A 57,671-nucleotide genomic window follows, 5' to 3' on the forward strand; every position below is an offset into this window, starting at 1 on the left:
ACTGATTTCATTGATACTGATGATAGCCCTCAGAAATTTCAAATTAGGCCTATTAAGTATAATTCCGAATGTAGCTCCTGTAATCGTTGGTTTCGGGCTTTGGTGGTTGTACAAAGGAACTATCAATTCGGGTATGGTTTTCGTTTTCGGTATGACCTTAGGAATTATAGTAGATGATACCGTACACTTTATGAGCAAGTTCTTAAGAGCCAAACGTGAACTGGGATACAACGCAAAAGAAGCTGTGATTTACGCTTTTCAAACCGTTGGAAGAGCATTGGTGACCACCACAATAGTGTTGGTGGCTGGTTTTGGAATTCTTTCTACTTCACCCTTTGCGCTAAACAGCTATATGGCACGTATCACACTCATTATTATCATCGCTGCACTTGTCATAGATTTTATCCTATTGCCCTCATTGCTGATACTAGTGAGCAAGAAAGAAGATACCGTTCAGATTAAAGCAAAAAATTAATACATCTAATAAAAAATTATATACAGAATGAAAAAATCGATTATAACAACAATTGCATTGGTAGCTTTTTCAATGGGGTTTGCTCAAACCGCCGAAGAAAGAGGTTTACAAATTGCAAAAGCTGCTGAAGAAGCCGACTTAGGTTTTGGAAGTAGTACCGTAGAATTGCAAATGACCTTAAAAAACAAAAATGGTCAGACCAGTGAACGATTTCTAGAAAACAAAACCTTGGAGCTTACTGAAGATGGAGACAAATCCCTTATCGTTTTCAATAGTCCAAAAGATGTCAAAGGTACTGCAACCTTAACTTTTACACATAAGGTAGGCAGTGATGACCAGTGGCTTTATTTGCCATCTATTGCCAGAGTAAAACGGATTTCATCAAATAACAAATCCGGACCATTTGTAGGTAGTGAATTTGCCTATGAAGACCTTTCTTCCCAAGAAGTAGAAAAGTACAGCTATAAATTTTTGAAAGAAGAAGGAAGCAACCTTATCGTAGAACAAGACCCAGTAGACCCAATATCGGGTTACACAAGAAGGGTGGTTACTTACAACAAGGACAAAGGCTATCGCATTGAGAAAATAGAATTTTACGACCGTAAAAATTCGCTTTTAAAGACCTTGACCTATAGCGATTACAAATTGTACAAAGATAAATTCTGGAGAGCCGGAACTTTCAATATGGTCAATCACCAGAGCAATAAAGAGACCATTTTAAAATTCAGCAATTACAATTTTGATGCTGGATTAACAGATGATGATTTTACGCAAGTAGCGCTTAAAAGAGCTGGAAATTAGTTTTTTGATTGATGGTTGGTGTTTAAGGCTGGCGTTTACTGTTGAATAATGAAGATGATAACGTCAGCTTTAAATATCAAAAACAGTAGTTCTTATGCAAAAGAAATTTTGTTTCCCCCTACTAGAACTGCACTTTAAGTCCAAAGACAACGCGCTACAATGCAATATGGTTTTGTAGCGTGTGGCTTTGGCACAATTTCGTATGAAGAGAATAATATTATTCATAATAATAAGTTTTGGTTACGCTTTCGCAAAAGCGCAATCAGAAACACCCAAAAAAGTAACCCACGACTTTGAATTGGAGTTAGAAGGTGAATACCGATATTTTTATGAAGATGCTCAATTTTCAGGACAGGAAAATCACTATCCGTCTTTAGCTATTAGACCTGAATACTCAGCTGAATGGAACAAAGGCTATGAGAGCATCAATTTTAAAGGATTCCTAAGAATAGATAGAGATAATGTGCGAACTCATTGGGATATTAGGGAACTCTATTATCAAAAAGCAAAGAAGAATTGGGAGTTGAGTATTGGGCTTAAAAAGGTGTATTGGGGTGTTGCAGAAAGCAACCATTTGGTAGATATTATCAATCAGACAGATGCTGTGGAAAGCTTTGATGGAGAAGATAAATTGGGGCAACCAATGGCGCAGTTCAGTTGGGTGACCAATGACTTTGGAACGTTTAATTTTTTCTATCTCCCCTATCACAGAAAACGCACGTTTGCCGGAGAAGAAGGACGACTACGTTTTGGGGTAGTCATAGATAAAGATGATTTGGGCTATGAAAGTGGCGCGGAAGAATGGCGACAAGACTTTGCCTTTAGATGGAAGTATTTTGTGGGAGCATTCGATATTGGGCTATCCCACTTTTATGGAAATGGCCGAGAGCCACTTTTTGTATTTACACCTACAGGCGATATTAATGCCTTTTATCCCGTTATCAATCAAACCGGACTTGATGTTCAAATAACACACAACGCTTTCCTTTGGAAATTTGAATCCATCTACCGTCACGCCGATGCTCAGGATTTTCTTGCTTTGGTTGCAGGTTTGGAATATACGTTCAGTAATATTGATGGTAATGGTTTGGACATAGGACTGTTAGGAGAGTATCTCTATGATGAGCGCGATGAACTAGCATTGACAACACTTCAAAATGACATGTTTTTCGGAAGTAGAATTGCTTTTAACGATGTTCAGGACACCTCCATTCTTTTAGGAGGAATAAAAGACCTAGAACAGTCAAGCACCATTTTTAGTATTGAGGCATCGAGACGTTTTGGGAGCAGCTGGACTGCAGAAATTGAAGCCCGAATATTTAACGATATAGATACATCTGAATTGATTCTATCCAACTTTCAGGATGATAGTTTTTTACGATTGAGCATATCCCGATTTTTCTGAACCAATGCCTACGACCATTCACATAAACAGTACTATCGAAAGACCAAAAGGGGTTGTGAAAGAGGCATTATTGGAAGGTCTTACTGTTTTTAGTGGTATGGGCAACATTTCGGAGGTTAAATTTTCTACCACTGATAATATATATCACGCAAAACTGAACGATAAGCTCTTATGTAAGGGACTAAAAAATGTCCATTTTACCATATCACTTCACCGTGATAAGAGTACGGAAGAACGTACTCATTTCAATTCCGAAATTAGATACAGGTATCTTGCTAAATATTCGCTCACCAGAATAATACATAAAGTGATATTGCAACGGTACCTTACATTTCAGGCCAAGAGTAGATTTCATCAATTTAAATACAGAATCGAAAAATGGCTTTAGTAAAATCACTTTTGTTTATACCCGATATTTCAGGCTTCACACACTTTGTACAGACCACAGAGGTACAACACTGTGAACACGTTATTGCCGAATTATTGGAAGTTCTCATTTCCTCCAATACACAAAACTTAAAATTGGCCGAAGTGGAAGGTGATGCTTTATTCTTTTATAAAGAAAATCATATTCCGTCCCAAGAGAAGTTGCTAGCCCAAGTCGAAACAATGTACACTGCGTTTTACAGTCATCTTAAAATGATGGAAACCAATCGAATTTGTCCGTGTCGTGCTTGTGCCAGTGCTCCAGATTTGGAACTCAAAATTGTACTGCATTGCGGAGAGCTTCAGTTTATGACTGTACAGGGCAATCGCAAGCCGTTTGGTGAATCGGTCATTCAAGCGCATAGACTCCTCAAAAATTCTATTGAGAGTGATAATTATGTTTTGGTAAGTAAGGAGCTGGCTGGCGAAATAGGATTGCAATCAAGTTATCAAAGTATGCTATTCCAATTTCGCGAAAGCGAGAATAGTTACGACGGTAAACCCATCTCCTATCTTTTTGCAGAAATAGAGGTAGAAAAATTAAAGTTATTAGGTTTTGAACCACCTGAAATTGTAATTACTGATAGGCCACCTGATTTTGTGTTGGAACGTGAATTAAACATTGACCCCTACGAACTATTTGAATTGCTCACTAATTATAGACATCGCCATTTGTGGATAGATGGTGTTGAAGAATTTAAGTTTAATGAATACGAGGTAACCCGTGCAGGCACTGAACACGTATGCGTTATCAATGGTAAGCACTTCAACTTCACCACTGTCATCAAGGATGTACCCATTGACCAATTGATATATGGAGAGTTAACCACCGACCCATCACCAGTAGATAAATTATACCTGTTTTACATTTTAGAACCTAAAGGGGAAGATAAAACACTACTCAAAGTAGAACAATACTGGACGACTCGTACTTTATTACAAAAACTCTTAATGGCTACAATCGCTAAAAATCAAATCTCAAAAGGGTTAATCGCAGCTATCGATAAGCTTGAAAGACTGGTTAATCAAAATAAGACTAACAGCAAATCCCTTCTAAACTATTAAGTTCATATCCCTTCAAAGGTCTCTCTTTACAGCTCACCACGCTATTACTTCTTTCTGGTCTTTTTATCCAATGGATTGACCTATTATTCTAACTCCTTTCAAGCCTCCTATAAAATTGAAAGATGCTCCATAGACGAAGTATGGAATGCTCTTGCCTTAGACTACGGTGGTATTGGTAAATAGACATCTGGCGTCAATCATGTGGTCGAATTCAGCGACGAGGGAGCTGATTCCAAACGATTGGATAAGGCAAAAAAACTATTAAGGAATTCCCAAGCATCTATTTCAGAAATCGCATATGACTGTGGATTCAATGACCCAGGTATTTTTCATAAACTGTTCAAAAAAGCTACGAAGTACCACCTAGCCTATATAGAACTGATTAGCTGATAAGGTAAAAATTATAAATATTTTTCCTCAATCACCTCAAAATGGTGTTGCTGATGCCCAGAGATGCACAATACCAGTGTCCTTGGGGATGCTGGAAACGATTCATGTATGCCCATTATCTTGAGTTCTTCCTCTGAAAAATTGGCAAAGGTCTTAATCGTTTGTTTTCTTACATTTTTGAATCGTTCTAGTAGTTCGGTTTTGGTAATATCTTTTTCTACTCTAGCAGTGGTTATTTGATTGTAATATCCTATTGGGTCTTCCACCTTCTTACCAGCAATTTTTAACCCACTCTCTGTCATTATACGTTCATAGGAAATGATATGCTGCAATACTTGGGCAACAGTCCACTTTCCGAATCCATATTTGTAGGAAATCTTTTCTTCTGGAATAGCTTCTATAAAATCAATCATAACCTCTTCAGAATTCTGGAGTATCTCAGAGACAGTCACGCCATCTACGCTCTGTTCTAGATAGAACATCATCTGTGGGTCTCTTTCTTGTTGAGTCAACTGTTTAATTAGTGAGTTAGGCATTCGTTCTATTGTTTTTATTTGTCCATTTTCTTTTTTGTTCTGGCACGAAGCAATTCCGGTTACACATAGCAGTATCGTGTATATTAAGTATTTTATTTTCATAACGATTTGTGTCATTTTAGAAGCTTATTCAACATCTGTTCCATCTGTCCATTCCAGTTATTAAAATCATGAGCACCTTCCGTTTCTAGATTTTCAACTGTATATCCTTTTGATTTATACAATTGTGTAAGTGGCCCAACATAATTTTCGGCATCGTTCTTACCTGTGGAAATGAATATGTTTAAATTTTCATTTTCAGAGAATGCTATTGATGACAGCGCTTCTTTACAGGGATAGGTAATTGGGGATAATAATGCATAGTTCTGAAACAATTCGGTTTTACCAGAAAAATAAACCGCATTGAGACCTCCAAAGGAAATACCAATCAAACTGCGTTCTTTGGGTTTTAGCTTTCGCGAAAGCTGGCTTTCAATAGTTGGTGCCAACTCCTTTTCAAAAAACTGCATATATTTTTCGTTACAGAAAAAATAAGTATTGCGTTTATCCTGGCTTGTCTTGGCATCAATTGTACTTACAAACACATAATTCGCTTTAGGTATTTGACCTTTAATGGTAAGTTCTTTTATGATATCCAATGTGCCATTTTCAATCATTTTTTGACCATCTGTAATGTAAACAAACGGTTTAATTTCAATTTCAGGGGCGCTATCATATGTCGTTATGGAAATATTTTCTGCAAGGATTTTGCTAGCAATGATTACTTTTTTTTCATTATCTGGAACTTGAGCTGCGCATAGATTGCACATTATTAATGAAAAGAAGGACAGGGTAATGATGTGAAAATTAGTTTTCAATGAATAGGCTTTTACTATTAGATGCATAAAACTGTGCGGTGTGACAATCTCAAATAAAAAGCCATCAATTCAACCGCATCGCCCTGTTAATCTTCTTATCGCTTAAAATATCTTCTATAAAGGTCTTCTTGTCAAAATTCTGTTTAAAGGGCATTTTGCGATACAATTCATCAAATTTGTGTTCTACGGTTTCCAACATAAAATCGGCATCCGGTTTTATAACTTCTTTAAAACTGGCATGTTCCTTGCGGTTAAACAATAAATTCTTTGCATCTATAAACTTATTATCTAATGCAAACTGAACTTTTTTATGGCATCGACAAGGATTACTTTTATCTACCAGGCCACATTTATTATTCATATAGTTAAACATATCTTTACGTGCCCGAGAAAGACGTTTTCTATAATTATCCTTAGAAATATTTAAAATTTCGGAACCTATATTTTGGTCTGCATCAAACATTTCTCCTATGATGTACACCAAGCGTTGGTCTCTATTTAAACACAACAGCATTCCACTCATGCAAGAATAATTCATCTCTTTTATAAGTGCTTCATTAGCCTTCTTTTCGGCTTCAGTCATATCTGTATCTGGCGTATTTTCTAAGCCTATAGCGTGCGCTTCAAAACTGGTAAACACCTCTTCGTTAGGTTTGCGTTTTGACATTAAAAAATGGTTGACCACAATACGATAGCACCAGGTCGAAAACTTACTTTTCCCTTTGAACATAGACAGATTGGTGACAATCTTAATAAGTGCTTCTTGGGTCAAGTCTTTTGCGTCTGCAGGATGGCGCACCATTTTCCAAGCCACATTGTAAATAAAAGGCTGATGTTTTAGAAGTAGTTCTTCCAAGGCTTTTTTATCACCATTCTTAGCCCCTGTAACCAACTCCATATCGGTCTTGTCCCCAGTATATTCTTTTAAAAAAGGATTGTCCATAATAGTTTTATTTATCAATTAGATGCAAAAATGAACTAGGTGTGACCACTTCATTTGAAGATTTAAATTAATTACATAATAATATAACATTTTAAAATTCTGCTTTTGCCAAAGCAATACAATGAAAACAAAGGTTGTCACACAATTACTTTTTCTGAATCAAAGGGGGTATAACTTTTAAAATATAGTAAAAATGAAAAAATTGAAATCGTTATCCTTAATAGCCTTGTTTATACTTGGTATAGGAAACACAGAAGTAACCGCTCAAAATGCCAATGCAAAGTTGGTACACACTCAAATTGTTGAGAAAAGTGCAGACGATGTTTGGAAAATCGTAAGGAATCTTGATTTTGCAAAATACACAAAGGCAGTAAGCAATGTGAAAGTGACAGGTAAATATGGTGCAGGTGCAACACGAGTGTGTACTGCCCCAGATGGAAAAAGTCAGTTTAAAGAAAGTATCCTTGCCTATGATGATACTAACAGAACATACACTTACGCGGTTGTAGAAGGTGTTCCTGTTAAAGGTCTTGTAAACAACTTTAAAGTGATAGATCTGGGATACAATAAGTCAATGATTGTATGGTGGTCCAATTATGAGTCATTTATACAAAATCCACAGATGAACGAGGAGCAGTTTACGGCTTTTATGAAATCTTCATTAACAGAGATTGTAACAAATATGGCTAATGATGCCTAATTAATATATTTCCCCTAAAATTAAAATGCTCGCTATAAAGGTGGGCATTTTTTATAGTTTCTTTTAAGACTTGTCACACTGTAGTGTTTTCAGCATCAAAGCAGTAACGAACAAATAAATCTGCTTTCTCAAAAGCATAATATACAAACGTAAAATGAAAATTAACAAAACACTTAAAGTGAACGCCACTGCCAGCAAAGTTTGGGAAGTGCTATACACAAATTATGGAGATGCTTGCGATTGGGCAAGTACGGTAAACGAATCCAAAATAAGAAACGTCGATAATTCCCCATACGAAGGAAGAACCTGCTCGACTTCGTTTGGCGATGTAAGCGAGATTATAGACCACGTGGACGAAGAAAAGATGGAACTCCAATACCATCTAGATGACACTCCATTTATTATGAAAGCTGCAACCGCAAAATGGAGAGTAAAATCTACTAGTGTCAATACCTCAGAGGTCACGATGAATCTAGATGCTACTCTTGCAACGATTCCCGGAATCTTAATGGGATGGATGATAAAACCAAAAATGCGAAAAGACATTCATCAGACCATAGATGACTTAAAATATTACATAGAGACTGGCAAACAATCCGAAGCAAAGATTAAGTCGGACACTAAATACATCAAAAAGAAGGGCAACAAAGCCGCATAACCATTTAAAATCAGAAAAAAATGAAATTTAAAAACAAAACAATAGTAGCTATGGCCATTGCAATTTTGGCCTCCACATTTTCTTTCGCGCAGTCGATGAAAAAGAATTTTAAAACAGTTCACGTAGAACTTAAAATCAATGCACCAGCAGAACGAGTTTGGGAAGCAATGGTTCTGGACTATGGGGAGATATCAAATTTCTCACCTTACATCTATACATCTGAATACACCAATGGGTCCTTGAAGGGAGAACTTGGTGCTGAACGTAAGTGTAATTTCAATGAGAAAGAAACACAATGGTCTCACGAGCGTATTGTCGAGATAGATAATGAAAATATGATAATGCGTAATGTGGTTTTTGATGGTAAAAAATTACCCTTAAACTTTGACAATTCACAAGCTTTTTATAGAGTAAAAGATAACGGAGATGGCACATCGACGGCATCTTATGAATTTCAGTTTCGTACCAAACCTGCTTTTATGGGTTTTATCGCAAAAGGCTCTTTCAAAAAGCAACTTAAGGGAACATTAGTAGGTCTCAAACACTATGTTGAAACCGGAGAACGAGTTACTGGTGGAACTGGAAAATACAAAGAAATAAAAGACAACTATCCAGAGCCAACATTGATAAAAACAGAATAGAAAAACAAAAATAGTTATGACAAATCAAGAAGTAGCAAACAAATTAGTAAGCCTTTTAAGAGAAGGAAAATTCAATGAGGTTTATGACGAATTATTCCATCCCGATGCGCATCACATCGAACCACAATCTGAGTATTTTGCAGATTTAAAGGGTGTTGAAGCAATTAAGGCTAAAGATGCTGCGATGAGCGAGCATTTAGAAGGAGTAGAATCTATGGAAGTGGGTGATGCCATTATAGCCAGTAAACACATTGCCATTCCCTACAAGCTCACGGCAAAACTAAAAGATGGAAACCAAATGTCACTTGATGAACTTATTGTTTATGAATTGAGCGATGGTAAAATTCTAAGCGAACAGTTTTTTTACTAAAGAGGAATCTCCCTCATAATATCAAGGCCACCAGCATTTTGCAGGTGGCTTTTTAGTTTCTAAAATTGCCTTGGTGTATTTAAAGAAAGTTAGTAGGCTCTCTCAATCTTACTTTAAATTTTTCTGTAAGCTTTTTATCTTGTAATTCTATCCAAAAGGTATCCAAGTCTTCAACCTCGACCTGAATCATTAAATTATTAGCCAATTCCTTGTTTTCATAATCTTGAAGAATGAATCGAATTGAGTCTCGACAAAATCCAATGTAACCATCGGTTTCCCACTCTATATAAAGCCCAAGATCTATAAATAGTTTCTTTGATTCTTTAAAATCTTTCCCTGATGGTATAAAGGGCTTTATATTATTTAATTTCGTTTTTATGATTTTATAGGAAAAAAATAATCTATTATTTAATAATTAGTTATTCAATATTTTTCTAAAAATAAGAATTCGTATCATTTCACATTAAACAACAGCAGATTATATCCCTATTACTAAAAAATCAAAATGTTGTACCTATGTTGTACCCAAACAAAAAAACCTCCCATTTCTGAGAGGTTTTATGACTGTAAATTTACAGTTGAAAAAGTGCGGGCGGGGAGACTCGAACTCCCACACCTCGCGGCACCAGATCCTAAGTCTGGTATATATTGCACCAATAAAGCATAAATTATCTCATTTTCAATGATTTATGTTATCAGTCATTTTATTTAAAGTCAATTAATATCAGTTGATATCAACATTTGTTGTACCTATGTTGTACCCAAAAGTTCTAATAAAGACGTATCTTTAAGGTGAATTTTTGACAAAATGTTGTACCTGATTTGACTTTCGTACTCAAAACAGGTTCATAATGTCAACAAGTGCAAAAATAATTCTTCGTAAAAAGCCCAACTCAAAAGGTCTATATCCTCTTGCTATTAGGATAACTAAAGACCGTCGTTCAACGTATAAACACATAGGTCACTATATCGAACTAGAAGATTGGGACACAAAAAATCTTAAGGTAAAGAAATCACATCCAAATGCAGAAAGTCTGAACAATCTATTAACCTCAAAGCTTTCAGAAGCCAGAAAAGGTTTAATTATTTTACAGACCAATAACAAGGATGCAACGGCACATCAAATTAAAAAGGAAATTTACAAGCCAACTTCCAAGCTGACTTTTTTTGATTTTGCAGATGAACATCTTGAAGCTCTGGAAGCAGAAAATAAAATTAATCGCCATTCTACGGATTCAGCTTGGCTCAGTTATATTGAGAAATATTGCAAAGCCCGACACCTTACTTTTCAAGAAATTGATGAGCGTTTTCTCAAAAAGTTCAAAATCTATCTAAAAGGGACTTGCTCGCTTACCGAAACTACTGCTATGAATGTTATGGTTTTAATTCGATTACTTTTTAATCGGGCAATCAAGGATAAGGTAGTAAGTAAAGAACTATATCCGTTTGGGACAGGTAAATTTAAAATCAAGTTTCCTGAAACTACCAAAACGGGACTTACAGGAAAAGAAATACAAGCCCTTGAAAATGTTTCCGAGCTTTCGGGTATGGAAAAACATTCCTTAAATGTTTGGCTGTTTAGCTTCTATTTTGCCGGAATGCGTGTTTCGGATGTTCTATTTACAAGGTGGTCCCAGATTTATGATGGCAGACTACATTACAGAATGGGTAAGAATTCAAAATTGTTATCCTTAAAAATACCCAGTAAGGTTGAAAAAATTTTATTGCAGTATATAACGGACAGAATGAATGATGATGATTTTGTGTTTCCAGAAATGAAAAAAGCAGATTTAACCGATGCGAAAGATATTTATAGAAAGAAGAAAGTCGCAAATAAAAAGTTCAACGACCATCTAAAGAAAATTGCGAAAAGAGCAGGTATTCAAAAAAAGGTAACAATGCATATTGCACGTCATTCTTTTGGCAATATTGCCGCAGATAATATCCACCCTTTAATGCTTCAAAAGTTATATCGTCATACAGATTTAAAAACCACCATTAATTACCAAGCCAACTTCATCCATAAAGATGCAGATGATGCCTTGGATAGTGTAGTCAACTTTTAAGCGACATAATTATTCGTAATTTTAATCTTCACATCAGTTTTAACTGAAAGCATTCGTCACATTTCAAATTTTTAAAAAATCGTCAAAAAAATTAAAATATATTTAATTATTTGCTTAGATAATTATATAATTTTATTTTTACATCAAATGTTGAATTATGAAACTTGAAATAACCTGTACAAGAGCTGAAGCCGACCATAAGCAGATATCACGTTGTCGAGAGTCTTTGGATAAAACTTCAAAAACAATTAGTGAAATGGGTAAGATTTTTTCCCTCGCAGGTAATGAAACAAGGCTAAAAATTCTTTTTCTTCTCAACCAAGAAAAAGAACTATGTCCCTGTGATTTCTCAGATATTTTAAAAATGAGTGTTCCTGCAATTTCTCAACATATTCGTAAAATGAAAGATGTCGACCTAATTACTTCTAGACGTGAAGGGCAGACACTCTTTTATTCTATTAATGCACAAAGAAGTAGTATGCTGATGAATATTTTAAATAATATTCAATCTGATAAGATAGCTGTATAATAAAAAAACTGTGCTTACTATTGATTTTTAAGTTGCAGATTCAAAAAATCACATTGCCAGTACAGGTGATGATACTATTTTAAATAATCGGTATACCCTATTAAACCAAATTAGAACCTAATAAATTATGATACATATTATAACAACGGGTGGAACCATAGAGGGGCTAGATTATAATAAAAAAGAAAATGCTCCTAATGAAGTAGGTATATCGATTAAGACTTTTCTTAATTCGGCCAATGTAAAATTCGATTATACTATTGAAGAAGCATTCAATAAAGATAGTCGCTTTATTACAGATGATGACCGTCGGCTTTTGGTTGATAAAATTAAAGCTACGAGAACAGAAAAAATAATATTAACCCACGGTACTTTCACTATGGAAGATACCGCAAAATATATCGGAAAACTTAACCTAAAGAAAACGATAGTCTTGGTTGGCTCATTTGTTTTAGGCACATCCAATAATACAGATGCTCCATTTAATTTAGGTTACGCAATATGCTCAGTTCAATTTCTAAAACCAGATGTATATGTAGCAATGAACGGCACCATATTTCATTGGGAAAACGTAACAAAAAATTTAGAAACCAACAAATTTGAGCAGCAATGAAAAAGATAAATGTTTGGAACATCAATACATTGGACTACTTTTTTCTATCTTTTATTGGATACGGTCATTGTATTGTTCACGCTCTACTATTCTACCCGAAAAGACTCAAGTGGCTATAAACGATTTTTATCGTTGGGTATTTTATTCATTACTTATAATCTATCAGGTGGATTCTTGCCTGTAAAGGATTTTCCTGGCCCTCTTATTCTTCAATACATCATAACCTATGGCGTTGCCATAGCTTTATGTGTTTATATAGTTTACTACCTCTATAAAGAATATGATATCATAGTATTAAAGTACAATTCTTCCATTAGGAACTTGGCTATATTAACTTCTGGTAGTTTTATTATTCTCTTCTTAATTCCCTATTTCTTTACTTGTTCATTAGATTCTTCAAGGTTACTTTTTACAATACCTATTTCGGTTCTTGCCTTTGTTTTTTTGGGGATGTTTTATGAAAGAATTTCACATCCAAATAATCCAAATGAATACATATTACGTCGTAATAGGTTATCGATGATTAGCGTTACAAGTATTGCATTGTTACCTATATTGACCTTAATCGGGGATTTTCAATGGTTGACTTTTACCGTTATGAATGCGGCTTTTTATGCCATAACCATTGTTGAAATTGACAGACACCTATACTTCTTGGAAAATAAGACCAAGATGTACGAAGTATTTGCTATGAGTAAAGAACAGGCAATTCACTCAGCAGACACAAAAATAATTTATGAAAACTTGACAAGAAGGGAAATAGAAATTACCTTGTCCATTCTAAGCAATCTCAGTTATAAGCAAATAGCCAAGGATTTATTCATTGCTGAAAGCACCGTCTCCAAACACGCTTCAAATATCTACAAAAAAACAGGTGTAAAAAATAGAAGACAATTTATTAATCGATATCGAAAAAAGTCGAAGTAGCGTTGTTCCTAATACCAGAGCGATTACCGTAGGAAAATACGGTTCATTCCGTAGATATCTACGGAATAAAATATCCTTCATTCAAAATTATGTTATTATATTTCAGTAGCTCTTTAGATGTCCCTTGTCGTAAAAAGTTCTCCTAACAAAGTACCTGTCCTGCGCATTCGCTAACTAAAGAGCTCTAACAACAACTAATCCACCCAAACTAAGACTGCGCCCAATATTGTTGGGCTTAACTGTATTTATGGCTGCAAATGGATTTAGAAATGTTAGGCAAAAATCTTCTCGTGACATTAGACGAGATAAGTCTCGAAAATCTACCGATTTTGGAACAATCCTATCGTTCTATTCAGTTAAGTAGAAACTTGCTTACTGTTTTTAAAAGAAACATTCTGACCAATGATTTTGAAAGTGTTGAGAATGAAATAATCTTCTTCAAAAAAATAAAACAAGTGCCATTGGTTAAACTTATATATTTCTCAGAAATTCATTCTTTTGAAATTCAATTTCCCAAAGCAGACAGAGCTGCACAATTAAAATTTGTAAAAAAGAAGATTAGTAAATTAAATCGCTTTTTTCTTTATAACCTTGATTTCGGCCAATACGTTAAATCTGGTGCAACCCACTTTGACAAAGCTTATTACACCAGAAAGCATCTTGATATTTATCATATTACTACTTCCAAATTCTATTTTCAAGACCCTGATTTTTGTACACCGAGAGATATGCTTTTAGGAAAGTTCAAGGCTTATATATCTCTTATCAACTATATGGACCAAAAGAAACATTCTATTAAAAGTAGAGTGAACGGAAATAGTGTGACTATAAAACCTACAGAAAAAATTCCTTGGCCGTTCACAAATACAGACTGGGTTGAACTTCTATATTCACTAAGTGCTGCTGGAATGACGAAACAAAAGGGTCTAAGTATTATTAAATTATCTAAAATTTTGCAAGAAGTATTCGACTTTACTCCAAAGGAAATCTACAAAACATTTCAGGACATCAAAAATCGTAAAAATAGCCGAACATTATTCCTCGACCAATTGACGGCTTCCCTTCTTTCGGAAATGGACAAAAGCGAGGAATAGTCGCTAGTTGTTATCATTCGTTCCTTCTTTTATATGTTAAAAAAAGACCGTACTAAGGTTGACCTACGGTAATTGTATTCCGCAGTTGTCTTTCATAAATTTTGATACAATTTCAAGGTCTGTTAGTTACGAAAGCACGCTTAAACACTACTAAAACAATTGAAATTTCAAAATGTTAAATTTTAACCGTAGTACGGTTGTACTGGGGAATAAAATCCATTAAAGCTATTCAAATTTGTAGAACGAAAGTCAAATCAGGTCAGGGGCTATCAAATTAGTTGAAAGTGATTAGGTAGTCCCTTGCCATAAAACCGTTCTATTATGCCAGCAAGTATTATTACAACAGACGACCTTCGAGACTTCAAATTAGAATTGCTCGATGACATTAAAAAAATATTATCTAAACAAGATAATGGGAAACTCAAAAAATACCTCAAATCTTCTGAGGTTATGGATTTACTTCAGGTAAGCCCAGGTACCTTACAAAACCTTCGCATCAATGGCACTCTACCCTATACTAAAGTTGGTGGTATTATCTACTACGATGCCGAGGAAATACAAAACATAATGACTTCCAACCGTGTTCAGCACGGTTCAAATTCCTAAATAATGAATTATATAAAGCTACTCAACGCGGCTTTTGAAAAGTTCTATTTTGATGACCGCCTAAATCCCACCCATATTAGTCTTTATATGGCGCTGTTTCAAGAATGGAACAGTAGTCGTTTTGCAGACGAGTTTTACGTGAATCGTAGAGATTTAATGCGCTGTGCTAAAATAGGTTCAAAATCCACATACCATCGCTGTGTTACGGATTTGGACTCGTGGCTTTACCTATGCTATTTTCCATCTAACAATCCATACAAAGGAAGTAAAATCAAGATGTCCATTATTGGGACAGGTAGTGAACCAAATTTGGGACGGTACAATCCCACATTAGAACAGCTTGCGGAACAGTACCATCCCATACGTGAACCTGTTGTGGGACAGCACCATCCCATAAATAGACAAGTATTAGTATCTAATACAAACAATACCAAACAAGAAAACTATATAAAACAGCCAAAAGGCAGGCAGGCGGTTATTGATTTTTTTGAAGAAAATGGTTTTGATGTAGATGAGGGAAAAAAGTTCTTTGAGCACTATGAAACTCGGAACTGGCAAACAAGTGATGGTCAAGCAATTCGTGATTGGCGAGCTCTAGCCACAAATTGGATGGACAGAACAGAATTGTTCGATGATAAAATTGATTCAAACAAAAAACAAGCGTCCCAAATCAAGGACAACTTGCGAACCACTAAAAACAAAGATTATGGACAACCCCTCTAAAATTACCGAAGGTGGTGTGGAATATTCGCTCGGAAAATTTGATGGTAAAAGTGTGCTCTACGATTTTCCAAAAATCTTAATTTACCTGAACGCTAAAGGTAAACTGCTTTTTGGCAAAAAGTTCAGAATTTATGACGAAGATAGAGAGATACTTCTAAAGCTCTGTTCATATTTCATCAAGGATAAAGCCAATTGCACAACCTATGGAATTGACATCGATAAGGGCATCTTACTTTCCGGACCCGTTGGCTGCGGAAAAACTAGCTTAATGAAATTATTGAGATATATTGTTCCGATGCAAAGACCTTATGAAATGATTCCTTGCAGAAATGTGACCTTCAGTTTTAACCATCTTGGTTTTAAGACCATTGAAGAGTATGGAAACACAAAACTTTTCTGCTTTGATGATTTAGGCATTGAACCTGCCGGACGATTTTATGGTAAAGATTTAAATGTAATGGGCGAAGTACTCTTATCTCGATATGAACTCTTCCTTGATACTAAACAGAAAATCAAAACCCACGCAACCACCAACCTCAATGCTGAAGAATTAGAAGTACGCTATGGTAACCGCGTTCGCAGCCGAATGCGAGAACTGTTTAATTTGATTGCTTTTGATAAAGAAGCTGGGGATAAGAGAAAATAGAATGGTTCATTTGCCTAATTTCAAAATCCGAAACGCACCTTTAATTACCAAGACAAAAACTATTGTTCTAATAATCAAATCAGGCTTATTTGAATTTAACCAATTTACCAAAACTCCTGCGGTTATAACTCCCAAATTGATAATAACATCGTTCGAGGTAAAAATCATACTCGCTTTCATATGTATCTCTTCTTTACTGTTTGACTTTTGTAAAATTTAAAGACATAAGCCGTTCGCAATAAGTGCAAAAATTGAAACATTAATTATTGTAGAAAAATCGGGAATAATGATTAATGTAGGACTAATTATAGATTTATTGTTTTTACAAACTTCGAATGCCATTTCAATAATTTTTACTTATGTACCAATGCAACAACCATCATGACCTAATATTCCTTCATTATGTATCTTCCCTTCAAGACGATTAATGTAAAATACTGGGGCTTTTTTATAAAGGTCCATACAATGTGGACAATGACAAAAATATACATCCTGTCCATTAACATTAAGTTTAGTAGCAGATGTAAGAGTCTTTTCAGCTAAACAAGTAGGGCATACTATCAAATCTTTTGTTTCTTCAATATATCTTTCGGGATCCTTTACAAACAAATCGGTACATCCATCACAACAGAAATAAAGTTCATTTCCGTTATAAGAACCTTTACTGGCTTTATTTTCACTAATTCCCAATCTTACCAGAGAACACCCACATGTAGGGCAAATATTTGTTTTCATAATTAAATAGTTTATTTTTTATGTTCCAGCTGGTTTATGGACACCCCCAGCCGCAGAATTAACGCCTTCTGCCAAAGTGGGATGGATGTGAATACTTTTTGCAATATCTCGAAATTTGATGTTATTATTCATTGCTAAAACAAATTCATGAATTAGTTCACCTGCACTTTCTCCGATAATTTGAGCGCCAAGAATAGTGTCATCTTTTTCATTAGCAATAATCTTCACAAATCCTCTAGATGTGCCCATCGCTAATGCACGAGCAACACGACTAAAAGGTTGCTTGCCTATTTTAATGGCAAAATCTTTATCAACAGCTTCTTTTTCTGTTAAACCAACAGATGCAATTTCCGGGTCAGTAAATATTGCATAAGGAATTATTTTTTTAATGATTTCTGACTTTTTTGTAATTGCTTGGTATAGTTGCTCGGATTCATCTCTTGCAGCATGTGTAAACATTGGATTTCCAGTTACATCTCCAATAGCCCAAATGTTTGGTTGCGTTGTATTATAATTATTGTCAATTTTGATAAATCCTCTTTCGTCCAAGTCAATTTCTGTATTACTAATATCCAGAAATTTAGCTGTTGATATTCTGCCTGTTGCATTTAATAAATGAGAAACTTCTATAGATTTACTGATTTCTTTTTCTTTGAAATCTACTTGTATTCCTCTAACCTTTTTAGAGATTTTGCTTGTTTCTGCATTCAAGTAAACTTTAATGTTTTCAAATTTAAATCCTTTAAAAGTTCTTCACTTATTTCTTCATCTTCTCTATTGATAAGACGGCTTGACCTTTGTATTATATGAACATTTGTTCCAAAACGAGAAAACATTTGAGCAAACTCAACTGCTATATATCCACCTCCTAAAATGGCTAATGATTTTGGAAGTTCCTTAAGGTTTAATATCTCATCATTTGTAAGGTAGTTTATAGTTTCTAAACCTTGTATTTGAGGAATATTTGGAATAGCTCCTGTATTTATTATGAAATTTGAAGCTTCGTATTCCAGATCAGATACTTTTATGATGCTCTTTGACACAAACTTTGCTTCACCCTCTATTAAATCTAAATTTTCATTTTTTTTTACTTGCTTGTAGGCTCCTGACCTAATTTTTTCTATTAAGTCATTTTTACGCTTTACAATTGCAAGAAAATCTATTTTTGGCTGTTCTGAAATCACCCCAAATCGTTCAGAATTTTTTACAATTTGTGCCACTTTAGCAGAATAGAGCATTGTTTTAGTAGGAACACATCCTCTGTTTAAACAAGTCCCGCCTAATAAATCTTTTTCAATTAATGCAGTTGTAAATCCCTTGTAGGCAAGCTTATTGGCAACTGGCATTCCAGCCATTCCACCACCAATAACAATAAAATCATATTTTTTCATAATATTATTGCTCTTTTAAGCTACACTAAAGTCAATTATGTATATTCTTGTTTTCAAAACAATCTCAAATGTTTTAACTAGCGCAACAACTTAATTTAGATACATCTTTTCCAAAAGTTATTGCTGCTAATTTAATACCTTCTCCTAAAGTTAGATATGGATAGAAACTTTCGGCTAAATCTTTTACAGTAATACCAAATTTAATAGCCATACTTAATTGTTGAATTAGTTCGCCACCTTCTGGTGCTATTATTCTTGCACCAATTAATTTATCTGTTTCAGTATTGCGAATCAGTTTAATAAACCCTCTTGTGTCTTGTGCGGCTAATGCTCTTGGAACGTGAGACAACTCTAATTTTGATACTTCAAAAGGAATACCTTCTTTCTCGGCTTCATATTCATCCATGCCAGCACCTGCAATTTGAGGGTCTGTAAATACTACCCATGGTAAGGATGCATAATCTACACTTTGTTTTGATAATGAAAATGCATTATTAACGGCTGTACTGCCTTCGGTTGCTGCTGTATACACAAATGGCGGTGTATTAGTGACATCACCAGCTGCATAAATATTGGAAATATTAGTTTCCATTTTTTCATTAACCACAATATGCCCTCTTTCTGATAATTTTAGGTCTATTTTTTTTAGACCTAATTTAGACGTGTTTGGCGTGGTTCCTGTAGCAACAACAATATGTCCTTTTTCAACAATTTGTGTTGTAGAACCATCAGGACAGTTACAATGAATAATAGTATCGTTGCCCTCTTTTTCAAATTTAAAAGCTCTAAAATTTGGAAGAATTTCAATCCCTTCACTTTTCATTTGTTCAACTAAAACATCAGTAATGTCTTCGGTTTGACTTCGTAAAGGCCTATCGGTAAATTCTATGATACGTACTTTTACTCCTAAACGATTATATGCCATTGCCATTTCCAATCCGATATAACCTGCGCCCATTATGGTCAAGCTTTTGGGTTTTTCTTCCAAATCGAATAAGGACACATTAGTTAAATACCCAACTTCATTTAATCCTTCAATATTTGGAATATTCGTGGTTGCACCTGTTGCTATAACAACGTTTGTTGCAGTGTATGTGTCTTTACCATCAACAATAATGGTGTTGTTATTTACAAATTCTGCCCATCCTTTTAGCATCGTTAAGTTTTCAAAATCACTCACAACATCCATATACTTTTGCTGTTGCAGGGCTGCAACCAATGCTTTTTTGTCTTTTATTATTTGAGCAAAATCAATGTCAGCACCTTTTGGTTTTATTCCTGCAAAATTAGAATGTGTTGTATGGTAAGCCGTTTCAGCCGCACGGATTAAATTTTTGGAAGGTACACAGCCAACATTAACACAAGTGCCACCAAAATCTAATCCACCATTAACCATTAGTGTTGTGAGTCCTAAACTTTCAGCTTTTATGGCTGCTGAAAATGCAGCAGAACCACCTCCAATTACGATTAAATCGAATTGATTTTTTCCTTTGTTGGACGCTTTATCTGTCGTGCTATCCGAAATTGAATCACAACAATCCTCTTTTTCATTGCCTTTAACAACCGTATACTTACCAATGCTATTTACAGCGTTAATCAATTCCTCTTTATTCAACTTGGCAGTATCAAAAGTAAATTCTCCTTTACCAGTTTCGTGGTTCACAGAACTGATTAGAATACCATCTTTTTTATTGATATCCTTTTCGATATGTAATGAACAGCCACTACAGGTCATTCCTTCTATCTGTAATGAAACAGTTTCTGTTTTTTGAGATAACTCGTTTTTCTTTTTAAATAAATTCTTCATATTAAAAATGATTTGTTTTTATGTGGTGCTTAATAAATATAGGTTATTATTTTTAACAACATTTTAAGCCATTTTTATTCGATTCAAACAAATCTTCCAAGGTTAATATCTTGCCACTTGCATTGCTGTCAAGCCATTGTTTTGCGGTTTGTTCGCTTGCAAAAAAAGAAACGTGATTACAGAAGGAGCCTCTGATATTGCAAGAGTCCATTTTTTCAACCAAAGAGAGAAATATTGGATACGGATTAGATGATACCAAATGATCACAGTCAATATTCAACTCAATTATAGAATTGTCAATTGGGTCTTGAGATATAATTTGGGACGAAACATCCAGCCATTCGGTAAACAATATAGCGTCTAATGCACACCAAGTATAAAGTGTTTTGCCTTGCACTATAAACTTGTGGTTAGTAGGTGTGATCGACAAACCAGAAAAGGCTGTAATTTGGTTATTTTCATTTAGCTCTCCTAATAATTCCAACAGTGAATCAGCTTTCTCTTTAGTTGCATCGATAAGTGCATAAAATGTTGTTTTTGGCAGTGGATTGCCTTTAAGTAATTCCCTTTGGACATTCACGATAAAATTATTATCATCAAGTTGAATTTCAGATAACATGGTGTTTAATTGTTTGCCCAAATATTGCTTTGCTGTTTTCATTTTGTATATAATTTAGATTATGTTTATTTCATTTTCCGCACGAAGAAAATGCTGATCATTTTAACAAGTCGTACCTTGTCTGTTCTTTAAACTTAATGCCTTCAAATCGAAATAAGTAATACCAATATCACCGATGTCTTCTAAATTGAAAATGTCGTTGACCAATTCCGTATGGTTATCAAGATGAGTGCCTATAAGTGGAAATTGATTGCTAAAATTTTCCGTGAAAAGTATGTACTCATTTGAGCTAATTTTGTTTTTAAGAAGCCGATGTGCTATTATTAAATCTTTACCAAAGAGTTTACAATAGTCTTTTACCATTACAGAACCAAGTTGTCCAAAATGGAGTACAAATTTTAATGAAAGCTTATACAGTTTTTGGCAAGACCCACACATACATTTCGATAGTTTAAATTCATCTATTCTCTGATGGAATTTGTCGAACATCAATTGACATTGATTAATGATTTCCGTTGCTGAATATGGAAATTCATAACTGTAAAATAAAATAGCATCGCCTTCGATTTCAGACACTTTAAAATTTAGTATATTATTTTCTAAAATTGATTCGAGCAATAGTGCAATTTTTTCCTGACTATGCCTAATTTCAGAAGTGGCAATGTATTTGGTAAACCCACTAATATCTGGTATAAGAATAAGTGCTGGGTTACTGGTGTGACAAACTTCCATTTTGATATCTTTTTTTAAATTAAGTACTGTATTTTCAGTCCATTTAAAAGCTAACTAGCGATTATCATTTTGAGTTTTAAACCCTATTTTCTTTTTAAATTTTATAACTAATTTTTCTTGAGGTTTAAGAAACTCTTCAATAATTTTTTTACAGTCACTGATGGGCTGTCCAATAAGTTTATCAATTAATTCTTTTGGTGGATTTTGCAATTCACAATCTCCAATTTCTATGCAACAATCCAAGTGGTCCGGATTGAACAATTCTTTATTTGTGTTTTTCATATTATAAAGTATTTAATTAAATGCTTAAATACAAAAAAATAAAATTGCCCCGAGGAAGTCTCTTCGGGGAATTTTCTTTAGGTCAAACTTTATTTTTGACAACTTCTGCCTTAAACCCTTTCTCTTCTATGATAAGCTTTAAGGCTTTGATACTTGTTTTTGAATCGTCAAACTCAATAACAGCAATATCTCCAGGGTACTCAACCGAATGTTCTAAAACACCATCTACTTCTTTTAATGCATTGTAAATAGCATTGGAACAACCTGCACAGGTGATACCAGTAAGCTTTAAGGTAACCGTTTTAACATCTTTACTAGTTACTTCTTTTTGAACTTCTTTGTTGTTGCTTTGTGCATTTGCTTGAAAAGATATTAAAAACAATGCTAGAACTGGTAATACTAATAATTTCTTCATAACTATATACTTTAAGATTATTTATTGATTATTGATATTGAATTGTCTCCATAATTAGAGACATATAATTTGCTGCCAATAGGTATAACCCCAATCGGTTTATTACCTGTTTTATATGAAATTGATTTCTTTTTGAGTGAAACTGCATCATACACGTATACTTCGGACAAATCAAAACTTACAACGTATAACAAATTTTCATCTTCTGATAAGACAGCTTCTTCTGGTGTTTTTATGTTTTCTATTTCCTTTACAATCTCTCCGTTTTTGGTATCTATAATATGAATTTTGTTTCCAAAGAAATTACTTATATATAATAGCGAACGGTCTTCGTTGCTGTGTATGAGTTCTGGTTTTCCTCCTGTTGTAATAATAGATTGTTTTCCTGTTTCAATATCAATTACAGAAATGCTTCCATCTTCTGTATTGGTAACGAACAGTTTTGAATCATCCTCAGAGATACCTATTCCGTCTGGTCCTTTTCCTGTAGAGAATGTTTTTAATATATTGAGAGTAGTAGCTTCCAATTGAAATACTTTATTGTCATCTATAGCTATTACATATATTAAATTTCCTTTTTTATTTGCAGTAATTCCACCTATATGAGTTTCAAATAGTTTCTCTTTTATAATCGTATGATTGTCAGAATCAATTATAACAACTTGCTTATCATAACCGCTCGCCGCAAGTAAATTACTTTCTGCTAACTGAGCAAAACCCCAAGGATACCTTATGCCTTCTATGTTTTTTAATACTTTATCTGTTTGGGTATCAATAACTGAAATTAATGTGTCCTCTACATTTGCAACATATAAAAAGGATTTATCAGGTGTTAAAAATAGCGCATCAGGTCCTTTGCCTACATATACAACCGAAGAACTGGTATTATTATCAACAGTATTACCCTCAATAATAGTCGTATCAGCTACTCTTTGTTTTTCCTTACAAGAAGTGAGTAATATGGTCATTATTAATAGGTAAAGAAACTTTCTCATCAATACCACACTTATTTGTTTATTACTTTATACCCTGTAGAATTAATTGCTTTTTCAATTTGTTCTTTAGAGGTTTTTGTATTGTCAAATTCCACTTCGGCATTAGCATTCTCATAAGAAGCAGCTACATTAACAATACCTTCTAATTCATTAACGGCATGTTTAACATGTTCCTCACAAGACGTACAGGTCATTCCCTTAACATCGAAGTTAACTGTTTGAATATCAGATTGGCTTACAACAACTACTTCCTTTTTATTGTCTGGGTAAAAAATTGAAGAATAATAAGGAAATGCAATTGAAACTACAGCAAATAATGTTATGCCAATTAAAAAGCCTTTGGTTTGATACCATTTTGGTTTTGCATCAACTTCGCAACAGTCATCGGCTTTTTTGGGCTTTAAGTAAGTATACCAGGCATACCCAATAGCTATTACAGCCAAACCTATTAAATAAGGCCTAAAGGGTTCCATACATGATAATGCTGATGCACTTCCTCCTACACCTGCTATTAATGCAATAACTGGTGGTATGCAACACGATGATGCCGCAATAGCAGCAAACAGACCTGTATATGCTGCATTTTTTGATGTGTTTTCTGTTTTCATTTTTTAAAAATTATGCGATTTTTTTAATTAATTCTATGGATTTAAAAATACTTTCAAATAGCATCGTTTCATCACTATTTAATGAGTAGTAAAGCGTTTGGCCGTCGCGTCGTGATGTAATAATTCCGGCATCTTTAATTTTACGAATATGTTGAGATATAGCAGGGACACTCATTTTTAGAATGTCTGCTAAATCACAAGGACACATTTCGCCTTCTTCTTCTAAAAGGTAGAGAATTTTTAAGCGTACCTCATTTCCAGCAATGGATAATAGTTTAGAAATTTTTTTAAAGTTTATGTCCATACTTGCCAATGTTGACATACAGTTTAATAACTGTTTATGGTTGGCTTCTGCTCTTGTACAGGTTATTTCAAGTTTCATATTATTTACTTTAGACGCACAAATATATAATTAATTACTTCTTTAAGCAAATACTTAAATAATAAATATCAATTTGAGATAATTTTTAGTTTAGTTACTTTTGATAAAAGTGCTGGCGATATGCAGAAATAATCTAATTTCTGAAAGATTTATATAACAAAATCACTTCTGAAATAAATTGTATTACTATAGCTTTTAAACTTTTGGTTAACTCTAAAAAAATATCTTTCATAATGCTATTGCTGTTGTATGGATAGTAAAATGGCCAATGCCATAAATTTTATATTTGCGAAATTTGACAAATAACCGCCTTCATCTTTATTAGATAAGAAACCCAGCTCCAAGAGAACCGAAGCGCAATTATATACTGTTTCTCGAAGCACCTGAAAATTTGCAAACTTTACACCTCTACTCTCATATCCTATCTCTTTGCAAAGCGTCTTTTCAATTTGATAGCCGACATAAACAGATTCTTTAGAATATTCCGCTTGCTTTTTTGAAACATAAACTTCAATACCCCTAGCATTTGGATTATCCGAATGATTACAATGCAAGGAAACAAACACTTCAGCTTTTAGAGCTTTGGCTAGCTTCGTTCTATCCGATAGCGAAATAAGTGTATCATTATACCTGGTTAAATAAATATCCAGAGGCTTTTCTAAATTATTATTTAGCTTCAAAATGGCATTTGCAATACTCATTACAACATCTTTTTCTTTGATGCCATTTATACCTATTGCACCAAAATCTTTTCCACCGTGTCCAACGTCAATTACAATTCGTTTTTGAGTACTCGTTTCTTGTCCAAAAAAGATACACATTTTTAGAAGCAAAAAGACAAAACTGACGTTTTTGAGCACTTTTTTCATTTTCAATTTTCAGGTTATCAACAACTTTCCTTCAAAAACTCATAGAATTTGATACCAAATAATAGCAATTAAATTCAATTGATTTCAAAAAATATTTTATTCACAAATATTTGATTTTCAGTTATTTATAAACAAATATATGTAAATTTCTAACAACGAAAACAACACGAAAATCTAAACAATTTTATTATGAAAAAATCACACTATTTAGCATCAGTTCTTTCGCTCTTATCCACTTCGCTTTTCGCTCAAATTGGTGGCATAGAAGATTCCGTTAATGATGTTGGCGACACCATCAGAACCATTTTTCCAATTTTATTGGGTGTCATTTTCCTAGTTGGCTTTCTTTTTAATGCAGGGCATTTCTTTGGGGAAAATGCAGACCTTAAAAAAGGGATTACCAGAGTGCTTGTGTTTGTTTTGATTGCTGGCGCAGTTGTTGGCATCTTCACATACTTAATAGGAATCGTAGTATAAATGAACCCTCATCGAGGGCTTTATTAGAATAGCTGTATGAAGAAATACGAGGTCTATAAAAACATTAGGAAAAGGGCAGTCATTTTTGGGCTGCCTGTTTCCCTGTTTGCGTTAATGATGGTTTCCATTTTGGCTTCGCTGCTCATCATAATCTTCTCTTTCAGCTTCGGGATAATAATTGGAATACTCGTTTTTAATGCTGCCTTGTACGTAGCCTTAACGAGAATAACACATAACCCACAAATTTTTCAGATGGCTAAGGCTTTTCCAAGAATAATAAGTAACAAAAGAAACTCTGGCTTCAACTATGAACAAGATTAATCTTTCAGCATATCAACCTATTGCAGATATTCAAGACAATATCATATTTGCCAATAATGGCAATGTAGTCCTGTGCTATGAAGGAACGTTACCAGAGATTTATTCCTTATCTGAAAAAGACTTTGAGGACATACACGGTGCCTGGTTTCAGGCTTTGAAATCATTGCCTATTGGTACAGTAGTCCAAAAACAGGACATCTACCTTAAAAAGACCTATACTTCAGAAGCACTTCCCAATAGAACGTTTTTAGAAAAGGCTACGCACGACCACTTTAAAGGACGTGATTATATGGAACATCGTTGCTTTTTGTTCTTTACGCTCACTAAGAACAAGGCACTAAACAATTCAAAATATGTCAACCCTTTCCGAAAAGTTTCTAAGGGGATTGTCCAACAATTAGATGACAACATTAAAAGCTTTATCGGTTCTGTTAGTGATTCGGTTTCCTTCATAAACAATAGTCGTAAAATGAAGTTTGTTTCGCTCAACGCTCACGACATAAAGCAGTTAACCAATGGCTATTTCAATGGCTTTAATGATGGATTTGATACTGATATCATATTAGATAAAAAAAGCGTCAATATTGGCGAAAACCATTTTGATGCCCTGGCTATCAATAGCGAACTGTGCTTTGGCGAAAGTGTACAGAGTAGCAAAACCAATGAGAAATTCACTTCTGACGATTTTGTGTTTCATCAAGGGTTTATTGATGGCTTAGGGCTTACGCTTAATGAAAATCATATCGTCAATCAAATCTTATATCTGGATGACAAACAAAAGTGGCGTAAACTACTTGATAAGAAAGTTGAGGAACTCAACAAAAGTTCCAACTTCGGTTCGCAGAATAAAGTAGTCCTCGGTAAAATTCAGCATATCCTTGACCAAATCAACGCTGATGATAATGCACGCATTATTCGTGGTCATTTAAACATCATCTATTGGGACAAGAACCCAGAAAATTTAAGTCGAATTGGTTCAAAAATAAAGACCGAGTTTAAGGAACTAGACATTATTCCATACTACCCCAGAGGCGAGGAACGGAAGAACTATATACTAAATAGTTACTGCTGTTTTTCATCCAATTTTTCAAACAACGATTTATATGTTACTGATTTAAAACACGCCTTATGCCTTTTCATTAATAACACCAATTACAATTCCGATGCCATCGGAATCATCTTTAATGATAGGGAACATAACGTTCCAGTTCTAAAGGATGTTTGGGACGAGCGCAAGAAGCGCATTAAGGCACGAAACTTTGCCATTTTTGCCCCAACAGGTGAGGGCAAGTCCTTTTTGGCAAATAACATTCTACGCCAGTATTTTGAAAGTGGTGTCCGCCTGGTTATTATAGACCTCGGCGGATCCTACACCAAATTTGCCAAACTCTATCCCGAAAAATATACTGTGCTTCGCTATGAAAGTGGCAAAAACTTGGGTATCAATCCCTTTTATATAAGTGATACAAATGACCTGACACCTGAACGTTTGGAAGATTTATCAGTCTTTCTGTTTGAATTGTTTGCTTCAGACTTAAAAGTTACCAAAGCACAATCGGTTTCGGTCAAAAAGATATTGCGCCATTATTACAATAACACTACAAAAAATCATTCGCTGGATGGTTTCTACAACTTTATAGAGAGGAATCAGAAAGACCTTCTGGACACCTTAAAAATCCATCCCGACTACTTCAATATTACAAGCTTCTTGCACGTAATGTCCGAATATGTCGGCGATGGTCTATATAGCTTCCTTTTTGAAGTAAGCGAAGACCAGACCTATAAAATTGAGGATAAACGACTGATTGTTTTTGAGCTCGATGAAGTAAAGGATAACAAGGAAATCCTGTCAGTAATGTTGAAACTAATTAAGTCAGCCATCCAAAGAACTATTTGGAAAAACAGAGCTGAAAAAGGCATTATCCTTTTCGATGAGTTTGCAAAGCAATTGAAGTTTGAAAACGTATTGGAAAGTGTGGAATTCTACTATCAAGCGATTCGTAAACAGAATGGTGCGATAGGCATTATTCTTCAATCCATAAATCAGCTTCCCAACAATTCAACATCGGCAAGCATACTAGAAAATACACAGGTCATTTATAGCCTAAACAATGAAAAAGGTTATGACGAACTGGTCAAAAGACTCAATCTATCCAGCCACGATTTAAACCAATTAAAATCCATCAAAAACAATCTTTCTGGACCACGGAAGTATACCGAAATGTTCATCAAAATAGGAAAGGAAAGCAACATTTTTAGGCTGGAAGTTCCCAAAGAAGTGTACGCAGCCTACCTAACCGACGGACAGGAAAACGAGGCCATAATGGCCATTTATGAAAAGACCAATGATATGGAATTGGCTATTAAAAAATTCACATCTAAAACATAATATTATGAAATCGAAGATTCACGAATACCAAAACAAATTTTTTACAATGAGTAAAACAAAAATCAAAACAATCTTGTTCGGGCTATTCTTAACGGTTGGCCTTTTACTGCCTAGCGGTGCTACCGCTCAAGGAATGCCAGTTTATGACAATACCAACTTTGTAAGCTTGGTAAAATCGCTTGTGGAATCTGCAAAACAGACCTCACAGCTTATCAAGTCCGTAAAGTTCTTGAAAGATGCAAAAGAGAGTATCGAGAAAGTATCAAGTGTGGTACAACAGCTCAGAGCTGTACAGGAAATTGCCCAGAACAATCAACGCCTTATCAACGTAATGCAAAACGATTTGCAGGATATTTTAAACTCGCCTTACATCAAACCAGAGGAAGTTACAAGGGTTGCGGAATCATTTGATGCCATAGTCCAAAACTCTTTGGACACGGTTGATTTTATGAGTGAAATTTTATCCAGCGATAATCTAAAAATGTCCGATGCCGAACGTGCTGAAGTCTTAAAGCAAAAAGAACAGGAATCAAAGGAAATGGTTTCCAATATAAAGACAAAAACTAAGCGCTATCGTGACATCATTTCCTTCAGAAAAATGCAGGATAAAGTAAATAACCGAGAAACAGAATATTAAAAATGACCGCAACCATACTTTTAGGAATTGGACTGGAATACGTTGATGCGGTGTTTCAAACCATACAGAACAGCAGTTTTTCGCAATATACTATTGCAGGAATGAAAACGCTCGCTGTTTTGTTCTTTCTAGTCAATATCCTAAAAAAATACAATGAGGGCATTGCGGATAAAGACGGTTATACTTGGGGATTGAGCCCAGGGGAATTGACCAAGAACTTTGCAGTCGTTCTTCTGGTCATATTTTCAACACTGGTCCTGGGCTTTTTCGATAGCATCTTAGTTTCTATTGAAGCGCAATATCGTGGTACAGCACCAGCTTTATTGCCTTTACAGATGCAGGATATTCCTATTGAAGAGGATGTAAGTATCATCGAGGTTGCACAAGCGGCAATGACACTGTTATACGAAGCTTTGGTAACACCTCTTTACGGTTTCAAAATATTCGCATTTATCATTAGCCTGTTTCTTTGGATTTTAGACTTGTTCATCTACCCGCTATTTCTTGCCGAACGCTATTTCCTCTTAGGCATAATGCAAGCTTTTTTCCCACTCGTAATAAGTCTGGCGGTTTTTGAAAAATTCCGTTCGCTTGCCTATACATTTTTCAAATTGTACGCTGCCGTTTATATGTTGGTGCCGGCTTTCTTTTTGGTCAATGTATTTGTAAATGCACTCTATACTGAAATCAATACGAACTTCTGGACAAACCTTTTTGGGACAGATGTTGGCCAGGGCTTTTTTGCACCTGTGGTTCAACTTGGTTCAGTTGGCTTCATTGTTTTTCTAAAATTCAAATTATACAAACGTGCCACATCATTTACCCTCAGATTGTTTACCAGTTAATTCCAATGAAAATGAAAACACCTTACAAAAATATCTACGCAGTCTTAAAATTGAACAGATTTATCGTGTTGACAGTTGTCATTTTTGCAATGCTATCCAGTACCTTTTCACTATTGATGGTATATAAAACGAATAAAGAAACTCTTAATAGTGCCTTTGCCATTAATACTGATGGAAGTATTATTCCCCTCAAGCTCGTCACACAAAAAGAAAACTTCAAGGTAGAAGCTCTCGCACATTTGGATTTGTTCCATAACTATTTCTATAACATCGATGCCAGTAATTATGAACGCAATTTGGAAAAGGCATTATGGCTGGGCAATAGTTCTGTGGACAATCTCTACCGCCAGAAAAAAGCGGATGGTGTCTATAACCGTTTGCTACAATATTCGCTAGTTCAGAAAGTACTGAGTATTGATTCACAAATCGAAGAACAAAACGGAACATACGTCTTCAGAACCGTTACCATTTTTGAAATCAATAGAGGTTCAATAATCGATACCTACGAACTTGTTTCTAGTGGAAACTTAATTCCAGTTGACCGAAACTTTCCAAGCAATCCCCACGGATTGTTGATTACAAACTATTTCGAGAACACCTTAAAAAAAATAAACGATGAAAGTTGAAAAAAATAAAATTGTATTTGCAGCTGTATTGGTTGTGATTTTCATATTCCTGATATCCTATTCTATGATGGTAATGGGCGATGACGAAAGTGATAATGAAAATCTTGAACAGACCTTGATACCCGATTTAGATGAGAACCAAAAAGAGTATGATTCAAAATTGGATGCCATAAATGATTTAAAGGAAGTACGAGAAAATAATGCACCCAGCATCTATGACGAAAAACTGATTGATTCCTTGGGCTTTTATGACCCTGACCTTCCGGAACGGGAAAAAGAACGCATTGTAGATAGTATTTATGATGCTGGTAAGATTCAGTACTCTGAAAAGAAATATCAAAACCTTGGACAAAAGAAAGTTGCTCAAAACAATATCCAGCAAATAGATTCTGCCGAAATAAGACGAGAACAAAAAATTGAGGCTAAAGAATTGGGGCTGGAACATCAACTGTTCTTTGCCGCTTCGCCTAAACCCAATGAAACTTCGATTATAGGCAATACAGATGCAACTATTTATGTGGTTGTAGATGGTGACCAGGTTGTCAAAGCAAATACTCGATTACGAATGCGCCTTACTAAATCAGCGACTATTAACGGTAAGTTGATGCCTAAGAATACACTTGTTTTTGGGTTTATCAGTTTTCAGCCCAATCGTGCTTTAATCGAGATTGAAAACATAAAGCACCATCCGACGAAACTTAAAGCTTTCGATTTACTGGATGGTAGCGAAGGTATCTATGTGCAAAACAATTTTCGTGCAGAGGCTACCACGGAAGTACTGGATGATGTTATAGGTGATATCAACATTCCAACTGTTCCACAAGTGGGTGGCATTACACAGGTATTTAGACGTCGTAATAGAAGCGTGAAGGTAACTGTGCTTAACAACTACAGATTAATTCTAAAACCAAAATTATGAAAACCCTATTTTTATTATTGATATCATTGATTTCCGCTTTTGCAAAAGCGCAAACAGACATAGTACTAGACACAATTTATGCGAACGACACTAAAAATGTTGCGCTATTTTTCCCAGAACCCATACGACAGGGTATAACTGGTTCAGATAATTTCGTCTTTACCTACAATCGTGAAAAAGAACAGTATTTCGGATTACTTCAGGCAAAGCCTGGTAAAGAAAGTAATCTGCTGGTAATCAACAGAAATGGCACAATTTTTTCGTATATTGTAAGATATAAAAAGCAGCTGTCAAAGCTCAATTATTTCATTCCATTATCAAATAGTATAGGGAATGAAAAACCAATTGTAACCGATTCGATTCAGGTTGTAACTTCTGAAAAAAATATAGATAACAGAACCTACTATTATCAAAAATTCTGCTCCTATCTTCTTAACAGAAACCAGCGTATTGGTCGGATTAAGAAGCGAACACAAGGCATTGTCTTGAATGTTAAAAATGTTGTTTTTGATAAAGAAGAACTCTACTTCGTTATCCAGATTGAGAATAATTCTACGATGGATTACGATTTGAATTTTTTGAACCTCTCCATCGAGACTCGACAAAAAGGGAAAAAGAAATCTTTACAGAGTTTGTATCAAGAACCTATTTACAAGCACTATCTGCCTTCAAAAATTGCAGAAGGTAAAATGGTACGGTTTGTTTATGTAATGCCCAAATTTTCGTTATCGAATGACCGTAGGGCAATTTTGGAATTGAATGAGAATGATGGCGAACGCAATATAAAACTGAATATATCACATAGATATATCAATAACCCAAATTAATAATATTATGAAAAGATTACTCATTTGCTCAATCGTACTTCTATTTATTTCCTGCGCAGGAAATAATAATATGTCACACACCGAAACAGCACAAATTGTTGCTGAAAGTTTTTTCACAAAAGATGAGTCAGCTCTAAAAAAGTATACAACATCAGATGGATATGCCAGTTTAATTACGGTTCAAAATATGATTCCAGAGTCAGACAAAGAAATCAAAGTAGAGATTTTGAATGAGGCTATTGAAGGTGAGATTGCTTGGGTAAAATACAAAACGTCTTTTGATGGAAAGTCAGGTATCTTTAAGCTCGTTAAGGAAAATGACGAATGGAAAGTGACTAGCAAAGGTCCGAGGGAAAAAGGGCCTTTTTAATAAACTTTTAGGCACTATTCAAAGTGGTAAAATCAAACATAAAATGTCTTATTACCATATCATCAGGGTGCTCTGATTCGTAATATTTATCGTGTAAGTGATAAAGTTTGGGTTTCAAAAATTCAGGCTGCCTGTCGTCTTTTTTTAAAAGCTTATTAACTCCGTCCACAGTATTGTCCAAATCTCCTTCAAGCACATACCCAAGTAGGCATCCGTTCTCATATTTCTTGGAAACAAAACTGTTAATTCCAGTATCAATATAACGTCGTTTTAAGCCAGAATCTTTTTCTTTAAGATTTTTGGCTTCCATATGGTATTCATACTCTAAGGAAGAATTTATGGTTACCAATCTAAGGTCTATTCTAGGTAGTTTTGCTGCAAAACCCTTTTCCCTTTCTATATCATCTTTTGGTAAATGCTGCTCAACATTCGTAACGATGCTCCACTTTAATCTTATTGGATTTTCCTTGATGTGTTCGTGCAATTCCGAAGTAATGTCATTTTCATCCCAGTTGAGTTTGATGACTTTGGTTTCCATAGCTGAAACATAAGATTCTGTTATCAGCTGAAAGCATTTTTCTTCAAAGCCTCTTTTGAAGCTGGCAACTATTACTTTGTTTAATCCCATTTACTATACTTCATTAAGGATTTCCAGTATTAATTCTGAAGCATCTTCAATCGCCATCGATTGAGTCCAGAATCGTCTCTGATTGGGACGAACAATAAAAATCTCGTTGCCTGTTTTATAATTTAATTTTTTTCTGAAATAGATGTTAGTTGCTTTCTTTTGCCACAATTCTTTATCCAAGTCCCGCAATATGTCGTGTATATCAACACTAGATATTGAAACTTCCTTTTCAGAATCTCCAAACGCAACCTTAGTTATCATTAAGGGTGAGAAATGTCTTATGTTTTCATAAACGGTACAATTAGCGTAGAGATTCTGATTTTGTAAAAAGTCATTTAAATGCTGCGAAACCTTTATGGCATAATCTTGAATTTCATCTTTGTTAGTTGGACCAAGAACATATTGATACCTCTTAATTAATAATGGAATTGTAAATTCTACAAAATTGTCTACAATTAAGCCTTCATCGATTGAAAAGTTAAAACATTTAGATATATAACTATCAATCTCCTGTTCAAACTTTTTCGTATTTGTGTTAAAAATTTTAGATTCTTCAATTATCATCCTATCGTAAATATCAGCAAGATGATATAAGTTCTTTTTAGACAAAGAAAATGGTAGTCGATAGACTTCATTAGGTTTGATTTCTTCTCTTTCTATTCCAATAGATGCTGAACATAAGAAAAGATAATAATAAGCAAGTTTGGAATTTATAAAACACGTTAACCCTTTAAGTACTTTTGAATCAGTATGACTCAGACCTAGAACTTTACTATTAAACGAACAGGCTTCATCTTCATAAGAAGCACAAATTTTCCAGTTGGAAAGACCTTCTTTAATTAGAATATGTGGTGCAAAATAAGTCTTTTTCGCTCCCACACGTCTAAATACATTAATTGTAGGTAAGTCATCTACCTGCACACCGTAATGCTTAGCATATATTTCTTTTGACCGCTGAGTAAGCCCAGAATTTAAATCTGAAAATGAATGTGAAACGTAACGTCTAATATTCTTAGGGGCAATGTATCTATTTGGAATTTCATTATCTACTTTAGGATTTTTAGTGGAATTATTCAAAAACTGTAATCCAGAGCCCCTATCAATTTTTTCATCCGAAATAAACTGTTCGAGACCGTCTGAAGCATTTAGTTTTTGTATCAAATTTATATCTGCAATTCCACCCCACATTGCAATTTTCCAAATTTTTGAAGTTGGTTTTTTGCATTCTTCCCGTGGAAGATATTTCAAATCTGTGCCATCAATGCTAACACCTTCTATAACATTGGATTTAATGTAAGTCTTTGGCGCATAATAGATAATTGTGTCAGATTTTTTCTTAGGTTGACTTTTTCTATAAAATGCAATACTGATTGGTCCAGTTGCTGAACCAAACAATTGACCACCAAAATCTTTAGGTGCATTTCGTAATATCGAGAAATTATATATTTTCTCTACATAGCACTCATTGAAAAGCCACTTCCTGAAATTTTGATATGTTATTTTGGTATTGGTAAGGATTTTGGTATTGAAAATCAAGGCAATTTCTCCATTATCAGAGAACTTTGTCGCCTTATGAAGAAATGGAAGAACCATCTCCTTTGCGAACCCATATTTATCGCTATAATCTCGAATAGATTGGGATAGGTTCTTAGTGCCAAAAGGTGGATTCCCTACCACTAAATCAAAATCAATTTGTTCTATTTCTGGATTCTCCTTTATAGTATCTGTACGAAACAAATTATTGCCCTGTTCAAATAGAGTATCATCCGAAGGGTCATTTATCAGATATGGTAAGCGATAGTCTTTATTTTGCCAAATAGTCTTTGGATTCAGGTTATCAACCAAAGCCAAATAAAGACTAAAAGCGGCTACCTTGATTGACTGAGGGTGTATCTCTATACCAAATATATTATCCGTCAACAGCTTCTTCAGCTCATTAAAGTCTGTCAGCTTTTCTGAATTGGCATTTTCGTGACGTTTGACTAGACGTTTAAAACTTTCAACCAAAAAAATCCCCGAACCACAAGTAGGGTCTAATACCTTAACATTAAATTCTTTTTCCGTCCTAGAGATTGGTAATTTCTCATTCAATATGAGTTCAACTAGGGAAGGTGGTGTGTAATAAGTACCCGTATCTTGCTTTAAAGTAGGGTTTATTTCAGCGAGGAAATTCTCGTAGATTTCACTCAACAATTCTATTTGAATAATGCTAAAATCGAACAGGCGTAAATCTTCAAAAAGATTCTGCTGTAAGGAATTATCATTACCGTTGATAAAACACTTTCGAATAATTTTTAAATGTTCCCTAGAGATTGACTCATTGCTATCTACAGTAAAAACATTACCGTTAAAATATTCTTCTAGTTTTTTAAAAAGAGAATATGTTTTATCTGCATTGTCCAAAATGTCGAAATAAGACTTTGCACCTTTCTTTATTTCAGAATAAAATTTTTCATCAGTTGCACCTCTATCTTCTAAATACAGAAGAAATAGAGAACGCATTATTATTTTATGGATAAGGTTTATTTCTAATCCTTCTGCCTGTAGTTGCCTAGCAGTATAAGTAAGGCTCTCTACAAGGTACTTATCAACCCTTCGTTGAAGACTTATTTTCTTTCTAATCTCAAAAGCTTCTTCCAATGTCCATATGATACCTGTATCAATGGCAATGGTGGAAAAGAGGTTTTGAAGTTGTTTGAGCTTGGTTTTATCCGAGAACTTGTAAGACTCTATTTCGAGTGTTTTAAGCTCCTTCTTATAGTCAAAATCATCTGATTTGATTATAAGAGGTTTCTCGGCACAATTGTAAATACGGATTTCAGTTTCCGAATAAACATATAGAAAAATTACCTTTTTGAAGTTCCAGATTTTTTTTTGAGCCTTTGCAACTTGATGAAGAGCCCGGTCATCAAATTTTTTAACTTTTTTTAAAAAAACCGCAGGATAACTATTATGATTTTCGTCGGTACTGAAATAAATTTCATCAATACCGAAGTCTTTTACTTGATTAATTACAACTAACTGACTTTCAGAGATTTGATTAGATTCCGAAGTAACAGAGACGGCCTTATCCAAGCCTAAATTTTCTATTATATCAAAATCAATCATATCGAAAGTTGTCCAAAATACCTGATAGTTAGTTACATACTAAATTAATTCCAAAGGTACAAATGATTTTGCGATTTTGATAATCGAAGTTTTACTATTATTTGGACATATTCCAAAAATTTGGACAAATCATTCATTTGCTTCACTAACTAATTCATTAATAATATTATAATTCGGGCCTTAATTAACTTAAGTACAGAAGTGTTACTCAAATATCGACTTCGCTTCCTCATAAACTCTCTCAAAATTAGCCTCTAAATCAGCCTGAGAAAACGGTTTTGATACCATCGGTAATTCTCGTTGAATGTTAGCCAATTTAAACTGAACTTTCTTATCCTTTCCATCAGCATAGGTAATAAACTCGCCTTGTTTTAATCTAAAGAAAACATCTGCTCTAATTTTTGGAATTTCTTTTTCTCCAGTTGTAATACGTGTATCAAAATCGAGATTGTGTCCACGACTAATACTTTTGGTAGGGTCTTTAATTATTTCAAAAAAGCGTTCGTAATATTTAGCCGTGTCAGGGTCGTTTACCTTTCCAAAAAATTGATAGGAAAGATTACTTAATATAGCTTTGCTTGCTTTGTCGCCATACATCATATCGTTTTGAATTTTATCCTGCATCACATAAATAGTAGCGATATCATAACTACGCAAAGTTGCAGGGATTCTGTGCATATTCAATAATCGGATTGTTGGTGCTTCTTCCATCAACAAAAAAGAAGGTTTGGAATTCCGAACGCTCATTTGTTTGGTAATGGTGTGAATAATGGTAGCAATTACAGGCGAATAAGACGTTTCATATTTTGGATTGTTTACTACTGAAATTATTGCAGGGTTTTCTTCGCTATTGATATTCAATGGAACATCATCTACGGATAATGCCATAAAAATGCGCTGTGTGCTAATTCGTTTAAGTGCATTGGCCAGGGTGCTTTTGACGCCAGCTGTCTGCCTATCCGAATCCTTACCACTAATAAATGCATCTGCCATTGCTCTCGACGTGGTGTTGGTTTCCAAAAACTGAATAAGGCTATCTGTGTCCAATAATTGATAAATAGCTATCAAATGTGGAAGAGTACAGTATTTAGGATAGTCGGTTTTTAGTTTCCAAATCAAACCACCAATTAAACCTTCAGCTGCATCGTTAAAGAATTTTGTTGTACCAGTCGTTCCTGATTCCCTTTGCTCCAAAAGGTTTTCAATCAACACCCTAGAAACTTCGTTTACGCTTTCCTCGTTCTCTAAATAGTGGGGTGCGATAGGATTTACCCTATGGATGATTTTATCGAAGGAAATGACCTTAAACGGAATATCACTATCCTTGAATAGTGGATAAGCCATTTCGGTCAGCTCAAAATCTTTATAGTCGTGAATAATTCCGCAAAAACTCTCTTTCCGGAAATGTTTTAGAAATCCATAAACGACACTTTCGGTTTTTCCGCTTCCGGCGGATCCGATGACGGATGCGCCACGTTTAATATTATCTAATTTGAAGTTTCCTTTATTCGTAGAAAAACTGACCTGATATTTAGTGTTTCCATTTTGTGCGTTTTCAGTTTTATGCAGAAAAACGTACAGTCCTGTATTAATTAGCATAAGAGGACACACCAAATAAAGTAATATCGATACTAATTCATTTCCTTCAGAAGTATAGAAAACGAGAAATGAAAGCATAGTGATATTTAATAAAAATGCATATTTGCTTACTCGAAACATCGCATAGAAAACAGTACTGGTCAAACCAATGATTGAAAGTATCGTTATAAGATTGTCTATTTGCATACCCACTATATTCCTATTGAACTTGATTTTATGGCCACCTCTGCACCACGTCTTAATCGTTTGAAAACCCGAAGTGCAATTTGTGCTTGACTAACTGGAATACTGGGAACGATTGGTAATCCTGTTTTTGTAATCATTTTGAAAGCTAATGCTTTTTCGTTGGCTGGTAATTTCATCAAAGCAGCAAAGTAGAGCTTGGGATTTTTTACAAAATCCTTTCGTGCCTTATAGGTTTCGGCAAAGTTTCGTTTGTAGCCAAAAGTCTTGTCAAATGTCTTTTCTGCTTTCTCAAAAAATTTGTCTCTGTCAAAACCTCGTTTCACATTCTTACCGTGCATTTCAACTTCGGAAGCTTTGTGCTTGCTTCCTGGGGAAAGGCTAACAGAGTTGGAAGCGTCCTTTCTGCTCACGATGATATGGATATGACTTTGGTTTCCATCTTTTCGCATTCCCTGGACTATCCGTTTTCCATTTTGTTGATGTGGTGCTTGGCGTTCCAGTTTAGCAATTTCCTTTTTCATCTTTTTGATATTCCCTTCAGCTCGTCCTTCTTGGATGTTTCGGATATCCGTTTTGAGCTGAAGTATTTTTGTAGCAAAAGGTTGATTTTCTTTTATCTGCTTATCCGTTCCTTTAAATGTGCGTTGGTGTTCTATTTTAGCATAGTATTTTATGTCATCGATGGTTATGGGTCGCCCATTAATTTCCCTATTGAATGAAGCCACATAATCCTTCATCAATTCACGAGTGTAGCTTTTTAAATCTTGGCTGTTGTTCTGAAGTTTTCGTAATTCATATTTTGATGGACTGACCGTAATCGAATAAAACTTAGGTTCTTTCTTTTTTAATTTTGCGGTGTTTCCATCAATTTCTTTTACCACTTCTTCAGCAGAAATTTCATCGCCATATTGATTGAAAAAGTGTTCCATATCGTGCTGTTCCAAGCCTTGATTTTCTTTCTCTAAATAGCCTACAAAATCAGCCGAACTTTGTGAATAATTGTTACCTAATTTTTGAGGTGTTATTGTAATATACATAGCTCAAAAATTTATAGTTGGTTACTTGGGTTTTCCTTTTCGCGAAAGCGTACTTCCTTTTTCTCTTCAGCATATTTCTTTTCTACAATCAGCGGTTTTTTTGCTGGTTCTTCTGTTTCAAAGAGCGATTGAATCATAGCCACCGTAGGTTTTGTTTGCGTCTTTTCGACATCCCGCATTATGGCAATGACCGCATTGATTCTTTTGAGTAATTTAGCTTCAATGGTACGTCCTGTTGGTCCTAATTTTTCCTTTGGCGAAATTTCGTTGTAGAAGAAAAAATCCAGCATTGTGGACATTGCTTCGGTGTGCGATTTGAAGTAAGTGCGTGAGAATGTTTGGAAACGTTTTGCTGTTTCCTTTTTAAATCTAATTCCAGTAAATGAGTCCATATTTCGCCGATTTGTCGCAAAATCTTCCCTAAAAATGGGCGTTCCCAGCCTGTTTGTCGCAAATCGTTGATTGTCTAGAAATTATAATAAATTTAATTAACTGATTAGCAGGTAATTAAAAACGAAAAGGAATCCGAAACATCGCGCAGCGTGTTACCCTCTTGCTATTCCTTTTCGTCCCGCGAGCGGGACAAAAATCCATACAATCTGGCTAAAAAGCCGATTGCCATTTTCAAGGAAAATGATTTTCCTGTATGTTAAATTTAGATGTTTAAGGGTATCGGCGAAAGTCAAAAAGTGGATAGCCTTACTTTAATTTGTGCGCTGAATTTCAGCAATGTAAAGATACATTTTTTTCTTGAATTGGATTTAAATTATTTACAAAAACACCTCTAAAAATTCAGAGGTGCTTACTTATTAATTTTAAAATTATATATTAAAAATGAACTTATAGGAATACAAATTCCGTATCGCTTCTTCTTCAATCATTGTTTCAAAATTGGTATGGTTTTCTTTTACGTATTTGCGAATAGCTTCGCCAAATTTTCGTTCCACATCTTTTTTAGAATTTTCTAAAAGTCGGTTTTGAGCCTCTTCGCTCAAATCTGTAAAATTGAGATATACCATAGCCGTCTTTTACAAAATTTCGCTGTCAGCAAAACTATAGTAATCGCCATTAGGCGCAAATATCAAATGGTCAAGAATGGTAATGTCGAATAATCTAGATGCCTTTTTAATCTTGTTCGTTAAATTCTTATCTGCATCACTAGGTTGTAATTTTCCACTTGGGTGATTGTGTGTTAAAATTATAGCTACTGATAAAGATTTTAAAATGACTGCGAACAAAATTCGCAAGTCTATTGACGTGCTTGTAATTCCGCCCTGTGAAAGTTGATATATTCCTTTTACCTTATTGCTATTATTCAACAATACAACTTTAAAGGTTTCTTGTATGCCTATGGTATCTTTATCCCAATCTTCATAAAGTAGTTCAGCTGCATCTTGTGAACTGCTAATTTTCTGCCACATTGAAGATTTCAATCCACCTTTGTAGCTTATTTTTATTTCGTTAACTTGTGCTTTCATTGTTTATAGTATTTAAAATGTGAATAATGAAAAAGAGGGCGCATCTTTCGACGGTTACGCCCTCTTTCATTTTAGTTTACTTATCGCCTTTACTTCCAAGTAAAAGGATTTCATCGGCTACCACTTCCGTTACATAGCGTTGTTCATTATCATCAGTTGTATAGCTTCGAGTTTTTAGTTTTCCCGATATTCCAACTTCTTTACCCTTAGCAACATACTTTTCTACAATTTCAGCAGTCTTGCCCCAGGCTACAATTGTATGCCAATTTGTATCTGTTTGCTTTTCGCCTTTGCTGTCTTTGTAATACTCGTTTGTAGCGAGTGAAAAACGGGCTACTTTCTTTCCGCTTTCAAGGTTCGTAATTGTTGGTTCTTGTCCAACGTTTCCAATTAACTGTACGTGATTTTTAATAGTACTCATAATAAAATATTTAAGTGATTTATATTTCCCCTATTGATTTAAAGCAGATTAAATTTTAAGGGGTGTTTGTTCTTTTCTTTCGTGCACCGCACAATGGATAGAGTGGGTTTTGTCAAGACTTTTAGGGAATAAATCAGGTGTGTTTGCAACGTAGTAAATTCCTTAGAATTTCAAGGAAGTAGAAACCTTATTTTTCGCTAAAACTCTGTACAGTCTTGATAAGTTCCATAAGGGCATTAGCAATTCTTTTAAACGCAGTTGCGTTTGAGCGTACCGACAGTTAAGCGAGATAAGTAGCTGTGGTTAAATTAGAATTGGTTATGTCGTGCCTGTTTTTCGCTGTACCGAAAAACAACAAAGGCTTTATCCATTATAAACCCCTTAAAATGTGTAAGACAGCGGTTCGGTTTTTAAGAATTTTCGAGGAAGCACTCAAGAAGGGCTTACCGCAAATTCTGTCAAGAAAACCGAAGTGATGGCTTTCCGCTTTGGCAAGCGGGCTTAATTCACAATTTTGGCTATGGAATGTAGTGTTCCTTCCCAGAGCATCGGGAAGGGTTAACGGAATGGAAAGCTGAAATTGGGGATTGTGTCCAAGACTTATGTAGCGAAGCTCTTTTTCCGAAATGTAGCTTTTCGTGGAATGAAGGGGAATGTGCTGAGTGGGTTATGAAATTTCTGAATCTATTTATTAGTCATTTCAGTTCAGATAAAATTTTCTCAAAACAAAATAAATATTCCTTATAGTTATATGTTAAATTTTATTACATTATCAAGCCAATAGAATCTGATTATTAATGAATATTTTTAAGAAAAAACTAGAAGATACTACCCCAAAGAAACTCAACTTTGAACCAATTGAACTTTTCCAAACTTTGTTCCATAAGGAAGGATATGCTTATTTACGTGGAATACAGGAAGAGGTTTTAAACTCTTGACATAAAATACGAGAACAACGTGATGTGCTTTGCAAAATGAATACGGGTTCTGGAAAAACCTTGGTTAGCCTTTTAATGTTGTATTCGAAAATGGTTGAAGGTGTTGGACCTAGTTTATATTTATGCCCTGATAAGCAACTATTAGAACAAGCGAAGATTCAAGCAAATTTATATGGAATACCTGTTTGTGAAGTAGAATATGCAGGACAAAGAAGTGTGTTTCCCGATGACTTTTTAAACTCGAAAGCAATACTTCTATGTACATTCCAAAAATTATTCAATTCCCGTTCAATTTTTGAGAGGGACAATATTGATGTTGGTTCTATTGTTCTCGATGATGCACACGTCTGTTTGGATATAGCTAGAGATGCAACTACATTACTAATTCCATTTGGTCACGATTTAGCAAAGAGATTATTGAAGTTATTCAAAGGCGATTTGAAATATCAAGCTCCAGGTACTTATCACAGATTGATACAGGGCGACCCGTATGCTAAAATATTGAAAGTTCCTTATTGGTCTTGGCTTTCACGTAATGATGAATTAATAGAACTCATTGGTGAGTTTAGTGATGACGACGAGTTGTTTTTCAAATGGGGATTAATTGCGGACGACCTTAAATCTTATGATTGTTATGTTGGTCCCAGAGGGATTGAAATAGCACCAGCTTATGTTCCATTTCATAATGTAAGAGCCTTCAATGAGGCCAAACATAGATATATTTTATCTGCCACATTTGAAGACCAGATAGATTTGATTAAAGACTTGGGAATCGACAAAAACAGCATCAAAAATGCTTTGATACCAAAAGACCGTAAAGATGTTGGTCAACGGTTAATACTTGCTCCGCAACGTTTTGATTCCAGAATAGTCGATGAGCAGATAATGACTTTAGCAAGAGATTATTCTAAATCTGGAATTAATGTAATGGTATTGACACCTTCCTCAGAAAGAGCTGTTAAGTGGGAAGATATTGGGGCTGAAATTTTAAAAAATGATAGTATAAATACGGACATTGGGAAATTAAAAGAAAAAAAAGGGTTGTTTTATGTGTTAGTCAACAGATATGATGGGGTTGACCTAAATGGGGATATGTGTAGAGTACTCATTCTTGATGGTTATCCATCTTTTAGCTCTTACGAACAGCTATATGCAGAACTCCGTTTAGAATCTGTCAAAGCATCACTAAAAGCACAGATAATAGAACAAGGATTAGGTAGAGCTGTACGGTCTGGAAGTGATTACTGTACTGTCTTTCTTATGGGAAAAGACCTATTGCAATTTGTGGGTAATAAATCCAACCTTCAATATTTCACACCTGTTACGCGAGAACAGCTTAAACTAGGACTTTCTTTATTAGATGAAGAATCAAAAGACAATGCTCTAGAAACAATTAAAGAAACGGCAAATTTATGCTTGGTGCAAGATATGAGTTGGCGGGAATACCACTCAGATATCTTATCCAAAATCGAAGTCGATAAAACAGATGACCGAATATTGAAAAATTTGGAAATTGCAGATGTAGAGTCAAAAGCTATCGAACAATACAGAAGAAGGGATTATGAGGGCGCAAGTAATCTTATTTTAGATGATATTGTTGACTCGGTTGATTTAACTTCCAAACAGCGTGGTTGGTACTTTGAAAAATCCGCAAATTATTTATTTCTTGATAACGCTCCCAAATCTAATGATTTACAATTAAAGGCTGCGCAAACAACTTCTCATATGCTTCAGTCCAAAAATGGGCATAGCTATACAAAGATTACCGCTAGCGAAGGACAAGCTATACAAGTTCTTCATTTTGTTAAACGTTTTGAAACAACCCAAGACTTTAAAATGTATATTGAAAGTCTTTTTGAAAACCTTAGTTTTAGTCAAGACATACCGCATACAAAGTTTGAAAATGCATTGGCAGAAATTGGAAGTTTAATTGGTTTTTATGCACAAGAACCAGAAGCTGAATTTGGAAATGGACCAGATGTTCTATGGGTGATGACCGACCAGCATTACTTAGTTCTCGAAGCAAAATCCAGAGCCATCCACGATATTATAACAAGGGACAATATCAATCAACTTTTAGGCTCTGGTGAGTGGTTTAAGAATTTATACGGACCAGCAGCTAATCATAATTTGGTTACATTGCAACCGCCAAACATTAAAGGTTGGAATGTAAATACAAGCGAAAACACCCGTGTCATCGATGAAGAATCTTTAAATTTATTGAAGGATAATTTAAGAAGATTTGTTGATGGAATCAATAATTCGGGGTTTACAGCTGCTACAACGAAGGAAATTGCAAACTTATTAGGAATACATAATTTAACGCCCAATGGTTTTAGAACTAGTTATCTCAAGCCAGTTTATTCAAAGAAAGGATAGACTACGGGTCAAAACATAGATGGCTGAGTGGTCTAAGGCTCCTGATTGAAACTCAGGCGTACGGGAAACTGTACCGAGAGTTCGAATCTCTCTCTATCCGCAGATACGTAAGTATTTTAGCCCGCAATTTATTTGCGGGCTTGTTGGTTCTAGAAGCACCACTAATGAACTAAATGTTCTCAATTTTTTGTTAGGAATTATTTCTTAAATCGAATATTGAATGTAGATGCTATTCACTAAAATCTATTAATAGCTGTAATATTTAATAAGGTTTGAGATTAAATGGAAGTAATCATTATCAATACAAATGAAGTTCTTAAAATACTTAAATGTTGTACCTATGTTGTACCCAAGGCTTAAAATCTTGAAGAAATTCCCTTGTTAAAAATAAAAAAGCCGAGGATTTCTCCTCGGCTTTTGTGCGGGCGAAAGGACTCGAACCTTCACACCGTGAGGCACTTGATCCTAAGTCAAGCGTGTCTACCAATTCCACCACGCCCGCATTTTAACAATATTTTAAGAACCTATACTTGGTTAAATCCTAAGTCTAGCGTGTCTACCAATTCCACCACGCCTGCATTTCAATAAATTTTGATCTATAAATTTAAGATCCTAAACTTTCGTGTCTATCTCCCGATAGATATCAGGACCTCCACGACTACATTTCCGTTAAAACGGGATGCAAATATAAAGCAAAATTTCAATTCTCTAAATTTTCATGTATTTATATTTATGGTTTTTCGAAGGTCAGATTTAACATCCACACCTATCATTCCGCTTTGTACCTAAAAATTTACAATGGATGTTTCAATCTTTAAACTCGAGCTTTTTGTATTTTTAGGTAGTTTATCCAAAAAATCTAAATGAAAAACGTAAAAGAATACATCGCCAATCACAAAGACCGCTTTCTTACTGAACTCATTGAACTCCTAAAAATTCCTTCCATTAGTGCCGATTCCGCCTTCTCACAGGACGTACTGGATACGGCAGATGCCGTAAAACTGGCCTTGGAAAATGCTGGATGTGACATCGTGGAAATACACGAGACCAATGGTTACCCTATTGTTTATGGTGAAAAGATTATCGATAAAAATCTCCCTACCGTTCTGGTTTATGGGCATTATGACGTACAACCCCCTGACCCAATGGATTTATGGAATTCTCCCCCATTTGAACCGGTGATCAAGAAAACGGAACTACACCCTGAAGGTGCAATCTTTGCGAGGGGCGCCTGTGATGACAAAGGTCAAATGTATATGCACGTTAAGGCATTGGAAGTCATGGTTAAAACCGACCAATTGCCCTGCAATGTCAAATTTATGATCGAAGGCGAAGAAGAGGTGGGCAGTAATAATCTGGCCACCTATGTTTCGGAAAACAAGGAAAAACTAAAAAATGACGTCATATTAATTTCCGATACCGGAATGATAGCCAATGATGTTCCTTCCATCACCACGGGTCTTCGAGGTTTAAGTTATGTGGAAGTCGAGGTAACCGGACCCAATCGAGATCTTCATTCCGGTTTGTATGGCGGTGCCGTGGCCAACCCCATTAATATCTTGGCCAAGATGATTGCCAGCCTGCATGATGAGAACAATCATATAACCATACCCGGATTTTACGATAAGGTTGAAGAATTGTCAAAACAAGAAAGGACAGAAATGGCAAAGGCTCCATTCGATTTAAAAGCGTATAAAGAAGCTTTAGACATTGAGGCGGTATATGGTGAAAAAGGTTATTCCACCAACGAACGCAATTCCATCCGCCCTACTTTGGACGTGAACGGAATTTGGGGAGGTTATACTGGAGAAGGAGCTAAAACTGTAATCGCCAGCAAGGCCTACGCAAAAATATCCATGCGGTTAGTGCCAAATCAAGACTGGAAAGAAATAACGGAACTATTCAAAAATCACTTCGAGAGCATTGCTCCCAAAGGAGTAAAAGTCAAGGTTACGCCCCATCACGGGGGACAAGGATATGTAACACCGATAGATACTATTGGCTATCAGGCAGCCTCCAAAGCTTATGAAAAAACTTTTGGTAAAAAACCGGTACCACAGCGGAGTGGCGGCAGCATTCCTATAGTATCCCTTTTTGAAAAGGAATTGGGAAGTAAAACTATTTTAATGGGCTTTGGTCTGGATAGCGATGCCATCCATTCTCCAAATGAACACTTTGGGGTTTGGAACTATTTAAAGGGTATTGAAACGATACCGTATTTCTATGAGTATTTTACGGAGATGATGGTTGATGGTTGATGGTAAAAAACTCTATTGTCCGACTATGAACAACTACGTTTTCTTCACAAACTTCGAAATGATTACTATTTGCTGACCGTCTACTTTACCCTCAATATATTCAGCATTTTCTCTATCAAGTGATATCCTTCGCACGGCGGTTCCTTGTTTGGCCACCATACTGGACCCCTTTACTTTGAGGTCTTTTACCAAAACCACACTGTCGCCATTTTTCAAAATAACGCCATTAACATCTCTATGAATAATCTTTTCACTTTCTAAAAGCCCTTCTCCAGTAGCTTTTGCCCATGCCAATGTGGCATCGTCCAAATACATCATGTCTAACAAATCCTTGGGCCATCCCTCAGATTTTAAGCGCGAAAGCATGCGCCAGGAAACCACTTTTACCGCATCGTGCTCGCTCCACATACTATCATTAAGACAGCGCCAATGATTGGGTTCCATAGCATCCGTCCCGAGGCTTCGGGACTCAATTTGATCTATACAGGTCTCACAAGCCAGAAGACTACCATCTATACCACCAGTTGAGACAGGAGGAACTTCATATATCTCCAATGATTCCGTGGAACCGCATAATTCGCATTTATAATTGCCTCTTTCCTGTAATTCCTCCAATAAGCCCATTTCGTTCTCTTTGACAAAGGCAAACTTAAGACAAAACTTAGCAACTCAGATTTCAAACACGAAACAAATCATCCTCTACACTTGTAGAATTAAAATATTTGTTCTATGTTTGTAGAGTATAATAATATATTTATGCAATGCAGCTATCTAAAACTGAAGAGGAACTGATGAATATTATCTGGAAGCAGAAAAAAGCATTTATGAAAGATTTGCTGGATGCTTATCCAGAACCAAAGCCCGCCACTACTACCGTGGCTACGCTTCTTAAAAGAATGACGGACAAAGGCTTTGTTGCATATAAAAGTCTAGGTAGATCAAGGGAATATTTTCCCTTAGTGAAAAAGAAAGATTATTTCTCCAATCATGTAAACGGACTTATAAAGAACTTTTTTAATAATAGTCCTGGACAGTTTGCCTCTTTTTTCACGCAAGAGACTAACCTTAGTAAGTTGGAACTGGAGGAGCTCAAAAAATTAATAGACCAAGAAATTCAAAAGAAATAGAAATGTTAGATTATTTGCTCAAATCAGGGGCTTGCATGGCCATCTTACTCCTCTTTTATAAATTAGTACTGGAGCGAGAAAACATGCATGTTTTTAAACGCTTTTTTCTATTGAGTGCGGTAATGGCATCTTTCATCATCCCCGGCATTGTCTTCGTGGAGTATGTTGAGCCAACTATTTCTCAAGCTATTTCCACCACTTCTGACGCCTCTTTAGTGTCCCCTCAAATAGCCCAACGGCCGTCCGACATGGACGTCATTAATTGGGCTAGGCTTTTATGGACCATTTACTTTATTGGAGTTGTCGGTTTTGGGTTTCGCTTTACGAAGCACTTAATCCAAATTCTAAAGCGCATCAGTATCAATCCCAAATTAAAAGAACATTTTAGCATTAAGGTTTTGCTCAAAGAGAAGTTGCCACCACATACGTTTTTCAACTACATCTTTCTGAATAAAAACAAGTTCGAATCCAACGCCATCCCTGAAACGGTTTTAATTCACGAGGAAACCCATGCCCGACAGTACCATAGTTTGGATGTACTAATCATAGAGTTCCTGCAAGTAATTTTCTGGTTCAATCCCTTAATTTATCTATTCAAAAAGAGCATCAAACTAAATCACGAGTTTTTGGCAGATAGTGCCGTATTAAAAAAAGAAAAAGGCACTTCCAATTATCAAAACATACTACTTTCCTACTTATCACAGGAAAGCTTGGACAACTATCAGTCGCCAGGCATTGCGAATGCCATTAATTATTCATCAATCAAAAAACGTTTTACAGTCATGAAAAAAAGAACATCAAAAAAATCAATCGTACTAAGGAGTTTTCTACTCTTACCACTATTAGCTTTACTACTGCTAGGCTTTAGTGAAAGAAAATTTATCGAAATGCAGAGGAACACGCCCGTCTTTAATGAAGTAGGTATCCTAATAGAAAATATTGAAATCAGGATTAATAAAGAAGGAGAGTTGTTTTTTCAGGAAGGGGAGATGATTGCTGTAGAAGAATTGGGAGACCGTCTTCTAAAACTTAATCAAAGCCTCTCCAAAACGGAAAGAGAACAACAAATTAAAGCTGTCATTAAAGTAGAGGCGGACACCCCTAAAAAGATTATAAAAGATGTGGACCGTATATTAATGGAATATGGTGTTGCACAAATAAACGTCATTGGGCCTGAACCCATGTACACTGGTATTCTTATTGAAACTGTTACGGAACAATCCCAAATTAAAAAATACAACGGACTTGCTAAAAAATATAATGCCATTCCCATTGAAAAAAGGATAATTCCTATAGCGGATTTGAAGGTTTTGGAATCCATTTACAAACAGATGACGACAGCGCAAAAAAGAGAGGCCCTTCCTTTTCCAGAGTGTCTACCCAAAAATCAACAAGACGGCGCCTCTAGAAATCAGATGGCGGAATATAATAAGTTGGCTAAGTACTATAATGACATGCCTAAGGATAAGATGAAAATCCTAAAGGCGGATGTAGAGCGATTGGAATATATCTACAGTTTGATGTCCGATAAACAGAAAGCGGATGCGGAACCTTTTCCAAATTTTCCTCCACCTCCCCCTGCCCCAAAAGCACCTGAACCACCAAAAAATGTTTCGGATACGGATTATGCAGCGAACCAAATAGAAACCATAATTGAGAAACAGGACCCTTATGATGTAGTCAGTGGGAACATAGGTGTAACACAGCCAAAACAACCAGAGCCTTTATTACCTCCAACATATATCAATGAAACTACTCCAAATCTGCCACCTACTCCGCCAACCCCTCTCTCTCCCATAGAAAGTATAGAAAAATGGACAAAAGAAGGTGCCGATTTTATGCTAAACGGAAAACCTATTTCCGCCAAAAAGGCATTGGAAGTCGTGAAAACCAATAACAAAATCAATATCGACCTAAGGGAATCCAACGGTGAAAAACCTTTGGTCAAATTATCGGTGCATCCTATTTATATAAAAAACTAGCTTTTTTTGCGAAATACTGTTAAAAGCCCCTTAATCGGGGCTTTTTGTGTAACAATCCTTTACAAATAGCGTTCTAACAGGTAAGGCTTTAATCAATCAAAAAACAAATCAACATGCTTCAAGACTTTTTTATCCTCTGTTCCGGGGCAGATTCAGAACTACTAAAAACCTGTTCCAAGGGGGAGCAAAACAAATATGCCGGCATTGGTGCAACCGTTTTTTTTACGGCCGTCATGGCCTTTATTGCCAGTAGCTACGCGCTTTATACCGTTTTTGATAGTGTTTATGCGGCAGTTTTCTTTGGGCTTATTTGGGGACTTTTAATTTTTAACCTTGACCGATTCATCGTTTCCACCATTAAAAAGCGTACTAATTTTTCACAGGAATTGCTACAGGCCACTCCCCGTATTTTATTGGCCATCATTATCGCCGTAGTCATTTCCAAACCTTTGGAAATGAAAATTTTTGAAAAAGAAATCAATCAAGTGCTTTTGGAGCAGAAAAATGAATTGACCTTGGCCAACAAGGAACAATTGGCATTACAGTACACACCAAAAGTGGAACAATTGAATCAGGATATATCTGACTTAAAATCGGAAATTGCCACCCAAGAAGCCGAAACAAATGCGCTCTACGATGTCTACATCAACGAAGCAGAAGGAACCGCCGGAACCGGACTTTTAGGGAAAGGGCCCGTATACAAGGAGAAACGTGAGAAACACGATGCGGCATTAGCGGAACTACAGGAATTAAAGGTGGCCAATGGTGAAAAAATAAAGGCGTTAGAATCTCAAATTGCCGCTTTGGATACGGAATACAGCGAAGTCGTAAAAAATTCCCAACCTATTATTGATGGTTTTGATGGTCTTATGGCCAGAATTACGGCCTTGGGTGAGTTGCCGTGGTTTCCTTCCTTCTTTATTTTTCTATTGTTCCTAGCGATTGAAACTTCCCCTATCATCGCAAAGTTATTGGCCCCCAAAGGAGAATACAACGTCAAATTGGAGGAGCAGGAAAGTATCCTTAGCTCATGGGTAGCCCAGAAAGTAGCTCAAAGACAACTTATAGTTTCTACGGATGGAGAAATCAACCAGAAAATCTATGAGGATCTAAAAGGTGAAGAGGAACTTTACGGTTACAAAAAGCAGAAAGCCGAAGAACTGTTGCGACTACAGGCGGATAAATTTCATGAAGTTCAGGTGAAAAACCTGTAGTTTGGACAATTTAAATTCCGGGTTGTAGATAAGGCCTATAACAGTACCCCAAGGGACCTTGACTGAGGCTACCATAATTTCCCCGCCTACGTTGTTAGGAGCCTCATATAACGTAGCTCCAAGCCCTAGGAGTCGTTCTAATTCCGACTGAATATCCGCTACACTCCAAAGTGCCGTTACACTTTACATTTTCTAGGTTGTGGGTTGCTCTTGCGGTTGCAAACCCAATTCATATGCCTGAATACTAAACCCTCCATAGAATGTTTCATCAAAATAAGGTTCAGTTTTGAACGCCTTGGCATACCAAGATTTTGCTCTTCAATATTTTCAACTTTATAAATTACGATTCTAAGTCGCAACATTACCTTTATTTAGCACTTTGAAATCAGCTAAAATCACCCAATGGAAATAGAAATGATTCTTATGGGCGCAAAAGAGATACTCTTTATAGCAAATAAGCATCGTGCCATTGATATTACTAGGTATTTTTGCACAAGTATGAGTAGCTTGAAGGAAAGAAAGCAAAAAAAGAGAAGAGTTTACAACCTGGTTATTGTTGTTTCCTTGATTATTGTCATCGCCACAGCACTTTTGGTAAACGCTGAATAACAAGACCTTGGTCTAATTGCCAATCTATCTCTTTTCTTTAGGAATGTATGAAAATCAAAACATGGAACCGAAAGCGGATTTTGAAAACGGCGGGAAAGTTTTTTCTGGCCCTTATGCTGCTATTCTTTATTTTGGTCTTGATTATCAGGACACCTTGGGCACAGAATAGTATCGTGACCAAGATTACCGACTTTATTTCTAGTAAAACGGGTACAAAAGTCGAGGTGGAGCATGTCTTCATAACATTTTCAGGGGCCATCAAGACAGAAGGTGTTTTCTTGGAGGACAAACAGGGCGATACGCTGCTCTACTCCAAAGAACTTCAGATGGATTTACCCATCTACCCACTACTCTTTAAAAATGAATTGTCCATTGACGATGTGTACGCCACTGGACTCATTGCGAACATCGGTAGGACCAAAAATCCCAATGGCTTCAATTTTTCATTTCTGATGGAGGCATTCGCAACCTCAAAGGATACCACTACCACCACAAAACCCATGTCCATATCCTTGGGCGATTTTTATTTGAAAGACTGGAAAGTTCGCTACGACGATGCTTATTTGGGGACAAAATTTGTGGTGTCCCTTGGAAACCTGGAGACTCAAATAGATGTTTTTAATCTGGAAGATATGACATTTTCAGTGGACGGATTTAGGTTGACCGATAGCCAAATAACCTATCATCAAACCCATGATTTTCCTGAATCCAATGACTCCACTACCACCCCGATGCCCATCATTGATTTGGGTAATTTCGATTTAAAAAAAGTGAACGTGGCCTACCATTCCCAACCTGATGGAATAACATCCCAAATGCAACTTAAAGATATTGGATTATCGGATGTGCAGATAGACCTTTCCAAAAATAGCTACAAGGCAGAGGATATTCTACTGAAAGACTCCCATATTGATTTGGCATTACATCAACCTGTGGATACCGTTGCAATACAAAAAGAAAACACTCGATTTGAGTGGCCACAACTTGAAGTTTCCCTGAATAGTGTTGACCTAGAATCGAACTCCTTTACTTTTTCCCGAAATGGCGCCGTACAAAATGATACCTTGTTCAACCACGATGCCTTTGCAATAAACGACTTGCAGCTAAAAGCTGAAAATGCAAGTTACAATCCAAAAAATGTACATTTGGGAGTAGAAAACCTTTCGTTCTCAGAGCCAACCGGAATCGATCTAAAACATTTGCGTTTTGAAATAGGTCTAACGGACAAAAAAGCCTTCATTTCCAATTTAAACATACAACTAAACCAAAGTGAGGCCCATGCCAGTGTATCTACAAAATATACTTCTCTGGATAAAGCTATGGAGAACCCAGCGGACAGCAATCTGGAAGTTACCCTTACGCAACTCAAACTGGAACCACGGGATTTTGTCAGATGGATACCCCAATTACAAAAAAATACCTATCTGGATTCCCTTTTGAAACACCCCATTTCGGGCAGCCTAAAGGCAAAGGGGAGTTTGAAAAAAGTAGAGGACTTTGACACTGAACTTAATTGGGGACCCAATACCATTATAACCATGGAGGGAGCTCTTTCAAATCTCACACAACCCGATGCCTTTTCCTTCAATTTGAACAATATTGACGTAAAATCTATCAAAGAAGACCTTGAAAAATTTATATTGTCCAAGAACGTATCCTTTAAGATTCCCGAAAAACTATCCCTCAACGGAACGGCCCAAGGAACCTTGGAGTCCTTAAAAACTAATTTGGCCTTGGTAATTCCAGAAGGTAAAATAGATGTGGATGCTACCGCTGATTTCTGTTCCCAAAAGCAATTCAAGGGTCAAATCAGCACTGATAGTTTACAACTGGGAACGCTATTGCAGAACCAAAATCTGGGAACTATTTCCCTTCAAATTGAAGGTTCCGGTACTGGTTCGGAACTTTCTACCATGGATGCCCAAATTAAGGGTGCCATTTCCCAGTTTCAATTCAATGCATACAATTATACGGACCTTAGACTTTCCGGAACGCTAGAAAATGGTTCTGGTAATATATCCTTAAATGTTCAGGACAAAAATCTCAATCTTACATCGGATACGTCTATTGACTTAACCACGGAAGGAAATGACATCAAGTTTACATCGAACATAATAGGTGCGGACCTTCAGGAACTAGGCTTTACCAAGAACGATATAAAAATTGCGGCTGACATAAACGGTTCCTATTCGGGCACCGCCAATAATTTCACCGTACAAACCACCATTAACAATGGTGTTGCGGTGACCGGTAATGAGCAATATCAAATTTCTCCCGTAATTTTTAATTCGCACGTGGAGGATTCCATTACGGATGCGACTATAGAGAGTGGCTTTTTGAATGGAAGACTCTTCTCAAATGCATCCCCCAACAGAATCAATAATGCCTTGAAAAGGCAATTGGAAAACTACTTTATGGAGGAGGCGGGAAATACTAATTTGGACGATGTAAAAGCGGAATTAAAATTGGCCCTTATCCCTACCCCAATTATTTCAAAAGTATTTTTTGATGGCGTCCAAGATCTGGACTCGGTACATATTGATGCCCAGTTTGATGCCCGTTCAAGACAGATTGACGGTGAGCTATTCATTCCCAAATTCTCCTATGCCGGCAGTATGGTTGACAGTGTTGCTGTAAACGTACTTGGTGATTCCCTAAACCTTAATTTTTCCGCAGGTCTTTCCAGTTTTGAGTACCAACCGCTTCACTTAAAAAAATCCTATTTAAGAGGAAACCTGCAAAACAAGGAATTGGTGTTGGATTTTAATTCCGTAAACGACACCACCCAGATAATGCATATCAACTCTGAATTGGTATTTAAAAAAGATACCCTGACCCTCCATGTCGTTCCCAAAAATCTTACCCTCAATAAAAAACTATGGCAAGTGCCGGAGGATAACAAAATAGTTATAGCAGAATCCTATACTGATTTTCAAAATCTGATTCTTTCTAGAAACAACCAGTCGTTTCAAATTTCAACAAAGGTTCCTAAAATGAATACCGACCATATAGGAATCATTTTTGAAAACTTCCAATTGCAATCCCTTTTAAGTCTGTTGAATCCCGATGAACCCATTGCCAAGGGTAAAGTCGAGGGTAATTTTGTAATACTCAACCCGTATGACGCTACCGGTTTGGTTTCGGAATTGGATATTTCAGAATTCCGACTCATGGGAAATCCGCTAGGGACCTTAAGCCTAAATGCCTCCTCCAAATCCCTGAACGACTATGATTTTAATCTAATATTAAAAGATGGGGGAGCAGACCTTAGACTTACCGGAGATTATATCGCCAAACAAAATGATGCCGATTTAAACCTGGAACTGGACATTCAAAAATTTCAAACACGTATCATACAGGGCTTTCTCAGGGATCAAATTTCAAATCCGTCCGGATATCTCTCAGGGAGTATGTTGTTCAATGGTTCGCTTAGTAATCCCGACTACTCCGGCAGGTTAAATTTCAATGACGTAGGTCTTACACTGGCAGATTATAAAACAAATTTGAACATCAACGAACAGCAGCTCTATTTAAACGAAGAGGAAATCACCTTTAATGCTTTTAAAGTAAACGATTCAGACAACGGAACATTCACTTTGGATGGAACCATAATTACGGCCGATCTTTTTAACCCGGAATTCGACCTTGCTGTCCAAGCGGAGAAATTCACGGTACTGGATTCCAAAAAAGGAGATAACGATTTGGTATATGGCAAGGCTATGGTCGACACGGATTTGAAGGTGACGGGAAATATAGCATTACCCGTAATAAATGGTAGGCTCCGTATTGGTGATGCAACAGACCTGACCTATTTGGTTCCCCAAAGCCAATATGAAATACAGGAAAGGGAAGGCGTCGTAATTTTTGTTAATCGTGAAAACCCTGATGCCATATTGACACGAACCACCGGTGAAACGACCAGTTCAATCTTTGCCGGTATGGATATCAATACCACACTGGAAATTTCGGATGAAGCCACATTCACAATCGTCTTGGATGAAAAAACGCAGGATAAACTACAAGCCTCCGGTAATGCGACTTTAAACCTCAATATTGATCCAAATCAGGATATACGATTATCGGGAAGACTCGAGCTAAATTCTGGATTCTACAGAACAAGCCTTTATAATCTGGTGAGCAGAGAGTTTAAGATTAACGAAGGAAGTAGCGTGGTATGGACCGGTGATCCCTATAATGCAAAACTGGACGTTACGGCCATCTATGAAATTGAAACCTCGGCTGCTCCCCTAATGTCTTCCATAAGCTTTGGGCAGGATACCGGGATTTCCAGACAATACCAGAGATCGTCCACCTTTTTGGTGTATCTAAATGTTGGAGGTGAAATTACGACCCCAGAACTATCCTTTGCATTGGACATGCCCGAGAATATACGGGGAACCTATGGCGGAGCTGTTTATGGCCGCATACAACAGTTGAACGAGCAGGAATCAGAACTCAACAAACAGGTTTTTTCCCTACTGGCCTTGAACCGATTCTATCCCACCTCAGGAAGTGATGGAAGTAGTGGTGGTGCCGTGGCCTTGGCCCGAAACAATGTAAATAAAGTGCTGTCCGGCGAACTCAACTCCATCTCCAATAAGCTTTTGGGCAATAGTGGTTTTGAACTGGATTTTGATCTGGACAGCTTCCAGGAGAATCAGGGTAACAGTTATCAAAATAGAACCCAATTGAATATCAATGCAAGTAAGAAACTGTTCAATGACCGTTTGATCGTTACAGCGGGTAGTGCCGTGGACGTGGAGGGAAGTGCTTCCAATTCCGATACCGCTACACCCCTTATTGGAAACGTAACCTTGGAGTATCTATTGACAGAGGAAGGAACCTATCGCCTAAAAGGATTTAGAAGACAGGAATATCAAAATATCATAGACGGGCAACTTATTGTTACGGGACTTGCCTTTATTTTTGATCGGGAGTTCAATAAGTTTAGTCAGTTGTTCAATCCGGTGAAGAATACGACCAAAACAGAAGACAACCCTAAAAAAGGAAAAGACAAACCATGAACCTGAAACCGATTCTTTGAAAAAATCTATCATAAAATATCTTTTTTTATTTGGACTGGGAATTTTCCTAATACAATCATGTAGTATAGAAAAGTACATCCCGGAAGGTGAGCGGCTGTATACGGGTGCCCAATTGGAATTGGACACCATTGGTGAATTCAAGGGGTTAAAAGATGTTAAAACCGAGTTGGTCAATCTTATCGAACCCAATCCCAATACAAGGTTTTTGGGCATGAGACCGGCCCTGTTTTTTTATTACAAGGCACAACGTGAAAAACCAGGTTTTATTTATAGATTTTTGAACAAATCCTTTGGTGAGGAACCGGTCTATTTTTCCGAGGTCAAACCGGAAAAAGTAGAGGAATTGCTATTGAACCGTTTGGACAACAATGGCTTCTTCTATAGTCAAACAAGCTCAGAACCAGTCTTGAAAGAAAAATATGCATCGGTAAATTATGCGGCTACAGTACCACAGCCCTATACCTTGGAAAACTACCAACTGGACAATGATTCCCTCCCCATTTACAGGGAAATGTCAGAGCTCATCAAGGATACGCCCTTATCCAAGAACGACCGTTTTGATCTTGACCTTCTGAAGGCAGAACGGGAACGTTTGGATTTCAATCTAAAACAACGTGGCTATTATAACAGTCAGGCAAATCTTCTCATTTTCGAGGCGGATACCAATCAATATAAAAACAGGAAATACGACTTGTTTCTTAGATTGAAAAAAGAAGTGCCGAAAAAATCGGCCATGCCCTATACAATAGATTCCATAACGGTATATCCAAATTATTCCGTGGAAGGGGATACCATACCAAAATCACGACAAAATCCGGTAACGGTCAATGGAACCGATTTTATACAGAACGAATATTTCTTTAAACCCGAATTGCTAGAGACCTATCTTCTCTTTAAAGAAGGGGATCTTTATAATGCTAATACCTCTAAGATTACCAGCGATAG

General features: G+C 35.9%; 58 protein-coding genes, 2 tRNA genes and 2 pseudogenes (2 of these 62 running past the window's edge). 36 read left to right on the top strand and 26 right to left on the bottom strand.

The features are described 5' to 3' along the window. From BFP75_RS04585 to BFP75_RS04610, 6 genes are all read left to right on the top strand, one after another. Positions 1 to 475: the 3' end of an efflux RND transporter permease subunit gene (locus tag BFP75_RS04585; protein WP_099543741.1), read on the top strand. Its footprint begins 1,883 nt before the window's first position; 475 of the gene's 2,358 nt are visible here — the last part of the coding sequence; the start codon falls outside the window, past its left edge; the stop codon is at positions 473 to 475. A gap of 27 nt (positions 476 to 502) precedes the next feature. Next, entirely contained in the window at positions 503 to 1,276 is a 774-nt protein-coding gene (locus tag BFP75_RS04590; RefSeq protein ID WP_099543744.1) for an outer membrane lipoprotein-sorting protein, read from the top strand. Positions 1,277 to 1,478: 202 nt separating this feature from the next. Further along, complete coding sequence (locus tag BFP75_RS04595) at positions 1,479 to 2,681, top strand: hypothetical protein (RefSeq protein ID WP_099543747.1); 1,203 nt, start codon at positions 1,479 to 1,481, stop codon at positions 2,679 to 2,681. 4 nt (positions 2,682 to 2,685) lie between these two features. After that, complete coding sequence (locus BFP75_RS04600) at positions 2,686 to 3,069, top strand: hypothetical protein (RefSeq protein WP_099543749.1); 384 nt, start codon at positions 2,686 to 2,688, stop codon at positions 3,067 to 3,069. Beyond that, positions 3,060 to 4,172, top strand: coding sequence for a DUF2652 domain-containing protein (locus tag BFP75_RS04605; RefSeq protein ID WP_099543751.1), 1,113 nt, complete (start codon positions 3,060 to 3,062; stop codon positions 4,170 to 4,172). Before BFP75_RS04600 ends, BFP75_RS04605 begins: the two co-directional genes overlap by 10 nt. Positions 4,173 to 4,373: 201 nt before the next feature. Continuing rightward, positions 4,374 to 4,562 carry a helix-turn-helix domain-containing protein gene (locus tag BFP75_RS04610; RefSeq protein WP_099543753.1) on the top strand — a complete coding sequence of 63 codons (189 nt, stop codon included), beginning with the start codon at positions 4,374 to 4,376 and terminating at the stop codon, positions 4,560 to 4,562. An 11-nt stretch (positions 4,563 to 4,573) separates the two neighbouring features. Here BFP75_RS04610 and BFP75_RS04615 read toward each other — a convergent pair whose 3' ends face one another. The 3 genes from BFP75_RS04615 to BFP75_RS04625 all read right to left on the bottom strand — a co-directional run bounded on the left by BFP75_RS04615 (position 4,574) and on the right by BFP75_RS04625 (position 6,898). Then, positions 4,574 to 5,098: a DinB family protein gene (locus BFP75_RS04615; protein WP_165776541.1), complete on the bottom strand. Its 525-nt coding sequence runs from the start codon at positions 5,096 to 5,098 to the stop codon at positions 4,574 to 4,576. Positions 5,099 to 5,211: 113 nt separating this feature from the next. After that, positions 5,212 to 5,955 (bottom strand): alpha/beta hydrolase, encoded by a 744-nt coding sequence (locus BFP75_RS04620; RefSeq protein ID WP_165776542.1) that lies wholly within the window; start codon positions 5,953 to 5,955, stop codon positions 5,212 to 5,214. A gap of 64 nt (positions 5,956 to 6,019) precedes the next feature. Beyond that, the gene (locus BFP75_RS04625) at positions 6,020 to 6,898 is read right to left on the bottom strand and encodes an RNA polymerase sigma factor (protein ID WP_099543759.1); all 879 of its coding nucleotides are present in this window, start codon (positions 6,896 to 6,898) and stop codon (positions 6,020 to 6,022) included. A 193-nt stretch (positions 6,899 to 7,091) separates the two neighbouring features. Here BFP75_RS04625 and BFP75_RS04630 point away from each other — a divergent pair, with 193 nt between their 5' ends. The 12 genes from BFP75_RS04630 (at position 7,092) to BFP75_RS04685 (ending at position 16,471) form a co-directional block, all read left to right on the top strand. Further along, the gene (locus BFP75_RS04630) at positions 7,092 to 7,598 is read left to right on the top strand and encodes an SRPBCC family protein (protein ID WP_099543762.1); all 507 of its coding nucleotides are present in this window, start codon (positions 7,092 to 7,094) and stop codon (positions 7,596 to 7,598) included. A 154-nt stretch (positions 7,599 to 7,752) separates the two neighbouring features. Next, on the top strand, positions 7,753 to 8,256 hold the full coding sequence (locus tag BFP75_RS04635) for an SRPBCC family protein (protein ID WP_099543765.1): 504 nt from the start codon (positions 7,753 to 7,755) through the stop codon (positions 8,254 to 8,256). A 20-nt stretch (positions 8,257 to 8,276) separates the two neighbouring features. Next, on the top strand, positions 8,277 to 8,897 hold the full coding sequence (locus BFP75_RS04640) for an SRPBCC family protein (RefSeq protein WP_099543767.1): 621 nt from the start codon (positions 8,277 to 8,279) through the stop codon (positions 8,895 to 8,897). A gap of 16 nt (positions 8,898 to 8,913) precedes the next feature. After that, positions 8,914 to 9,267: a nuclear transport factor 2 family protein gene (locus tag BFP75_RS04645; protein WP_099543769.1), complete on the top strand. Its 354-nt coding sequence runs from the start codon at positions 8,914 to 8,916 to the stop codon at positions 9,265 to 9,267. An 851-nt stretch (positions 9,268 to 10,118) separates the two neighbouring features. After that, the gene (locus BFP75_RS04650; RefSeq protein ID WP_099543772.1) at positions 10,119 to 11,333 is read left to right on the top strand and encodes a site-specific integrase; all 1,215 of its coding nucleotides are present in this window, start codon (positions 10,119 to 10,121) and stop codon (positions 11,331 to 11,333) included. Positions 11,334 to 11,490: 157 nt separating this feature from the next. Further along, the gene (locus BFP75_RS04655; RefSeq protein WP_099543774.1) at positions 11,491 to 11,862 is read left to right on the top strand and encodes an ArsR/SmtB family transcription factor; all 372 of its coding nucleotides are present in this window, start codon (positions 11,491 to 11,493) and stop codon (positions 11,860 to 11,862) included. Positions 11,863 to 11,989: 127 nt separating this feature from the next. After that, entirely contained in the window at positions 11,990 to 12,475 is a 486-nt protein-coding gene (locus BFP75_RS04660) for an asparaginase domain-containing protein (protein ID WP_099543776.1), read from the top strand. A gap of 9 nt (positions 12,476 to 12,484) precedes the next feature. Continuing rightward, positions 12,485 to 13,402: a helix-turn-helix domain-containing protein gene (locus BFP75_RS04665; RefSeq protein ID WP_099543779.1), complete on the top strand. Its 918-nt coding sequence runs from the start codon at positions 12,485 to 12,487 to the stop codon at positions 13,400 to 13,402. A 257-nt stretch (positions 13,403 to 13,659) separates the two neighbouring features. Further along, the gene (locus BFP75_RS04670; RefSeq protein WP_099543781.1) at positions 13,660 to 14,496 is read left to right on the top strand and encodes an RteC domain-containing protein; all 837 of its coding nucleotides are present in this window, start codon (positions 13,660 to 13,662) and stop codon (positions 14,494 to 14,496) included. Positions 14,497 to 14,817: 321 nt separating this feature from the next. After that, a complete protein-coding gene (locus BFP75_RS04675) occupies positions 14,818 to 15,102 on the top strand; it encodes a helix-turn-helix domain-containing protein (protein WP_099543784.1) in 285 nt (94 codons plus the stop codon). Positions 15,103 to 15,105: 3 nt separating this feature from the next. Further along, positions 15,106 to 15,825 (top strand): hypothetical protein, encoded by a 720-nt coding sequence (locus tag BFP75_RS04680; protein ID WP_099543786.1) that lies wholly within the window; start codon positions 15,106 to 15,108, stop codon positions 15,823 to 15,825. Beyond that, a complete protein-coding gene (locus BFP75_RS04685; protein ID WP_099543788.1) occupies positions 15,809 to 16,471 on the top strand; it encodes an ATPase in 663 nt (220 codons plus the stop codon). The genes BFP75_RS04680 and BFP75_RS04685 overlap by 17 nt, the downstream gene beginning before the upstream one ends. Before the next feature lie 6 nt (positions 16,472 to 16,477). Here BFP75_RS04685 and BFP75_RS22275 read toward each other — a convergent pair. The 13 genes and pseudogenes from BFP75_RS22275 to BFP75_RS04750 all read right to left on the bottom strand — a co-directional run. Further along, a pseudogene (locus tag BFP75_RS22275) lies at positions 16,478 to 16,756 on the bottom strand (cation transporter); the annotation flags it as partial. Positions 16,757 to 16,828: 72 nt separating this feature from the next. Next, positions 16,829 to 17,206 carry a YHS domain-containing protein gene (locus BFP75_RS04695; RefSeq protein WP_099543790.1) on the bottom strand — a complete coding sequence of 126 codons (378 nt, stop codon included), beginning with the start codon at positions 17,204 to 17,206 and terminating at the stop codon, positions 16,829 to 16,831. 18 nt (positions 17,207 to 17,224) lie between these two features. After that, positions 17,225 to 17,665, bottom strand: a complete 441-nt coding sequence (locus tag BFP75_RS22675; RefSeq protein WP_240531703.1) for a hypothetical protein — start codon at positions 17,663 to 17,665, stop codon at positions 17,225 to 17,227. Between the two features lie 33 nt (positions 17,666 to 17,698). Continuing rightward, a pseudogene (locus tag BFP75_RS04705) lies at positions 17,699 to 18,597 on the bottom strand (dihydrolipoyl dehydrogenase family protein); the annotation flags it as partial. 73 nt (positions 18,598 to 18,670) lie between these two features. Further along, complete coding sequence (gene merA / locus BFP75_RS04710; RefSeq protein ID WP_099543797.1) at positions 18,671 to 20,404, bottom strand: mercury(II) reductase; 1,734 nt, start codon at positions 20,402 to 20,404, stop codon at positions 18,671 to 18,673. A gap of 52 nt (positions 20,405 to 20,456) precedes the next feature. After that, the gene (gene merB, locus BFP75_RS04715; protein WP_099543799.1) at positions 20,457 to 21,065 is read right to left on the bottom strand and encodes an organomercurial lyase; all 609 of its coding nucleotides are present in this window, start codon (positions 21,063 to 21,065) and stop codon (positions 20,457 to 20,459) included. A 60-nt stretch (positions 21,066 to 21,125) separates the two neighbouring features. Continuing rightward, positions 21,126 to 21,755 (bottom strand): DUF2652 domain-containing protein, encoded by a 630-nt coding sequence (locus BFP75_RS04720; protein WP_099543801.1) that lies wholly within the window; start codon positions 21,753 to 21,755, stop codon positions 21,126 to 21,128. A 54-nt stretch (positions 21,756 to 21,809) separates the two neighbouring features. Next, positions 21,810 to 22,037 carry a hypothetical protein gene (locus BFP75_RS04725; RefSeq protein WP_099543803.1) on the bottom strand — a complete coding sequence of 76 codons (228 nt, stop codon included), beginning with the start codon at positions 22,035 to 22,037 and terminating at the stop codon, positions 21,810 to 21,812. 82 nt (positions 22,038 to 22,119) lie between these two features. Then, the gene (locus BFP75_RS04730) at positions 22,120 to 22,452 is read right to left on the bottom strand and encodes a heavy-metal-associated domain-containing protein (RefSeq protein ID WP_099543805.1); all 333 of its coding nucleotides are present in this window, start codon (positions 22,450 to 22,452) and stop codon (positions 22,120 to 22,122) included. 17 nt (positions 22,453 to 22,469) lie between these two features. After that, positions 22,470 to 23,447: a YncE family protein gene (locus BFP75_RS04735; RefSeq protein ID WP_099543807.1), complete on the bottom strand. Its 978-nt coding sequence runs from the start codon at positions 23,445 to 23,447 to the stop codon at positions 22,470 to 22,472. A gap of 11 nt (positions 23,448 to 23,458) precedes the next feature. After that, positions 23,459 to 24,055, bottom strand: coding sequence for a mercuric transport protein MerTP (gene merTP / locus BFP75_RS04740; protein WP_099543810.1), 597 nt, complete (start codon positions 24,053 to 24,055; stop codon positions 23,459 to 23,461). A gap of 10 nt (positions 24,056 to 24,065) precedes the next feature. Beyond that, positions 24,066 to 24,437 carry an ArsR/SmtB family transcription factor gene (locus tag BFP75_RS04745; RefSeq protein ID WP_099543812.1) on the bottom strand — a complete coding sequence of 124 codons (372 nt, stop codon included), beginning with the start codon at positions 24,435 to 24,437 and terminating at the stop codon, positions 24,066 to 24,068. A gap of 236 nt (positions 24,438 to 24,673) precedes the next feature. Continuing rightward, on the bottom strand, positions 24,674 to 25,306 hold the full coding sequence (locus BFP75_RS04750; protein ID WP_089369762.1) for an N-acetylmuramoyl-L-alanine amidase: 633 nt from the start codon (positions 25,304 to 25,306) through the stop codon (positions 24,674 to 24,676). A gap of 189 nt (positions 25,307 to 25,495) precedes the next feature. Between BFP75_RS04750 and BFP75_RS04755 the strand changes: the two genes are divergently transcribed. The 9 genes from BFP75_RS04755 to BFP75_RS04795 are packed head-to-tail and all read left to right on the top strand — an operon-like array spanning position 25,496 to position 32,717. Further along, a complete protein-coding gene (locus tag BFP75_RS04755) occupies positions 25,496 to 25,783 on the top strand; it encodes a hypothetical protein (protein WP_089369763.1) in 288 nt (95 codons plus the stop codon). Positions 25,784 to 25,819: 36 nt separating this feature from the next. Then, entirely contained in the window at positions 25,820 to 26,104 is a 285-nt protein-coding gene (locus BFP75_RS22285; protein ID WP_099543814.1) for a hypothetical protein, read from the top strand. Then, a complete protein-coding gene (locus tag BFP75_RS04765) occupies positions 26,091 to 28,493 on the top strand; it encodes a TraG family conjugative transposon ATPase (RefSeq protein WP_099543816.1) in 2,403 nt (800 codons plus the stop codon). The genes BFP75_RS22285 and BFP75_RS04765 overlap by 14 nt, the downstream gene beginning before the upstream one ends. A gap of 46 nt (positions 28,494 to 28,539) precedes the next feature. Further along, positions 28,540 to 29,130, top strand: a complete 591-nt coding sequence (locus tag BFP75_RS04770) for a conjugal transfer protein (protein ID WP_099543978.1) — start codon at positions 28,540 to 28,542, stop codon at positions 29,128 to 29,130. A 2-nt stretch (positions 29,131 to 29,132) separates the two neighbouring features. Then, positions 29,133 to 29,975: a hypothetical protein gene (locus tag BFP75_RS04775; RefSeq protein ID WP_099543818.1), complete on the top strand. Its 843-nt coding sequence runs from the start codon at positions 29,133 to 29,135 to the stop codon at positions 29,973 to 29,975. An 11-nt stretch (positions 29,976 to 29,986) separates the two neighbouring features. Continuing rightward, positions 29,987 to 30,601: a conjugal transfer protein TraK gene (locus tag BFP75_RS04780; RefSeq protein ID WP_099543980.1), complete on the top strand. Its 615-nt coding sequence runs from the start codon at positions 29,987 to 29,989 to the stop codon at positions 30,599 to 30,601. After that, positions 30,591 to 31,520: a conjugative transposon protein TraM gene (gene traM / locus BFP75_RS04785; protein WP_099543821.1), complete on the top strand. Its 930-nt coding sequence runs from the start codon at positions 30,591 to 30,593 to the stop codon at positions 31,518 to 31,520. The genes BFP75_RS04780 and traM overlap by 11 nt, the downstream gene beginning before the upstream one ends. Beyond that, positions 31,517 to 32,347: a DUF4138 domain-containing protein gene (locus tag BFP75_RS04790; protein ID WP_099543822.1), complete on the top strand. Its 831-nt coding sequence runs from the start codon at positions 31,517 to 31,519 to the stop codon at positions 32,345 to 32,347. Before traM ends, BFP75_RS04790 begins: the two co-directional genes overlap by 4 nt. A 7-nt stretch (positions 32,348 to 32,354) precedes the next feature. Continuing rightward, positions 32,355 to 32,717 carry a hypothetical protein gene (locus tag BFP75_RS04795; RefSeq protein ID WP_099543824.1) on the top strand — a complete coding sequence of 121 codons (363 nt, stop codon included), beginning with the start codon at positions 32,355 to 32,357 and terminating at the stop codon, positions 32,715 to 32,717. Positions 32,718 to 32,724: 7 nt separating this feature from the next. On the opposite strand, the gene BFP75_RS04800 is transcribed toward BFP75_RS04795, so the two are convergent. From BFP75_RS04800 to BFP75_RS04835, 8 genes are all read right to left on the bottom strand, one after another. After that, positions 32,725 to 33,345 carry a hypothetical protein gene (locus tag BFP75_RS04800; protein ID WP_099543826.1) on the bottom strand — a complete coding sequence of 207 codons (621 nt, stop codon included), beginning with the start codon at positions 33,343 to 33,345 and terminating at the stop codon, positions 32,725 to 32,727. Positions 33,346 to 33,348: 3 nt separating this feature from the next. Further along, entirely contained in the window at positions 33,349 to 36,453 is a 3,105-nt protein-coding gene (locus BFP75_RS04805) for a class I SAM-dependent DNA methyltransferase (protein WP_099543828.1), read from the bottom strand. A gap of 204 nt (positions 36,454 to 36,657) precedes the next feature. Further along, positions 36,658 to 38,238: a type IV secretory system conjugative DNA transfer family protein gene (locus BFP75_RS04810; RefSeq protein ID WP_099543830.1), complete on the bottom strand. Its 1,581-nt coding sequence runs from the start codon at positions 38,236 to 38,238 to the stop codon at positions 36,658 to 36,660. Positions 38,239 to 38,243: 5 nt separating this feature from the next. Continuing rightward, positions 38,244 to 39,275: a MobB family relaxase gene (gene mobB / locus BFP75_RS04815; protein WP_099543832.1), complete on the bottom strand. Its 1,032-nt coding sequence runs from the start codon at positions 39,273 to 39,275 to the stop codon at positions 38,244 to 38,246. A gap of 11 nt (positions 39,276 to 39,286) precedes the next feature. Further along, entirely contained in the window at positions 39,287 to 39,667 is a 381-nt protein-coding gene (locus BFP75_RS04820; RefSeq protein WP_099543834.1) for a BfmA/BtgA family mobilization protein, read from the bottom strand. Positions 39,668 to 40,096: 429 nt separating this feature from the next. After that, positions 40,097 to 40,294, bottom strand: a complete 198-nt coding sequence (locus BFP75_RS04825; protein WP_099543836.1) for a hypothetical protein — start codon at positions 40,292 to 40,294, stop codon at positions 40,097 to 40,099. 9 nt (positions 40,295 to 40,303) lie between these two features. Further along, positions 40,304 to 40,753 carry a JAB domain-containing protein gene (locus BFP75_RS04830; protein ID WP_099543838.1) on the bottom strand — a complete coding sequence of 150 codons (450 nt, stop codon included), beginning with the start codon at positions 40,751 to 40,753 and terminating at the stop codon, positions 40,304 to 40,306. Positions 40,754 to 40,829: 76 nt separating this feature from the next. Continuing rightward, positions 40,830 to 41,174 (bottom strand): single-stranded DNA-binding protein, encoded by a 345-nt coding sequence (locus tag BFP75_RS04835; RefSeq protein WP_099543840.1) that lies wholly within the window; start codon positions 41,172 to 41,174, stop codon positions 40,830 to 40,832. A 944-nt stretch (positions 41,175 to 42,118) separates the two neighbouring features. On the opposite strand from BFP75_RS04835, the gene BFP75_RS04840 reads away from it, so the two are divergent. Together BFP75_RS04840 and BFP75_RS04845 are read left to right on the top strand one after the other, a co-directional pair. Further along, positions 42,119 to 44,491 carry a DEAD/DEAH box helicase gene (locus tag BFP75_RS04840; protein WP_262497600.1) on the top strand — a complete coding sequence of 791 codons (2,373 nt, stop codon included), beginning with the start codon at positions 42,119 to 42,121 and terminating at the stop codon, positions 44,489 to 44,491. 15 nt (positions 44,492 to 44,506) lie between these two features. Next, positions 44,507 to 44,591 (top strand) — tRNA-Phe (locus tag BFP75_RS04845). A 320-nt stretch (positions 44,592 to 44,911) separates the two neighbouring features. Here the strand turns inward: BFP75_RS04845 and BFP75_RS04850 are convergent. Next, positions 44,912 to 44,993 (bottom strand) — tRNA-Leu (locus tag BFP75_RS04850). A gap of 361 nt (positions 44,994 to 45,354) precedes the next feature. Between BFP75_RS04850 and BFP75_RS04855 the strand changes: the two genes are divergently transcribed. After that, positions 45,355 to 46,749, top strand: a complete 1,395-nt coding sequence (locus tag BFP75_RS04855) for a dipeptidase (RefSeq protein ID WP_099543844.1) — start codon at positions 45,355 to 45,357, stop codon at positions 46,747 to 46,749. A gap of 33 nt (positions 46,750 to 46,782) precedes the next feature. Here the strand turns inward: BFP75_RS04855 and BFP75_RS04860 are convergent, their stop codons facing one another. Next, positions 46,783 to 47,373, bottom strand: coding sequence for a PhnA domain-containing protein (locus tag BFP75_RS04860; RefSeq protein WP_099543846.1), 591 nt, complete (start codon positions 47,371 to 47,373; stop codon positions 46,783 to 46,785). A 137-nt stretch (positions 47,374 to 47,510) separates the two neighbouring features. On the opposite strand from BFP75_RS04860, the gene BFP75_RS04865 reads away from it, so the two are divergent. The 6 genes from BFP75_RS04865 to BFP75_RS04895 form a co-directional block, all read left to right on the top strand. Continuing rightward, positions 47,511 to 47,876 (top strand): BlaI/MecI/CopY family transcriptional regulator, encoded by a 366-nt coding sequence (locus BFP75_RS04865; RefSeq protein ID WP_099543848.1) that lies wholly within the window; start codon positions 47,511 to 47,513, stop codon positions 47,874 to 47,876. 2 nt (positions 47,877 to 47,878) lie between these two features. Then, entirely contained in the window at positions 47,879 to 49,858 is a 1,980-nt protein-coding gene (locus BFP75_RS04870) for a M56 family metallopeptidase (RefSeq protein WP_099543850.1), read from the top strand. 113 nt (positions 49,859 to 49,971) lie between these two features. Next, the gene (locus tag BFP75_RS04875) at positions 49,972 to 51,072 is read left to right on the top strand and encodes a DUF4407 domain-containing protein (RefSeq protein ID WP_099543853.1); all 1,101 of its coding nucleotides are present in this window, start codon (positions 49,972 to 49,974) and stop codon (positions 51,070 to 51,072) included. 402 nt (positions 51,073 to 51,474) lie between these two features. Next, entirely contained in the window at positions 51,475 to 51,681 is a 207-nt protein-coding gene (locus BFP75_RS04885) for a hypothetical protein (RefSeq protein ID WP_099543855.1), read from the top strand. 47 nt (positions 51,682 to 51,728) lie between these two features. Beyond that, on the top strand, positions 51,729 to 56,705 hold the full coding sequence (locus BFP75_RS04890; RefSeq protein ID WP_099543857.1) for a translocation/assembly module TamB domain-containing protein: 4,977 nt from the start codon (positions 51,729 to 51,731) through the stop codon (positions 56,703 to 56,705). Positions 56,706 to 56,721: 16 nt separating this feature from the next. After that, on the top strand, positions 56,722 to 57,671 hold the 5' portion of the coding sequence (locus BFP75_RS04895) for a BamA/TamA family outer membrane protein (protein WP_099543859.1). Its footprint extends 1,375 nt past the window's final position; the window shows 950 of its 2,325 coding nt (coding positions 1-950); it begins with the start codon at positions 56,722 to 56,724; the stop codon falls past the right edge of the window.

The sequence above is a fragment of the Maribacter sp. 4G9 genome (genome assembly GCF_002742265.1).
In the GTDB taxonomy this organism is placed as follows: domain Bacteria; phylum Bacteroidota; class Bacteroidia; order Flavobacteriales; family Flavobacteriaceae; genus Maribacter.

Excerpts from the sequence above, each read along its gene's own strand:
- BFP75_RS04590 (WP_099543744.1), top strand. The coding sequence starts at position 503 with ATGAAAAAATCGATTATAACAACAATTGCATTGGTAGCTTTTTCAATG.
- BFP75_RS04595 (WP_099543747.1), top strand. The coding sequence starts at position 1,479 with ATGAAGAGAATAATATTATTCATAATAATAAGTTTTGGTTACGCTTTC.
- BFP75_RS04600 (WP_099543749.1), top strand. The coding sequence starts at position 2,686 with ATGCCTACGACCATTCACATAAACAGTACTATCGAAAGACCAAAAGGG.
- BFP75_RS04605 (WP_099543751.1), top strand. The coding sequence starts at position 3,060 with ATGGCTTTAGTAAAATCACTTTTGTTTATACCCGATATTTCAGGCTTC.
- BFP75_RS04615 (WP_165776541.1), bottom strand. The coding sequence starts at position 5,098 with ATGCCTAACTCACTAATTAAACAGTTGACTCAACAAGAAAGAGACCCA.
- BFP75_RS04625 (WP_099543759.1), bottom strand. The coding sequence starts at position 6,898 with ATGGACAATCCTTTTTTAAAAGAATATACTGGGGACAAGACCGATATG.
- BFP75_RS04630 (WP_099543762.1), top strand. The coding sequence starts at position 7,092 with ATGAAAAAATTGAAATCGTTATCCTTAATAGCCTTGTTTATACTTGGT.
- BFP75_RS04635 (WP_099543765.1), top strand. The coding sequence starts at position 7,753 with ATGAAAATTAACAAAACACTTAAAGTGAACGCCACTGCCAGCAAAGTT.
- BFP75_RS04640 (WP_099543767.1), top strand. The coding sequence starts at position 8,277 with ATGAAATTTAAAAACAAAACAATAGTAGCTATGGCCATTGCAATTTTG.
- BFP75_RS04645 (WP_099543769.1), top strand. The coding sequence starts at position 8,914 with ATGACAAATCAAGAAGTAGCAAACAAATTAGTAAGCCTTTTAAGAGAA.
- BFP75_RS04650 (WP_099543772.1), top strand. The coding sequence starts at position 10,119 with ATGTCAACAAGTGCAAAAATAATTCTTCGTAAAAAGCCCAACTCAAAA.
- BFP75_RS04655 (WP_099543774.1), top strand. The coding sequence starts at position 11,491 with ATGAAACTTGAAATAACCTGTACAAGAGCTGAAGCCGACCATAAGCAG.
- BFP75_RS04660 (WP_099543776.1), top strand. The coding sequence starts at position 11,990 with ATGATACATATTATAACAACGGGTGGAACCATAGAGGGGCTAGATTAT.
- BFP75_RS04665 (WP_099543779.1), top strand. The coding sequence starts at position 12,485 with ATGTTTGGAACATCAATACATTGGACTACTTTTTTCTATCTTTTATTG.
- BFP75_RS04670 (WP_099543781.1), top strand. The coding sequence starts at position 13,660 with ATGGATTTAGAAATGTTAGGCAAAAATCTTCTCGTGACATTAGACGAG.
- BFP75_RS04675 (WP_099543784.1), top strand. The coding sequence starts at position 14,818 with ATGCCAGCAAGTATTATTACAACAGACGACCTTCGAGACTTCAAATTA.
- BFP75_RS04680 (WP_099543786.1), top strand. The coding sequence starts at position 15,106 with ATGAATTATATAAAGCTACTCAACGCGGCTTTTGAAAAGTTCTATTTT.
- BFP75_RS04685 (WP_099543788.1), top strand. The coding sequence starts at position 15,809 with ATGGACAACCCCTCTAAAATTACCGAAGGTGGTGTGGAATATTCGCTC.
- BFP75_RS04695 (WP_099543790.1), bottom strand. The coding sequence starts at position 17,206 with ATGAAAACAAATATTTGCCCTACATGTGGGTGTTCTCTGGTAAGATTG.
- BFP75_RS22675 (WP_240531703.1), bottom strand. The coding sequence starts at position 17,665 with ATGTTTACACATGCTGCAAGAGATGAATCCGAGCAACTATACCAAGCA.
- merA (WP_099543797.1), bottom strand. The coding sequence starts at position 20,404 with ATGAAGAATTTATTTAAAAAGAAAAACGAGTTATCTCAAAAAACAGAA.
- merB (WP_099543799.1), bottom strand. The coding sequence starts at position 21,065 with ATGAAAACAGCAAAGCAATATTTGGGCAAACAATTAAACACCATGTTA.
- BFP75_RS04720 (WP_099543801.1), bottom strand. The coding sequence starts at position 21,755 with ATGGAAGTTTGTCACACCAGTAACCCAGCACTTATTCTTATACCAGAT.
- BFP75_RS04725 (WP_099543803.1), bottom strand. The coding sequence starts at position 22,037 with ATGAAAAACACAAATAAAGAATTGTTCAATCCGGACCACTTGGATTGT.
- BFP75_RS04730 (WP_099543805.1), bottom strand. The coding sequence starts at position 22,452 with ATGAAGAAATTATTAGTATTACCAGTTCTAGCATTGTTTTTAATATCT.
- BFP75_RS04735 (WP_099543807.1), bottom strand. The coding sequence starts at position 23,447 with ATGAGAAAGTTTCTTTACCTATTAATAATGACCATATTACTCACTTCT.
- merTP (WP_099543810.1), bottom strand. The coding sequence starts at position 24,055 with ATGAAAACAGAAAACACATCAAAAAATGCAGCATATACAGGTCTGTTT.
- BFP75_RS04745 (WP_099543812.1), bottom strand. The coding sequence starts at position 24,437 with ATGAAACTTGAAATAACCTGTACAAGAGCAGAAGCCAACCATAAACAG.
- BFP75_RS04750 (WP_089369762.1), bottom strand. The coding sequence starts at position 25,306 with ATGAAAAAAGTGCTCAAAAACGTCAGTTTTGTCTTTTTGCTTCTAAAA.
- BFP75_RS04755 (WP_089369763.1), top strand. The coding sequence starts at position 25,496 with ATGAAAAAATCACACTATTTAGCATCAGTTCTTTCGCTCTTATCCACT.
- BFP75_RS22285 (WP_099543814.1), top strand. The coding sequence starts at position 25,820 with ATGAAGAAATACGAGGTCTATAAAAACATTAGGAAAAGGGCAGTCATT.
- BFP75_RS04765 (WP_099543816.1), top strand. The coding sequence starts at position 26,091 with ATGAACAAGATTAATCTTTCAGCATATCAACCTATTGCAGATATTCAA.
- BFP75_RS04770 (WP_099543978.1), top strand. The coding sequence starts at position 28,540 with ATGAGTAAAACAAAAATCAAAACAATCTTGTTCGGGCTATTCTTAACG.
- BFP75_RS04775 (WP_099543818.1), top strand. The coding sequence starts at position 29,133 with ATGACCGCAACCATACTTTTAGGAATTGGACTGGAATACGTTGATGCG.
- BFP75_RS04780 (WP_099543980.1), top strand. The coding sequence starts at position 29,987 with ATGAAAACACCTTACAAAAATATCTACGCAGTCTTAAAATTGAACAGA.
- traM (WP_099543821.1), top strand. The coding sequence starts at position 30,591 with ATGAAAGTTGAAAAAAATAAAATTGTATTTGCAGCTGTATTGGTTGTG.
- BFP75_RS04790 (WP_099543822.1), top strand. The coding sequence starts at position 31,517 with ATGAAAACCCTATTTTTATTATTGATATCATTGATTTCCGCTTTTGCA.
- BFP75_RS04795 (WP_099543824.1), top strand. The coding sequence starts at position 32,355 with ATGAAAAGATTACTCATTTGCTCAATCGTACTTCTATTTATTTCCTGC.
- BFP75_RS04800 (WP_099543826.1), bottom strand. The coding sequence starts at position 33,345 with ATGGGATTAAACAAAGTAATAGTTGCCAGCTTCAAAAGAGGCTTTGAA.
- BFP75_RS04805 (WP_099543828.1), bottom strand. The coding sequence starts at position 36,453 with ATGATTGATTTTGATATAATAGAAAATTTAGGCTTGGATAAGGCCGTC.
- BFP75_RS04810 (WP_099543830.1), bottom strand. The coding sequence starts at position 38,238 with ATGCAAATAGACAATCTTATAACGATACTTTCAATCATTGGTTTGACC.
- mobB (WP_099543832.1), bottom strand. The coding sequence starts at position 39,275 with ATGTATATTACAATAACACCTCAAAAATTAGGTAACAATTATTCACAA.
- BFP75_RS04820 (WP_099543834.1), bottom strand. The coding sequence starts at position 39,667 with ATGGACTCATTTACTGGAATTAGATTTAAAAAGGAAACAGCAAAACGT.
- BFP75_RS04825 (WP_099543836.1), bottom strand. The coding sequence starts at position 40,294 with ATGGTATATCTCAATTTTACAGATTTGAGCGAAGAGGCTCAAAACCGA.
- BFP75_RS04830 (WP_099543838.1), bottom strand. The coding sequence starts at position 40,753 with ATGAAAGCACAAGTTAACGAAATAAAAATAAGCTACAAAGGTGGATTG.
- BFP75_RS04835 (WP_099543840.1), bottom strand. The coding sequence starts at position 41,174 with ATGAGTACTATTAAAAATCACGTACAGTTAATTGGAAACGTTGGACAA.
- BFP75_RS04855 (WP_099543844.1), top strand. The coding sequence starts at position 45,355 with ATGAAAAACGTAAAAGAATACATCGCCAATCACAAAGACCGCTTTCTT.
- BFP75_RS04860 (WP_099543846.1), bottom strand. The coding sequence starts at position 47,373 with ATGGGCTTATTGGAGGAATTACAGGAAAGAGGCAATTATAAATGCGAA.
- BFP75_RS04865 (WP_099543848.1), top strand. The coding sequence starts at position 47,511 with ATGCAGCTATCTAAAACTGAAGAGGAACTGATGAATATTATCTGGAAG.
- BFP75_RS04870 (WP_099543850.1), top strand. The coding sequence starts at position 47,879 with ATGTTAGATTATTTGCTCAAATCAGGGGCTTGCATGGCCATCTTACTC.
- BFP75_RS04875 (WP_099543853.1), top strand. The coding sequence starts at position 49,972 with ATGCTTCAAGACTTTTTTATCCTCTGTTCCGGGGCAGATTCAGAACTA.
- BFP75_RS04885 (WP_099543855.1), top strand. The coding sequence starts at position 51,475 with ATGGAAATAGAAATGATTCTTATGGGCGCAAAAGAGATACTCTTTATA.
- BFP75_RS04890 (WP_099543857.1), top strand. The coding sequence starts at position 51,729 with ATGAAAATCAAAACATGGAACCGAAAGCGGATTTTGAAAACGGCGGGA.